We start from the raw sequence: 56530 nt of genomic DNA on the forward strand, positions 1-56530 counted from the left end.
TCAGCTTGCCGCCCACGTACCACTTCGCGAACGGCGCGTTCGACCAGTCCAGGACCTGGTCCCACTTGGTGTCCCAGGCCAGCCGCTCGGCTTGCTTCGCCCAGAACGCCTCCCGATCGGCCGAGGCTTCCTCGTACAGTGCCGACGTGGCGTTGGCCTGCGCCGCGAACTCCTGGGACGGCGGGAATGCCCTGCTTTCGGTGAGCAGGTTGTCGAGCGTGTTGCTCTGCCCGTCGGGCTGGGTCATTGCCGAGAACCTCCCTGGTGCGGGGATGTCAGTGCTATGGGAACCGTAATGCGATCGGGCTCACTGCAACAGAGGGTTCGTCCAAATGGTTCAGACCAATCCCGGCAATACGGTCCGATATCGCCGCATTACGCAGGGCGGCAGCGCGGCCACTGTGTCACATGTCGCAGCATGACCGGGCGATGGGGTGATGGCGTGCCGGTAGCGTCGTCGGGCGTGAACGAGAAGCCATCGCTGGTGCCGCTGCTGGAGCTGGACGGCGTCGCCGACGCCGTGACCGCCGCCCGCGCGGCGATCGACGAGGTGCACCGGCACCCGGCCAACCGGCGCGGCTGGCCCGCCACCGCGGCCGAGGCATCGGTCCGGGCGGCTCGCGCATCGGCGGCCATCGCGGGCGGCGCGGCCGAGATTCCGGAGTCCGGCGAGGTCACCGACCCGCTGCTGGCCGGCTCGCTGCGGATCGCCGAGGCGATGGGCACGCTGCTGCCCACCTGGCAGCGGGCGCCGCGGCAGGCGCTGGCCCGGATGCACGTGCTCGCGGCCGCGGATCTGATCGACGACCCGGACCTGCTCGGCCGTCCGCAGGCCGACCCGGTGATCGCCGAGCGGCTCGACCTGCTCGCCGAGATCATCGCCGATCGGGAGGCGCAGGGCCCGGGCCCGGTGCTGGCCGCCGTCGTGCACGGCGAGCTCCTCGCGCTGCAGCCGTTCGGCACCGCCGACGGCGTGATCGCGCGGGCCGCGGCGCGGCTGAGCGTGATCGGCAGCGGGTTGGACCCGAAGGGCCTGGTGGTTCCCGAGGTCGCGTACTTCCGGCGCCAGGAGGAGTACGCCGAGCTGGCCCTCGGCTTCGCCACCGGCGAGATCGACGCGGTCGCGGCCTGGATCGTGTACTGCTGCAAGGCGTTGGAGGCCGGGGCGCGCGAGGCGAAGTCGATCGCCGACGCCGTCCAGGAGAGCTGACTTCCCGCGAGGGCTAAAGAGCCTGTTTCCGAACTTGCTCTGCGTGGCGGTGCGGGTAGCGGAACCTCAGGGGTCTTCTCGCTGTGGGATCCCCGACTCATGAATGCCAATTCACCACGTCGGGGCTGTCCTCGCGAGAAGACCCCTGAGAACCCGCGGCGGCGCCGGTTGCGTAGGCGGGCTAAGCGGCTGCGCCGCTTCAAAGGCAAAACCCCACGACATCCAAAACAGCCGCTAGAGGCGAGGGACACGGCGTGAAGAAGATTTTGATCGACTGCGATCCGGGCATCGACGACGCGCTGGCGTTGGCGCTGGCGCACGGCAGCCCGGAGCTGGACGTGGTCGGCGTGACGACCGTCGGCGGCAACGTCGAACTGGAGCACACCACCGACAACGCCCTGCGGCTGCACGACTACTACGGCATGGACGCCCCGGTCTCGCGCGGCGCTGGGCGGCCGCTGGTGCGCGAGCCTCGGACTGCTGGGGACGTGCACGGGAACACCGGTCTCGGCGGCGTGGTGCTGCCGGAGCCGAAGTCGGAGCTGAGCGGCCGGCACGCCGTCGACTTCATCATCGACACCCTGGCCGGCGCGCCCGGCGAGATCAGCCTGGTGGCGGTCGGGCCGCTCACCAACATCGCCCTCGCGCTGCGCAAGGAGCCGCGGATCGCCGAGTGGGCCGGGCAGTTCGTGATCATGGGCGGCTCCTACACCCGCGGCAACACCAACCCCGCCGCCGAGTTCAACATCCTCGCCGATCCCGAGGGCGCCGCCGTCGCGTTCAACGCGCCCTGGCGGACGGTGATGATCGGGCTGGACCTGACCTACCAGGCGCGGGCGAACGCCGCGGTGCGCGCGCGGTTCGCCGGCCTCGGTCGGCTGGAGTCCCAGCTGATCACGCCGTGCCTGGACTTCTACGGCAGTCACATCAGTTACCAGGACGAGGGCCCGGCGATCCACGACGCGTGCGCGGTCGCCTACGTGATCGACCCGGGGCTGTTCGAGACGGTGCCGGCCCGCGTCGACGTCGAAACCCAGGGCCGGTTCACCTCGGGCATGACGGTCACGGACTTCCGGGCCCCGGCCGACGTCCACAACGCCGACGTCGCCACGACCCTCGACTCCGAGGGCTTCTGGAGCCTCGTCACCGACGCCTACCGCAACGTCGCCGCCGGCCTCCCGGACTGACTCGCGGGCAAGGGCGCGGGTCGAGGTCGGCGCCCTCTTTCGTTCACAAGGGACGCTGATGGTGCGAGTGGTCCTGCTCACGCCGGGTTGACCTTCACGCCTGGCGTGAACGCGGACGCTCGGTGCCATGAGTGCAACGGAACCCCACCCAGGCCTGCTTCTGCTGGTGCTCACCGGCTGCGCCTTCATCCTCGGTACCGGCGAGATCATGCTTGCGGGCCTGCTGCCGGAGATCGCCGCTGAGGTCGGCGTCTCGCTGCCGATCGCAGGCATGCTGATCAGCATGTTCGCACTGACGGTCGTGGTGGGCGGGCCGGTGCTCGCGCTGGCGACCGGAGGTCTTGCCCGCAAGCCGTTGGTGCTCGCGCTGATGCTGCTGTTCGCCGGGGGCAACGTGGTCGCGGCGTTGTCGCCGTCCTTCCCGTTGCTGGTCGGTTCCCGGGTGTTGGCGGCCTTGGCACATGCCGCGCTGATGCCGCTGTTCTTCGGCGTCGCCGTGGATCTCGTGCCACCAGAAAGGCGTGCGTCGGCGGTGGCGAGAGTGTCGTTGGGGCTCAGTTTGGCGACGGTCATCGGGTTGCCGATCGGCGCCGCGGTTGGCCAGTGGCTCGGCTGGCGGGCGGTGTTCTGGGCGTTGGCCGCATTGACGCTCGCCGCGACGGCGCTGTTGCGGCTGCTGCTGCCGACCGGGCAGCGGGCCGTTGCCGGACGGCTCGCAGAACTGCGCGTGCTCGGTGATCGCAGGGTGCAGGTCACGGTCGCGATGACGGCGCTGGGAGCCGCCGCCGCGTTCACCGCCTACACCTACATCACCCCGATGCTCACGGACGTCACCGGTTTCGGGCCGATGACCGTCACCGCGTTGCTGCTGGTCTTCGGGATCGGTGGCACCGCGGGCAACGTGCTCGGCGGGAGGCTCGCCGATCGCGCCCTGATGCCGGCGATCTGCGGCGCGCTCGCCTCGCTCGCTGCCGCATTGCTGCTGTTGGGGTCCGTTGCCGCGAACAAGCCGCTCACCGTCGCGGCGTTGTTCGCCTTCGGTGCCGCTTACTACGCGGTGATCCCGGTGGTGAACACCAGGCTGCTCGCCGTCGCATCGCAACAGGCCAGAACGCTCGCGCTCACCGTGCAGAGCTCCGCGTTCAACCTCGGCATCACCGCCGGGGGCTGGTTCGGCGGGCGGTTGATCGGGCACGGCTTTCCACTGTGGATGGTTCCGGTGGCCGGCGGGGTGCTCGCTGTGCTGGCCCTGGTGATCGCAGTGGTCGAATCAGCCGGTGACCGGCGGATGGTCGAGGTGTCGCGATGAACGACGTGAATCGGGAGGTGCCGCGCGAACCGCGGCGAGGTCGGCGGAGCGTTCGAAGGAGTGCAGTTCGCCGACTTCCAGGAGCGGACAGCGCGGCTCATCCCGGTGGTCGCGCTGGAACCGGGGGCTTGACCTTCATGCTGGCGTCAAGGTTTACCGTCGATCCGGACCAGGGGAGGCGGCATGCGGATCGGTGAGTTGGCCGACGCCACCGGCGCCACGACGCGGGCGTTGCGCTACTACGAGGAGCAGGGCTTGCTGCGGCCGGAGCGTTCGGCGAACGGCTACCGGGTTTACGGCCCGGACGCGGTCACGGTGGTGGCGAACATCCAGCTCCTGCTCGCCGCCGGACTCACCTCCGCCGACCTTCGGCTCATCGACGGATGCCTGGCCGATCCGGTGCACACCTGCGCCGACCGCACGCCCAAGATCGACGTGTTCGAGCAGCGGCTGGCGCTGGTCCAGCAGCGGATCGACGAATTGACGCGGGTGCGTGATCAGCTGCGCGATCAGCTCGGGGAGTTGCGCGGTTCGGCCGTTCGGGCGGCTTGAAGCGCCGTATCAGCAGTGCCGCGATCCAGGCGAACGTGAGAGATTCTCTGCATGGTCGATCCGCGGTACATCCGGATGTTCCACGAGGTGGTGCAGACCGGCTCGTACTCCGGCGCGGCTCGGCGTCTCGGCTACAGCCAGCCCGCGGTGAGCCAGCAGATGCGCGCGTTGGAACACACCGTCGGCACACCGCTTTTCACCCGCGCCGGCCGGACCATGCGGTTGACCGAAGCGGGCGAGGTGCTGGCCCGCCACGCCGCATCTGTTCTGCACGACCTCGACGCCGCGCAGAACCAGATCGCGGCGATCCGACAGCTGCGCGCGGGAAACCTGCGCATCTGCTCTTTCCCGAGTGCCAGCGCGACGATCGTGCCCGCCGCGACCGTGCACATCGCGCGCGACCACCCGGACCTGCGGATCCGGCTCATCGAGGCGGAACCCCCTGACTCGATGGAAACCTTGCGGCGCGGCGAATGCGACGTCGCCCTGGCCTTCACGTACCCGGGGGTGGCGGAGCAGCTGGACGGCGACCTGGTGGGCGTAGCCGTGCTGGACGACCCCGTCGTCGCGGTGCTGCCGAAGGGACACCGGCTGGCCAAGCGGAGATCGGTCGAACTGGCCGATCTCGCCGACGAGCGCTGGATCGCCGGATGCACGCGTTGCCGCGACCACTTCGTGCAGGAGTGCGGCGCGGTCGGCTTCGAGCCGGACATCGCCTTCACCACGGACGACAACCTCGCGGTGCAGAGCCTGGTCGCGGCCGGGACCGGCATCGCGCTGATGCCCAGCCTGGTGCTGTCGTTCCTGCGGCACCCGAAGGTGATCAGCCGACGGGTGCGGAGGCTGGCGAACAGACAGGTGTCGGCGTACGCGCTGCGCGACCACCACCGAATCCCGGCAACCGCGCTGATGCTGGAAACCTTCGAACGGGTCGGTACCGCGATGCGCTGAAGCCTGTTCCCGGACGCAGTTTGCCCCGCAGCGCGGGTGGCGGGACCTCGGACGGCGCCTGGACGCCACGCGTCGAACGGTGCATCTGAGCCATAAGCTCTTCTTTGAGAGTCACCAAGTTTTCGGTGGTCGACGTGCGGATTCCGGTCGGGGCAAGGTGATTCGCATGACTTCGCAGCTGACTGAACTGGCCGGGGCGATTCGCGAGCGGGTGCAGCGGGGTGCCGAGGCGGCCGAAACCGCCGAACTGGTCCAGGAAGCCCTCCGGCCGTTCCTGGCCGAGCCGGACCTGTTGCGCCCGGAACAGCGGATCGGCGATCCCGACAACTACCGGCAGCACGTCCTGCACGTGGAACCCGACGGCAGCTTCTCGATCGTCGCCCTGGTGTGGTTGCCCGGGCAGGAGACTCCCGTGCACGACCACGTCTCGTGGTGCGTCACCGGCGTTTACGAGGGCGTGGAGCACGAGCAGCGCTACGAGATCCGCGACGACCACCTGGTCCTGGCAGGGCACGCCACCAACCAGCCGGGCGAGGTGTGCGGTTTCGCGCCGCCCGGCGACATCCACCTGGTGCGCAACGCGGGGACGTCCAAGGCGATCTCGATCCACATCTACGGCGCGAACATCGCGGTCCTCGGCTCCAGCGTCCGCCGCAGCTACGACCTGCCGATGGCAGCAGCTTGAAGCTCCGTTTCCGCTGCTAAAAGCCCGTGAGCACTTTTTGTTGCTATAGCAGCACAAAGTGCGCACGGGTCCTGACCAGTAGAAACGGAGCTCCCGGTCATTCCCCCACTGCGCGGAGGGCGTCGCGGACGTGGCCGTCGGCGACCGCCAGCGCCGCCGCTGCGCGCTCGATGTCGACGCCGGTGAGCAGGTGCACCAACGCCGTCTTGAGGTCTCCGTCCGCCGCCGTGAGCGCCGTCGAGCACACCTCTTCCGAGGCGCCCGTCGCCTCCTGCAGGATCCCGATGGTGCGGCCGCGCAGCTTCGCGTTCGTGGCGAGCATGCTGACCATCAGGTTCGAGTAGGTGCGGCCCATCCGGATCATCACCGCGGTGGAGAACGAGGTCAGCACCAGCTTCTGCGCGGTGCCCGCCTTCATCCGGGTCGAACCGCTGATCGGTTCCGGCCCGGTGTCCACCGCGATCACCACGTCGGCCGGCACCGGCCCGACGTCCGGGTTCGACGTCACCAGCGCCGTTCCCGCCCCGATCTGCCGCGCGGCGTCCAACGCGCCCAGCACGTACGGGGTGCGCCCGGACGCGGCCAGCCCGAGGACGAAGTCGAGCCCGTTGGCGTCCTCCCGGATGGCGGCGGCGCCGGAATCGACGTCGTCCTCGGCGTTCTCCACAGCGCGCCGGAACGCCTCGGGGCCGCCCGCCTGGTGCGCGACGAACCAGGTCGGCGGCACGTTGAAGGTCGGGATCAGCTCGGCGGCGTCCAGCACCGCGAGCCGCCCGGAGGTGCCCGCGCCGACGTAGTGCACGCGGCCGCCCGCGCGCAGCGCCGCGACGGCCATGTCGACCGCGCGGGCGAGTTCGGGCAGCACTTGGCCGACCGCGACCGGCACCGTCCGGTCCTCGCCGTTGAGCACGCGCAGGATGTCCAGGGTCGGCAGCAGGTCGATATCCCTGGTCCTGGGGTTGCTGCGCTCGGTGGGAGCGTCCACGCGGACCGCGCGGTCCGGGCTCATCACGCCTCCTGCGGCAGTTGCGGGAGCACCCGCTCGGGGTGCGGGTCGGGGTCGCGCATCACGTCTCCTTCTGCCGCCGGCGGTCCGGGCGGCTGTCGAGGCGGTGGCCGCCCACTGCCTCGTAAGTGGCCTCCAGCGCGGCCTTCGCCTGGTCCAGGTGTCGCTGCGCGACGCCGATGAACAGGCAGTCGATCACGGTCAGCTGGCCGATGCGGCTGGCCATGGCGCCGGAGCGGTAGGTGGTCTCGCGCACCGCGGTGGTCAGCACGCGGTCGGCGACCTCGGTGATGGGCGAGCGGGCGAAGTTCGTCAGCGCCGCGGTGGTGGCGCCGCGCCGCCGCGCTTCGCGCAGCGCCTCGACCGTCTCGCTGGTGGCGCCGGTGTGCGAGATGCCGATCGCGACGTCGCCCTCCCGCAGCACCGCGGCCGAGGTCAGCGCGTTGTGCGTGTCGGCCCACGCGAAGCAAGTCAGGCCGATGCGGTGCAGCTTCTGCTGCAGGTCGAGCGCGACGAACGCGCTGGCGCCGACGCCGTAGACGTCGATGCGGCGGGCGGTGGCGACGTCGTCGACGAGGCGTTGCAGGATCGCGGCGTCCAGCTGCCCGGCGGTCTCCTCGACCGCCTTCGCGTCGGCGTAACCGACCTTCTCGATGATCTGCCCGAGGTCGTCGTCCGGGGCGATGTCGCTGCCCAGCTCGCGGTCGCGGACGGACGTGCGCGCCGTGTCGGCGGCCAGCGCGATCCGCAGGTCCGGGTAGCCGCCGACGCCGATCGCCTTGCAGAACCGCGTGACGGTGGTTTCGCTGGTGCCCGCGGCCTCGGCGACCTCGGTGATGCTGCGCCGGGCTATCGACGCGGGATCGGCGAGCACGATGTTGGCCACGCGCTGTTCCGCCCGGGCGAGGCCGGGCAGCAGGGAGCGAATCTTGACGAGCGGGCTGGACTCGCCCGATTCGCGGAACGTGTCGTCAGTGACCATGTGGGAAACTTACTAACCGTCGCTTGTGCAGGTCAATGGGCCTCTTCCGGGTTTCCGCGGGGAAGACGCGGCAATCTCATACCCAGGTTGCCTCGGAACCCAACTACTCCGAAAGGGGTAATTCCCGGTCCGACGCTGCGACGATGCGATTCACACCCGGCGTCATGATCCGGAAACGCGCACCGCCGTGCTCGAAACATCGATGCCGAACACTGCCCTCCGCTCGTGCGTTCGACGGGGAGGCGGCGGATGGTCGTGGCGGAGGCGGTGTGGGAGACGCTGGAGGACTACACCCTCCGGTTCGCCCCGCGCGGCTACCGCCGGCGGAAGCCGGGGCCGAAGGAGCCGTAGTTCCGCCGCGGCATGCTGCACGCGGTGGACCCGGTCGGAGTGGTGGCGTTCCTGGCCTCGGCGGGCTTCTCGATCGCGATGTACTTCGGCGCGGCGGTCCGACCACGGACCGGACCGGCGCCCACGTCCTACCGCCTACGCGACCGGGGTGGGCGCGATTTCGCGCGAAATCGCGCCCACCGCCGTCACTGCTTCGTCGAGTGCTCCGGTTCGACGTAGACGATCACGCGCTCCTCGCCGGGCCGGGGCCACGGGTACTCGTCCTCGTCGAGGTACTTCTTCGCCATCTTGTTGATGAACGCGCGGTCCGGGTCGTCCTCGATCTTGGCGACCTTGCCGCGCACCTCCACGTACCGGTAGGGCTGGTCCGGGTCGTGCACGGAGATGGCGATGCGCGGCTCCCGCTTGAGGTTCCGGTACTTCTGCCGCGTCTTGGTCTGGCTGAACTTCAGGTACCGGCCGTCCCAGTCGATCCACACCGGACTGGACTGCGGTTCGCCGTGCGGCCCGATGGTGGCCACGTGGGCGAAGGCGCGCTTGTTCAGGATTTCCTCGCGGTCCTGCGGAATCGCCGACACTTCGACTCCCTCCGAACGATTTGCGGCTGCGGTACGACCCTGCCCGCCCGCGACCCGCCCCGCGACTCGAACGGCGGCCCGCCGCTAGCGGTCGGCGAGGGCCCGCCGGAGGAGGTCGTGCAGGGCTTGCTGGTCCGCCGGGGTGAGCCCGGCCAGCGGGGTGTTCACCGAGAAGCGGTCGATGATGTTCGCCCGCTGCCGCTCGCCTTCGGCGGTCAGGGTGAGCTGCTTGGCGCGGCGGTCGCGCGGGTGCGGCTGCCGGGTGACCAGGCCCTGCTTCTCCAGTCGGTCGACCACGAAGGTCACGTTCGACGTCGCGCAGTGCATCCGGTCGGCGAGCTCGCGCATGGTCAGCGGCTCGCTCAGCTCGCGCAGCGCGATCGCCTGGGGTGCGGTGAGGTCGGTGTCGGCGACGCAGCCGCGCACGTGCTCGTCGATGTTGTGCGCGAGCTCGCTGATCAGGCTGCAGAGCTCGCGTGCGGCCATCGGCTCGTCCATGTGGTGAGTCTAGCAAGCTAGAACTGTTGCAACTTTAATAATTCAAGTTGTAAGTTTTGGTGCCATGAACGATGCACAACGCTGGAACGCCGTGGCCGGAATTCGCTCGATCGACCTCGGTGACCTGCGCGTCAGCTACGTCCCGGACGGCGTCGTGGGCCTCAAGCCGCGCGGCTGGTTCCCGGGGACGACCGAAGCCGATTGGCGCGAACACGCACGGCACCTCGACGAGGCCGGGCAGCTGGTCGCCAGCATCGGCGGGCTGCTCGTCGAGCGCGGTTCGCGGGCGATGCTGATCGACGCGGGCTACGGGCCGGCTGGCTCGCCGGACGATCCGGCGAACCCGGCCATCGGCGCGATCCACGGCCGCGACCTGCTGGACAACCTGGCCGCGCTGGGCCGCGAACCCGACGAGATCGAAGCCGTCGCGATCACCCACCTGCACACCGACCACATCGGCTGGGCGCACCACGGGGCGTTCCCGAAGGCGCGGGTGCTGCTGTCCGAGCGCGAGTGGGAGCGCCGCGACCAGCACGCCGCGGACGTCACGGAGGAGATGCTGGACCGGCTGGGCGAGCGGGTGGAGACCGTCCACGATGGACAGGAGGTCTTCCCGGGCGTGCGGGTGCGGACCGCCTTCGGTCACACGCCGGGCCATGCCTCGTACACGATCTCCTCGGGCGGCCGGCGCCTGATCGTACTGGGCGATGCGCTGCACAGCGCGGTGCAGATCGAGAACCCTGCCTGGCCGGTGTGGGCGGACGTCGACCACGACGCGGCGGTCAGGTCGCGCCAGGAGCTGTTGCGCGAGCTCCGGGAACCGAACACGATCGGCTTCGGGATCCACTTCGCGGACGTCCAGTTCGGCCGGGTCACCACCGAACCCACCACCACCTGGACCCCACTCCCATGACCGGGTTCCACCGCAATTTCAATGGAAATCGGACCTTCGATTTCCATTGAAATTGCGGACCTCCGGCGAGTCGGGCACACGACACACCGGAGGCTGTGGACAACTTCCGCAATTTCAATGGAAATTGCGGCCGCCTTGGGGTCAGCGGTCGGTGGAGAGCCAGCCTTCGGGGTGGAGACGCGCGGCCTCGAGCTCGCCGTCCAGCAGCGTCGCGTCGCGGTCGGCCACGTGGACTCCGTCCACGTTCACGCCGCGCCCGGTGTACTGCGCGTCCGGCGCGTAGCGCCACCGCAGGCGCAGCTGCTGGCCGGCGTTCGCGTCGACCATGCCGCGCACCTTCCACCAGCTCCGATGCCCGGCCCCGGCCAACGAATCCTGCGGCTCGTCGGGCGCGCCGGGACCGGACGCCTGCAGTGGCACCGGCCGCCACCCTGCATCGTCCACACTGGACTCCACGAGCAGCGGGTCCGCGCCGTCGCCGTCGCGCTGGGTGTCCACGAACGCGAAGAACGACACCTGCGTCGGGCCGCTGACCGGCCCCAACGCGTCTGTCGTCAACGTCCCGCCGTGCTCGGAGAACCACGACTCCGAGCCCCGAGCCGGTGCCACGCCGAGGGCGCGGGCCATGCCCTGCGCCAAGGCCTGCCGGGCGGCGTTGTTCGACCCCCACTGCCGCGACGGGTGCACCCGGTTGGTCAGCAGCACCGCCACCGAGCGGGACGTCGGATCAATCACCAGCGACGTGCCGGTGAAGCCGGTGTGCCCCGCCGTCCGCGGCCCGCTGAGCCCGGCCATGTACCACCGCTGGTCCAGCTCGAAGCCCAGACCGTGCGAGTTGCCGGGAAAAGCGCCGTTGAAGTCGGTCAGCATCATCTCGACGCCTTCCTCCGACAGGATGCGGTTGCCGCCGTAGGTCCCGCCGTTGAGCACCGCCTGCCCCAGCACCGCGAGGTCGTCGGCGGTGGAGAAGACCCCGGCCTGCCCGGCGACGCCGCCGAGCGCCCAGGCGTTCTCGTCGTGCGCCTGGCCGCGGACCATGCCGCGCGGCGGATCGGCCTCGTACTCCGTCGCCGCGATGCGGTGCAGCTCTGAGGCGGGCGGGTTGTAGCCGGTGTCGGTCATGCCCAGCGGCCCGGTGATCCGCTCCGCCACCACCTGGTCCAGCGGGGCGTCCGAGACGCGTGCGACCAGCAGCCCGAGCGTGATCATGTTCGGGTCGGAGTAGGTGTAGTTGGTGCCCGGCGGGTGCTTCGGAGTGAGCTGCATGATCGACGGGATTCGCTGCTCCGGCGGCAGTTTCCACAGCTGGGCCTCGGCCTGCAGCCCGGAGGTGTGGGTGAGCAGCTGCTCGACGGTGATCGATTCCTTGCCGTTGACGCCGAACTCCGGCAGGTAGGTCGCCACCGGCGCGTCGAGCTGCACGCTCCCGTCGTCGACCAGCTGCAGCACCGCGATCGAGGTGAACAGCTTGCTGATCGACGCGACGTCGAAGATCGTGTCGCGATGCATCGGTTCCCGCTGCTCGGGAGGCAGTTCGGTGCCGTTGCCGTCCGCGTAGCGCAGCTCGTGCCCGGCCACCGAACGGCGCACCACGACGCCCTCGTGCACCAGCAGGCTCACCGCGCCCGCGTACATCGGGTGCTCGCGGCCGGGCGTCTTGTCCGTCCAGGCCGCGATCTGCTGCAGTGCCGCGTCGATCGGGCGGGGATCGAGCCCGACGTCTTCCGGGCTCCCGTCGGACAACACGGTGCCGGCCGGCGCGAAGCCGTCCTGCGGCCGGTCGAAGTGCCCGTACACGTGGCCGGGCGATGCCGTGGCGGACCCCGCCAGCGCGGTGACCGAAAGCAGCGCGACCGCCACCAGAATGGTCTTGCCCATCGCGTCCCCCTCAGCGGTACAGCAGGTACGGCTCGCGTTGTCGTTGGAAGTCCGCCACGTCGTCCTGCCAGGGGCCGACGATCTCGGGCACGTCGGCCCCCGCGTCGACCATCGTGCGCAGGCGGTCCGAGCCGGACAGCTTGTCGATCATGTTGTCGGGTCGCCAGCCGAAGACCTGCGGGTACAGCCGGCGCGCCGTGGTGATCATCGCGACGGTGGCGCCGATCGCGTCGACCTCGCCCGAGCGGTAGACCTGCACGCCGCCGCAGGTTGCGTTGGCGTGCTTGGAGAAAGTCGGCACGAAGTAGGTTTCGCGGAACCGGAGCCCCGCCAGTCCGGCGGCGTTGAGCTCCTCCGCCCAGCGCCAGTCGATGCCGGGCGCGCCGATGATCTCGAACGGCCTGGTGGTGCCGCGGCCCTCGGACAGCACGGTGCCCTCGAACAGCCCGGTCCCCGGGTAGACCGCCGCGGTGTCCGGGATCGGCATGTTCGGGCTGGGCGGGACCCACGGCAGCCCGGCGTCCGCGCCGCGCCCGCGCCAGCCCTCCACGCGGATCACGTCGAGGCGCTCCAGCGGGCTCGGCAGGTACTCGCGGTCGAACAGCCGTGCCAGCTCGCCGACGGTCATGCCGTGCTGCTGCACGATCGGCAGCAGCCCGACGCCGGAGGCGAACCGCAGGTCCAGCCGCGGGCCGGCGACCCGGGAGCCGATCGGGTTCGGCCGGTCCAGCACCAGGAACGCCGCTCCGACCTGGCGGGCCGCCTGCATCGCGGTGAACATCGTCCAGATGTAGGTGTAGAAGCGGGCGCCCACGTCGGCGATGTCGAACACGACCTGCTCGACGCCCGCCTTGCGGAACATCTCGGCCAGCTTCGCCGCGTCGGCCCCGTACGCGTCGTACACGGGCAGGCCGGTGCGCGGGTCGCGGTAGTCGCCCTCCGAACCACCGGCCTGCGACGTGCCGCGGAACCCGTGCTCCGGCCCGAAGACCGCGACCACGTCCACCGCCCCGCTGGCGTGCATGACGTCCACGACGTGCTCCAGCGACGCGAGCACGCCGGTCGGGTTGGTCACCACCCCGACCCGGCGGCCGGTGATGTCCTGCCAGTTCCGCGCGGCGAGGACGTCCGCCCCGGCCTTGACGCCCGGGCCGAGGTCGGTGGACCTCGGGGCGGCGCAAGCGGAACTCGTCGCGAGGCCCGCCGCGGGCACCGTCAGCGCCGCGGCGGTCAGGAAGCCCCGTCGATTCACACCCATGCCCGCCCCTTCCGCGTTCACCCGGGCTACCAGCTCAGGCCGTGGCCGAACGGGTACTTGTCGACACCGGGCTGACCGGGGTCAGGCACCGGGACCGGCAGCTTGCCGACCGGGGAGATCTCGCCGAAGAGCACCTTCGTCAGCGATTCCATCGCCACCGCCTTGTCAGAGTAGGTGGCGATCCAGCCGGGCAGGTCGACGTGCGCCGCGTCGTACGGGTCGCGCACGGCGACGGCGACGACCGGCTTCCCGGTCTGCTGCAGGGCGCGGACCAGGTCGAGCTGCGTCTTGTTGGCCTCGCTCCACGCGGCGTTGGTCAGCACCACGGTGACGTCGTTGCGCTTGGCCTCCTCGACGGCCTGACCGATCTGCTCCGGCGTCGGCTTCAAGCCCGTCGCCAGGGCCGACGCCTGCGGCCCGCGCGCCTTGATCCGTTCGGCCAGCGCGGCGGTCGCCTTGTCGCCGGCGCCGGTCACGAACATCGATCCCGGCTTCTGCAGCGGCAGCATCCCGTCGTTGCGCAGGACGGTCGTGGTGCGGTCGGTGATGGCCTGCGCCTCGGCGAGGTGTTCCGGCGTCCCGACGATCTGGTCCACTTTGGACACATCGACGAACGGGTTGTCCAGCACGCCCCGCGCGGCCTTCAGCGCCAGGATGCGCTCCACGCTCTGGTCGATGCGCTGCTCGGTGAGCTCGCCGCTGCGCACCGCGTTGACCACGCCGTCGATGGCGACCTGCACGTTGAACGGCATCAACATGATGTCGACACCGGCCTTGAGCGCGAGCACCGGGATCTCGGCGTCCGGGTGCTTCTCCCGCACCCCGTCCATCTTCAGCGAGTCGGTGACGATCACGCCCTTGAAGCCGAGCTCGTCGCGCAGCATCCCGGTGAGCACGTTCGGGGACAGCGTCGACGGCTCACCGGAGTCGTCGAGCTTGGGGACCATGAGGTGACCGCTCATGACCATGTCGGTCCCGGCGGCGATCGCCTCCTTGAACGGCGGCGCGTCCAGCTGCTCCCACTGCTGCCGGTCGTGCTCGATCACCGGCAGCGAGGTGTGGCTGTCCTGGCTGGTATCGCCGTGCCCGGGGAAGTGCTTGACCGCAGCCGACACCGTCTCGCCCGGCTTCGCCGAGTCCTCGTAGCCGCGGATCTGCGCGGCGGTGAGCTGCGCGGCCAGCGCCGGGTCGGAGGAGAACGACCGCACCCCGATCACCGGGTTCGCCGGGTTGACGTTGACGTCGCCGCTCGGCGCGAAGTTCTGGTTCAGGCCCATCGCCCGCAGTTCCTGCCCGGTGATCGCGGCCGCGCGGACCGCGTCGTCGGTGCTGCGGCCGGAGCCGAGCGCCATGTTGCCCGGGAACTGCGTGGCGGGTTCCAGGATCCGGGTGACCTGCCCCTGCTCCTGGTCCGTGGAGATCAGCAGCGGCACCTTCGCGCCGGAGTTGAGCGCGGCGTCCTGCAGGCCGTTGGACAGCTCGGCGATCTGCTTGGGGTCGTAGAGGCTGTCGGTCCAGGCGAAGTGGATGATGCCGCCGAGGTGGTACTTCTGCACCACCTGCGCCGGGGTGTCGACCCCGAACTCCGCCTGGTTCTGCGGGTGCGCGGTGTCCGCCGTGCGGCCGTAGGCGTAGGTGACGAACAGCTGGCCGACCTTCTCCTCCAGCGTCATCTGCTTGAGCAGCTCGGCGGGCGACTGCGGCTGCTTCGGGGCTGCGGTGCCGCCGGTGGTGGTAAGCGCGGCGGCACCGATGGCGATGGCGCTCAGCGCGATGGCGGCGCGGCGCGCTCGGGTCTTCACGTTGGCCTCCCTGCGGCGGGTCTCGCCGGGCGGAAAGTGTTCACCACGAAATCGGTCGATTTCGGAAGTTACTCACACGTTCGGCCCCGGTCAACGCTGCGCACCGGTGTGGTCGCGGACGGTCCCGCGAAGGAGGAACGAGACAGAGATACGGCGGCGGCCCGTCGATCAGATCGACGGGCCGCCGCCCCTCTGCGCGAGAACTCGGGTTACCAAGCGTGCACTCTTGTCGTAACTTCCGGGCTAGGCGTCCGGCGTCCCGGTACGCAACCCCGTGGAACGACCAGCCTTGTGTGCGGCAACGCGTGGGTGCTCCGGGCCTCGCGCGCGGAGTCTGATCGGGGTGGATGTTACTTCTCCTCCGTAACATCCCTGGCCAACCAGGGTCCGCACTTCCTTTGTAGTCGGTGACGCGCGTCACTGCAAGGGTTCGGATGCAGGCCGTAGGTATGGGTCTTTCGGGTGGCGGTCTTCGCCGGCGGTGCGGTGTCGCGCGCCCCGATGTGCGCGCCCGATGTGGCAGTCAGCGCCGGCGGCGCCAGGCCCGCAGGCCCCACCACGCCGCACCGGCCGCGGCCACCGCGCCCATGCCGACGCCGGCCGCGGTCACCGCCGCGCGGGACGGGGTGGGGATCCGGGCGCGCAGCGACACCGGGTGCTCGAAGGACAGCGTCGGCCAGCCGCGCTGGACGGCCTCCTTGCGCAGTCCGCGGTCGGGATTGACGACGGTCGGGTGTCCGACGGCTTCCAGCAGCGGCAGATCCGTGATCGAGTCCGAGTACGCGTGGCACTCGGCGAGGTCGTAGCCGTACTCGTCGGAGAGCTCGCGGGCCGCGGTCGCCTTGTTCTCCGCGGAGCAGTAGAACTCGATCTCGCCGGTGTAGCGGCCGTCCACCACGACCATCCGGGTGCCGGACCAGTGCGTGGCGCCGAGCAGCTTCGCGATGGGGGCGACCACTTCTTCGCCCGAGGCCGACAGCACGACGATGTCGTGGCCCTGCTCCTGGTGCTCCGCGATGAGCTGCGTGGCCTCCTTGTAGACCAGCGGATCGACGATGTCGTGCAGCGTTTCCTCGACGATCGCGTTGACCTGCTCGACGTCCCAGCCGGTGCACAGCGACGTGATGTGCGCGCGCATCCGGTCCATCTGGTCGGCGTCGGCGCCGGCCAGCATGAACACGAACTGGGCGTAGGCGCTCTTCAGCACGGCCCGTCGGTTGATCAGCCCTTCCTGGAAGAAGGGGCGGCTGAAGGCGAGGGTGCTCGACTTGGCGATGACGGTCTTGTCCAGGTCGAAGAACGCGGCCACCCGGCGTCCGGTGCGGGTCGATGGGTTCGCGGGCTCTGTCACGCCGCACAGCATACGAGCCCGCTTCGGCGGGCTGCGGGCGCGCATTGCGGAAGGGTTTTCCATTCCCGGCGGTGGCCTTGCGCATCGTTTTCGGCAATCGATCCGTTAGTCGCCGCGCCCGTTGCCGCGCCGTCGACGGCCCGGGATTTGCTAGTTCCGGGGGCCCGGACGGCCCGATCTCGCGCCCCTGGGGAGGGGGCGGGCCGCCACGCGTCGAGAACTCACGCTGTGTGTGGTGTTGGGCGTTGCTTTCGTCTAGTGGGAGATTTTCCTTGACTCGAATGTCGGCTACCGATCGGTTCGGTGCGCACTGAGAGCGAGAACGTTCGCTCAAATGGACGGGAGGCATTGCGGGGGATCTACGAGCTAGAGTGAGAGGAGTCCGGTTCTACCGGGCAGGTTCAGCTCGACCCCCCGGAGCTGAACTGCAGACGGCCCCCGCCCCTCCCCCCTGGCGGGGGCCGTCCCCTTTCCGGGGGCTCCGCCGCGGCCATTCCGCCGGAAGCCAATGCGAACTCTTTCCGTTTTTCGCGGGCGATGTCGCGCTTTCGGGGTATGCGAGTTATCCACAGGTCGTCGGTTTGTCCACAGATTCGGAAAAGTCGGTTGGCAGATGCCGGTGATCCGGCCACCTTGGTTATCGAGCGCCAATTCGGTGCGCATCCATCCCGCCATTCGATTTCCGGAGGCATCGCCATGACTGCTGCACGCCCGCTGCTCGTCGCGCGGGATTCCGCGCTGGCCGAAGAGGTCTCGCGGCTGGCCGCGGCGGCCGGCGGCGAAGTGGAACACGTGCCGGGCCCGGCGCCGCCGAGCTGGCGGACCGCGCCGCTGGTGCTGCTCGACGCCGCTGCGCTCGGCGCGGCCGATGGACTGCCGCGAAGGCGCGGAGTCGTTGTGCTGTCGAAGGATCCGACGCCCGATCTCTGGCGTGCGGCGTTCGAGATCGGCGCCGAGCGCGTGGTCGAACTGCCTGCCGACGAGGCGGGTCTCATCGAGCTGCTGGCCGATGCCGGTGACGCTCCGGCGCAGGGTGGCCGGGTGCTCGCGGTGCTGGGCGGTTGTGGTGGAGCGGGAGCGTCCGTGCTGGCCACCGCGACGGCGGTGTTCGCCGCGCGCAGCGGAGAACGGTCGCTGCTGGTCGACTGCGATCCGCTCGGTGGCGGGGTCGATCTCGCAGTCGGTGCGGAGGCGGCCGACGGCCTGCGCTGGTCGGGGCTGGCCGTCAACGCCGGCCGACTCGCCGCGAGCGCGCTCCACGAGGCGCTGCCGAAGCGCCGGATCGGCAGCGGCGCGATCACCGTGCTGTCCTGCGACCGCGACGGGCCGCCGACCGGGCTGACGCCGGAAGCGGTACGAGCCGTGCTCGGTGCGGGCCGCCGGGCCGGCGACACCGTGGTCTGCGACCTGCCGCGCACCCTTCCGGAGGCGGCCGCGGCCGGGCTGCGCGAAGCGGACCTGGCGGTCGTCGTCGTGCCTGCCGAGGTGCGCGCCTGCGCGGCGGCGGCACGCGCGGTGGCGAGCATCCGGGAACACGCGGCCGGGCCGGTCCGGCTGGTGGTCCGGGGGCCCGCGCCCGGTGGGCTGCGCACGGCGGACGTGGCGCGAGCCGTGGGCGCGGAGGTCCTGGCGGTCATGCGGCCGCAGCCGCGCCTGCCGGCGGTCCTGGATCGCGGCGGTCTCGCCGCGGCCGGTCCGGTGCGGCGGGGCCCGGTGGCCCGGGCCGCGCGGGAAGTACTGGCCGCGCTCGGCCGCTCGGAACCGTCCACAGTGGCTGGTTGACGGCAGGGAAGCGCGTCGGTCGGGCGGCGCGGGGAATCAGCTCTTTCGGTGCTCCATCAGAACGGAAGTGAGTCGAGTCATGTCCATGAGTCGTGTCCTGGAAGTCGACCCGATCCCCGGCGGATCGGCGGAATCGTCCACTGTGGCCGATTCGATCGACGGTGAGTTGCTGGCGCGGGTGCGCAACCGGCTGGTCGGCAGCGGCGCCACGCTGACCTCGTCCGCCGTCGCGTCCGCGGTGCGGGAGGAGTCGGGCGGGCTGGTCGCCGACGCCGACGTGCTGGCCGCACTTCGCCTGGTGCAGCAGGAATTCCGCGGGGCCGGCGTGCTGGAGCCGCTGCTGCGCGATCCGGCGGTGTCCGACGTGCTCGTCACCGCGCCGAACAAGGTGTGGGTCGACCGCGGCGAAGGGCTCCAGCGCGCGGCGGTCCGCTTCGCCGACGAAGACGCGGTGCGCCGCCTCGCGCAGCGGCTCGCGGTGGCCAGCGGCCGCAGGCTGGACGACGCCCAGCCATGGGTCGATGCTTGGTTGCCGCAGGAGAGCGCATCCGGGCCGGTCCGGCTGCACGCGGTGCTTCCGCCGGTTGCGGGCGAGGGCACCTGCATCTCGCTGCGCGTGCTGCGCCCGGCCGCGCACGATCTCGACGCGCTGTGCGGTTCCGGTGCCTTCGACGGCCCGACCGCCGCGGTGCTGCGCGAGATCGTCGCGACCAGGCTGGCCTTCCTGGTCGTCGGCGGCACGGCCAGCGGCAAGACGACGTTGCTGGCGGCGATGCTGGGCGAGGTCGCGGAATCCGAGCGCATCGTGTGCGTCGAGGAGGCCGCCGAGCTCTACCCCCGTCATCCGCACGTGGTCCGGCTGCTCACCCGTCCGGCGAACGTCGAGGGAGCCGGCGAGATCCAGGTCCGCGACCTGGTCCGGCAGGCGCTGCGCATGCGGCCCGATCGGCTCGTCGTCGGCGAGGTGCGCGGCGGTGAGGTGCGCGAGCTGCTGGCCGCGCTGAACACCGGCCACGACGGGGGCGGCGGCACGCTGCACGCCAACTCGCCACAAGAGGTTCCGGCCCGGATGGAGGCGCTGGCGGCGCTCGGCGGGCTGCCGCGCGCGGCCCTGCACAGCCAGCTCGCCGCGGCAGTGCAGGTGGTGCTGCACGTTCGCCGGAGCGCTCGGCGCGGGAGGCATCTCGCCGGGATAGGCGTGCTGCGGCGCAACGGCGAGCTGGTCGAGGTGCTCCCGGCCTGGCAGGCCGAGAGCGGGTGGGGGCCGGGCAAGGGCGCGTTGGCGGCGCTGCTGGCCGCGAGGGGAGGCGCGTTGCCGTGCTGATCCACGCGCTGGTCGTGCTGGCAGTGGCCGTTCTCTGTTGGCCGGAGATCAGGGCGCGTGACCGGCTCCTCGCCGAGCCGGTGCGCGTTGCCAGACCTTCGTTCCGGGGTGGCGCCCGGCTGCTCGTGCTTCCAGCCGGCGCCGTCGCGGGCTGGGGCTTCGCCGGTCCGGCCGGTTCTTGCGCGGCTGTTGCGTTGTCGCTGCTCGGCGCGAAGTACTGGCGAACGCAGCGGGACTGGCGACATCGGCTGGACCGGGCCGACGAGCTGACCGCGGGGCTGCGGCTGCTGGTGGCGCAGCTGCGCGCTGGCGCCCACCCGGCCGCCGCTGCGGAGGGAGCGGCGGCCGAGGCCGGTCCGGCGGTGGCCGGGGTGTTCCAGGACATGGCCACCACGGTCCGGCTCGGCGGCGATGTCGCGGCGGCTCTCGAAGGGCACGACGGGATCACCGAGCTGCGCGGGCCGCAGGACCGGATGGCCAGGGCCTGGGCGCTGGCGGAGCGGCATGGCGTAGCGCTGGCCGACCTGCTCGATGCGGTGCGCCGCGACGTCGAGCGGCGGACCGCGTTCCGGCGGGACGTCGAGGCGAAGATGGCCGGCCCGCGATCGACCGCCGCCGTGCTCACCGGGCTGCCGGTCTTCGGGTTGCTGTTCGGCGAAGCCGTCGGGGCTGGGCCGATCACCGTCCTGACCGGCGGGCTGCTCGGGCAGCTGCTCCTGCTGGTCGGAGTGGCCCTGCTGTGCGCCGGGGTCGGCTGGACGTTGCGCCTGACCAAGGCGGTGGTGCAGCCGTGATCGAACTGCTGCTCGCGGCCGCGGCTCTGCTGCTCGTGCCGCCGAGCTCGGCGCGGGCGAGGCTCCGGTCGCTCGGCCCGCGCTCGCCGGCTCGGGGGCGTCCCAGGAAGTCCATTGTGGTCTGGGCGTTGCCGCTGGCCGTCGGGGCCGGCGCGGTGCAGGTGCTGGGCCCGGTCGTCGGGATCTCGATGGGGCTGGCCGCGGCCTTCGCCGTGCGCCGGTGGTCTGCGCTCGCGGACCGGCGCCGCGACCGGACGGATCCGCTCGCGCTGGCCGCCGGTTGGGACCTGCTGGCCGCCGGGATGCGCGCCGGGCTGCCGGTGTCGGTGATCGTGCGCGCGGTGGCCGACGAACTCACCGGTGCGGCGCACCGAACTCTGCGCGAGGTCGCCGACCACCTCGCGCTGGGCGCGGATGCCGCGACCGGCTGGGAACCGGCGCTGTGGAACCCGGACACCGCAGAACTCGCGCGGGCGGCCCGGCGCACCGCCCGGACCGGCAGCGCGCTGGCGGACGTGGCGGGCGAAATCGCAGCCCACGCGCGAGCTGTGGTTGCCGAGCAGGCCGAAGTACGCGTGCAGCGCGCAACGGTGTGGATCTCGGCGCCGCTGGGCCTGTGCTTCCTGCCCGCGTTCCTGTGCCTCGGGGTGCTGCCCGTGGTGGTCGGCATGATGCACCGCCTCGCGGTGCCCTTGTAAGTCCATTGTGGATCTGAACTGGAGGTTGATCGAAATGAGTGCCCGGTCGAACCGGTGGACGGCGACGCGCCGACTGCGCGCCCTGCTGCACGGGGACGGTGGCATGAGCACCGCCGAATACGCGGTGGGAACCGTCGCCGCGGTGGCGTTCGCCTCGCTTCTCTACGACGTCGTGACCGGAAACTCGGTCAAGGACGCCCTCGCCGGGCTCATCGCCCGCGGGCTCGAAGGCGGCGATACCTGATGGCCGCGCAGGTGGTTCCGGCGTCGCCCGGCGCCGGAACGGCCTGCCGCGACGCCGGCGCGGTCACGGTCGAGGCGGCACTGGGCATCTGCTCGGTGATCGCGGTGTTCGCGCTGGTCCTGACCGGGATCGGCGCGCTGATCGGCCAGCTCCGCTGCACCGATGCGGCGGTCGAAGCCGCGCGACTGGTGGCGCGCGGCGACCGGCCCCGCGCGGACGAGGCGGTCGGCCGCATCGCGCCCGGCGGCGCGTCGCTTTCGGTGCTGGTCGAGGGCGATCAGGTCAGCACCGAGGTGAGCGCCCCGCTGCCCGGCGAGTTCCTGCCCGGCCGCTGGCTGAAGGCGCGGGCGGTGGCGGTGCTGGAACCAGGAGTGGTGCCATGAGCGGCGACAGGGGAGCGGCCACCGTGGTTGCGGCGGTGCTCTCGCTGGCGCTGATCATCCTGCTGTCCGTCGTCCTGCAACTGGGCGCGGTCACCGTCGCCCGCCACCGGGCCGAAGGGGCGGCAGATCTCGCCGCGCTGGCCGCCGCCGCGTACGCGCCGCACGGGCAGCAGGTCGCGTGCGAGCGGGCGAACCGGGTCGCGAGCGGGATGCGAGCCGAGCTCGCGGAGTGCCGGATGGACGGCTGGGACGCCGTCGTGACGGTCCGAGCCGATCTTCCCGCGTTCGTCCCCGGCGGGCGAAAGGCCAGCGCACGGGCTCGTGCCGGGCCGGAGGGAAGCTGAACGGCGGCCGATCGATCCGGCCGCGACGAACGGTCGACGAGCGGTCAGGCGACCGGATTTCACCCTAGCGAGCGGTCGTTCCGGTGCCGCTCAACAGGATGATCCTTTTAGTTCACGTGTTCTGGGCGGGAGCGTTCGTCGCGGCTCAGCTACCGGTCGTCGACTGGGGGTGTACTCACCCGGTTCGGATGACGTTGATTAGTGGTGTGAGCGCAAGACCCAAGGTTCACGACAACGAGGTCGAGAACCAGGCGGCTGCCGAAGGTTCTACCGGAGGCACCCCCGAGCCGCCGGTCCGGCGCCCACTGTGGAACAAGGAGGCGGAGCAAATGCAACGGTCGGCGGACAGGTGGCAAAGCGCCTTCCGCGGCATCCCGGCCCACCCGGCCGGGCTGACCAGCAGCCGGATCGAACTTCGCGTGCAGGCAATCGGATTCGCCTCGCGCGGTTGGCCGGTGCTACCCGGAACCTACCCCGAAGAAGACGGCTGGATCGGTCGCCGCGGACGCCAGGAGACCGGCCTGCGGCCGGTGTACCGCGACTGGCAGGACCGCCTCGGCACCAACCCCGACGAGGTCACGTCCTGGTGGATGGAGCGGCCCTACGGCCTGCTGGTCGCCACCGGAACCACGGTCGACGCCATCGAGGTCGACTCGAACCTCGGCCACCGCGCCGCGTTGGTGCTGCGCGCACTCGGCTTCCCGGTGCCGATCGTGGCCACCCCGGACGGCCGCTGGTACTTCCTGATGTCCGGCGGCGGCGAGCTCTACCCAGAGCTGGCCGACCTGGGCGGAATCATCTTGCACAGCAACGGAAGCTGGGTGCCGATGCCCCCGTCGGCCTACCCCGGCGGCGCGGTGCACTGGCGGGTCAAGCCGGAGGTCTGCGCCTGGCAGCTGCCCACCCCGGACTTCGTGCAGGACGCGCTCTGCACGGGTCTCGAACTCCTTGACAACAGCAGTCCGGAGAACGTGGCGGAACTTCTCGCAGCGGGCAGGTGACCACCTGCCGGCCGCACCGACGCCGACCGGATTGGCATCCGCGCCCCGGGCTCCCCGACACGACCGAACGCGTCTCCTCCGAGCACGCACCAGCCCTTCGTGCTCAGCTCTCTTGTGGACGGTCGTGCAGCCCAGCCGATCCGCCGGCGCCGCCCCCGAGCGCGGCCGACACCGCATCGAGAACAGCCACCGCCCCCGCCTTGTCCAGCGGTTCGTTGCCGTTCCCGCACTTCGGCGACTGGACGCAGGACGGGCATCCCGCCGGGCAGTCGCAGGAAGCGATCGCTTCCCGCGTCGCGGCCAACCATGGGACCAATGCGGCATGACCGCGATCGGCGAATCCGGCCCCTCCCGGATGACCGTCGTGCACGAACACCGTTGCCTCCCCGGTGTCGGCGTGCAGCGCGGTGGAAACCCCGCCGATGTCCCATCGATCGCAGGTCGCGAACAGCGGTAGCAGGCCGATCGCCGCGTGCTCGGCGGCATGCAGCGCGCCGGGGATGCGCGCCGGATCCAGCCCGGCGCCCCCCGGCGCGCTGCCCACCAGCAGCTCGTCGCCGACCGTGTACCAGACCGCCCGGGTCGTCAGGGTCTGCGCGGGGAGGTCCAGCGGCACCTGGTCCAGCACCGCCCCGGAGGGCCGTTTCCGCAGGTAGCCGACGACCTGCGAGGTGACTTCCACCTCGCCGAGGCAGACCGTGACGCCGCGTCCGGTGTCGTGCCGCTCGATGGTCCGCAGCACCGAGATGTCCACCACGTTGCGGGGCGAGGTCGTCCAATCGGGGCTTTCCTCGTGCACCAGCGCGATCCCGGTCTCCAGGTCCAGCTCGTCCACCACGAACGATTCGCCGCGGTGCAGGTAGACCGCTCCCGGGTGCACCGTCCCGCAGGCCGAGTCCGGGTCCACGGTGCCGAGCATGCGCCCGGATTCGCCTTCCACGACGGCGATCGGATGCCCGCCGGCGCCCCGCAGCTCGACGTTCCGATGTGGACGCTCGCGGGAGGTCCAGAACCAGCCGTGCGGGCGCTTGCGCAGCACCCCGTCCGCCGTGAGCGCTGCTACCGCCCGGCGCGCCGGTTCGCCGCCGAAGACGTCGAAGGAGTTCTCGTCGAGCGGCAGTTCGGCGGCGGCGCAGGCCAGGTGCGGTTCGAGCACGTACGGATTGGTCGGGTCGAGCACCGTCGCCTCGACCGGGCGCTCGAGCACCGCGGACGGGTGGTGCACCAGGTAGGTGTCCAGCGGATCGTCCCGCGCGACGAAGACGACCAGGGCGCCGTCGCCGTCCCGCCCGGCGCGTCCGGCCTGCTGCCAGAAGGACGCGAGGGTGCCGGGATAACCGGCGACCACGACGGCGTCGAGCCCGGAGATGTCGACGCCGAGTTCCAGCGCGTTGGTGGTGGCCACCGCGCGGAGCTCACCCGAGAGCAGGGAACGCTCCAGCTCGCGGCGATCCTCGGGCAGGTAACCGCCGCGGTAGGCGGCCACCTTCGCGGCGAGCGATTCGTCTACATCGGACAGCGCGCGCTGCGCGGACAGCGCCGCCAACTCCACGCCACGCCGGGACCGGATGAACGCCAGCGTCCGGGCGTCCTCGATGACCAGCTCGGTCATGATCCGCGCCGCCTCGGCGCCGACCGCCCGGCGCACCGGGGCGCCGTTCTCGCCGATCATCTCGTCGAGCAGCGGCGGCTCCCAGAACGCGACCGTCCGGGCTCCGCGCGGCGACCCGTCGTCGGTCACGGCGCGGCACGAGACGCCGGTCAGGCGCTCGGCCAGCGATTCCGGGTCGGACACGGTGGCCGAGGCCAGCACGAAGACCGGGTCCGCGCCGTAGTGCTGCGCGACGCGGCGCAGGCGGCGCAGCAGCAGCGCGACGTGGGAGCCGAACACTCCGCGGTAGGTGTGGCACTCGTCGACCACGATGTGGCTGAGCCGCCGGAAGAACCGCGCCCAGCGGCCATGCCCGGGCAGCACGCCGTAATGCAGCATGTCCGGGTTGGTGAAGATCCACCGGCCGTGCGCGCGCACCCAGTCCCGCTCGACCTGCGGCGTGTCGCCGTCGTAGCTCGCCGCCCGGACCTCCGCCATGCCGAGCTCGCCGATGGTGCGCAGCTGATCGGCGCCGAGCGCCTTCGTGGGGGCGAGGTACAGCGCGGTCGCCCGGTCGTCTTCGAGCAGCCGCGAAAGCACCGGCAGCTGGTAGACCAGCGATTTCCCGGAGGCCGTGCCGGTCGCGACGACCACGTGCTCACCGGCCCGGACCGCCTCGGCTCCCTCGATCTGGTGCACCCACGGCTCCCGCGCGCCGCGCTCGCGGAACGCGTCCACCAGCCGCGGCGGGACCCACTCCGGCCAGTCGGCGGTGCGGGCCGGGCGGGTGGGCAGGTGCGCGACGTGCCGCAACGGCGTTTCGTCGGCCGGAATGCCGGCTACCGCGCGGTCGAGTAACCGCCGCCCCTTGTCCTGGTCCGCTGCGCGCACGCTAGCGAGCCTCGCACAGCGCCGATCGCGCACCGCGCACGCGTTCCCGGTTCCCGCATCCGTGTCGGTATCGCTCGATCGGTTGATTCTTGCCGCGGGCCGGGGCGGTGGCGCTGACTCCGGCGGCGACCCGGTGGACCGTCGGAGTCGTGCCTCATACCCCATGTAACCCGTTTGGGCCAAATCAACCTTTGCCCAATTGGGTGATCAAGTACCCATCTGAATCGATTCTTTTGTAACAGAACCCCACGTCGTGACGAGTTGCGTATCACACCGTGAGGTAAGCCACTCGTGGCCTGAATAGACTCCCGACCCACGACGTCGCCACGGACGGCCAGCAACCGATCACCGGCCGTACCGGGCGGGGCCGCCTACCGCGCACCGGAGCCCCGTCGAGCGTTGCGGAGCCCCGGTGCTGAACCGAGCACAACCCAGGAGGACGGATGTCCCTGCTCACCCCGGTCCAGCACGGCTGGGCCCAGGGCGCTGCACCACCGAGCTCGCAAACCCGGATGGACCTCGCCCAACAAGCCACCGGTATCGAGCTCGGCGGCGCCGACTACGTCGTCGTCGGTGCCGTGATGGTGATCGCCCTGGCCGCCCTGGCCTTCGGCTACGTCCTGATCAAGGAGGTGCTGTCCGCCGGCCAAGGCACGGCCAAGATGCAGGACATCGCCAAGGGCGTGCAGGAAGGCGCCTCGGCCTACCTGAGCCGGCAGTTCCGCACCCTGGCGATCTTCGCCGTGATCGTGTTCCTGGTGCTGTTCGCGCTGCCCTCGGAGAGCACCGGCGAGACGATCGGGCGATCGATCTTCTTCCTGTTCGGCGCCGCGTTCTCGGCCACCATCGGCTACCTCGGCATGTGGCTGTCCACCCGCGCGAACGTGCGCGTCGCGGCGGCCGCCCGCGAGGAAGGTGAGGGGCGCGAGAAGGCGATGCGGGTCGCGTTCCGCACCGGCGGCGTGGTCGGCATGATCACCGTCGGCCTCGGCCTGTTCGGCGCCGCGCTGGTGGTGCTGGTCTACGCCGGCGGCGCCCCGCGCGTGCTGGAGGGCTTCGGCTTCGGTGCGGCCCTGCTGGCGATGTTCATGCGGGTCGGCGGCGGCATCTTCACCAAGGCCGCCGACGTGGGCGCCGACCTGGTCGGAAAGGTCGAGCAGAACATCCCGGAGGACGACCCGCGCAACGCCGCCACGATCGCCGACAACGTCGGCGACAACGTCGGCGACTGCGCCGGCATGGCGGCCGACCTGTTCGAGTCCTACGCGGTCACCCTGGTCGCCTCGCTGATCCTGGGCACCGCCGCGTTCGGCCTGCACGGCCTGCTGTTCCCGCTGATCGTGCCCGCGCTGGGCGTGATCACCGCGGTGATCGGCGTCTACATCACCAAGGCCCGTGCCGGCGAAAGCGCGCTGACGGCGATCAACCGGTCGTTCTACATCTCGGCGGGCATCTCCGCGGTGCTCTGCGTGATCGCCGCGCTGCTGTACCTGCCGAGTTCCTTCGGCGAGCTCACCGGCGTCTCCGAGGAGATCCGCGCCACCAGCGGCAACCCGGCGGTGATCGCGCTGGTCGCGGTGATCATCGGCATCCTGCTCGCGGTGGTGATCCTCAAGCTCACCGGGTACTTCACCGCCACCGAGCACCGCCCGGTGCGCGACGTCGGCAAGTCGTCGTTGACCGGCGCGGCCACCGTGATCCTCTCGGGTCTGTCGGTGGGCTTCGAGTCCGCCGTGTACACCGCGCTGATCATCGGCGCGGCGGTGTTCGGCGCGTTCCTGCTGTCCGGTTCGCTGCCGGTGGCGCTGTTCGCCATCGCACTGGCCGGCTGCGGCCTGCTGACCACCGTCGGTGTGATCGTCGCGATGGACACCTTCGGCCCGGTCAGCGACAACGCGCAGGGCATCGCCGAGATGTCCGGTGACGTCGAGGGCGAGGGCGCGAAGATCCTCACCGAGCTGGACGCCGTCGGCAACACCACCAAGGCGATCACCAAGGGCATCGCGATCGCCACGGCGGTGCTGGCCGCGACCGCGCTGTTCGGGTCCTACACGGACGCGATCGGCGTCGCGCTGGCCGATGTGGCTGGGCAGCTGAACGTCTCCGAGTTCTTCGTCTACGCACCCAACGTGCTGGTTGGCCTGATCATCGGGGCGGCCGTGGTGTTCCTGTTCACCGGGCTGGCGATCAACGCGGTGTCCCGCGCCGCCGGGGCCGTGGTCTACGAGGTGCGGCGGCAGTTCCGGGACAAGCCCGGGATCATGGACGGCTCGGAGCGCCCCGAGTACGGCAGGGTCGTCGACATCTGCACCCGGGACTCGCTGCGCGAGCTGGCCACGCCCGGCCTGCTCGCGGTGCTGGCGCCGATCGCGGTCGGCTTCGGCCTGGGCGTCGGCCCGCTGGCGGGCTACCTCGCCGGCGCCATCGCCACCGGCACCCTGATGGCCATCTTCCTGGCCAACTCCGGCGGTGCCTGGGACAACGCGAAGAAGCTGGTCGAGGACGGCTACCACGGCGGCAAGGGGTCCGAGGCGCACGCCGCCACGGTCATCGGAGACACCGTCGGCGACCCGTTCAAGGACACCGCCGGTCCGGCGATCAACCCGCTGCTGAAGGTGATGAACCTGGTGTCGTTGCTGATCGCACCGGCCGTGGTGACCTTCTCCGTGGGCGCGGACGCGAACCCGGTGGTCGGGCGCGTCATCGCGGCCGTCGCGGTCGCGGTGATCATCGCGGCGGTGGTGGTCTCCAAGCGCCGTTCCACGGCGATCGCGGAGTCATCCACCTCGGACGACAAGGCGGTCAACGGCGCGGCCTGACGCGTCGGTGGTGAAGCGAACGGACCGTTCACCTCGACTACCGAGGCGGGCAGTCCGTTCGCTCCGATCGCGCCGGCGGTGCGATCTGGAAGGGCGCTGTCCCCGAGCGGGGGCGGCGCCCTTTTCGTGCGCTGGGGTTTCGCCGGATGGGTGACCCCGCCTTCCGGAGCGCGGTGGGCGGTGGGGGAGAGTCTGTGAGCGCACGCCGAAGGCAACTCCGATCTCTGCGAGGAGTGCGCATGAAGATCCGTTCGACGTCCATCGCGGTGCTCGCCGCCGTCCCGCTGGCGCTCGCCGGGTGCGCGGCAGGCCCGGCCCAGGCCCCGGCTCCCGCCCCGCCGCCGAAGCCGGCCGCCCCGAGTCCGGAGGGAGTCGCGTGGTCGGGCCGGATGTGCGGGCTGGTGGGTGACTTCGCCACCTCCCAGAAGCAGTTGCCGGGAGTGGACAAGACGAACACGGCCACGGTCAAGAAGACGGTGATCGAACGCATCGACTCGGCGGTGCGCTCCGCCGACGACACCATCAACGGCCTGCGGGGCCTCGGGCCGGCGCCGATCGCGGGCGCGGACTCGGTCAACGACGGCTTCCAGCAGGGCTTCACGCAGGTCCGCGACCTGCTGACGTCGGCGGCCGAGAAGGCGAAGCAGGTCGATCCGACCAACGAGCAGAACTTCCAGGAGGGCATGGCCGCGATGCAGCAGGAGCTGCAGAAGGGCCAGCAGCTGGACCTCAAGGACGAGCTGGCGGCGCTGGACCGGAACGAGGAACTCAAGGCGGCCGCGCAGCAGGCCCCGGAGTGCAAGCAGTTCTTCGCTCCGCCCCAGCAGCAACCCCCGCGCTGAGCGTTTCCGCTGGTCACGGGCCGGGCGTGCTTTGTGTCGCCATAGCAGCACAAAACACGCACGGCCCCGGACCTGCGGAGATTTCCGGTCCCGGTGACGCAAACGGGTGGATGTGCTGGCCAAGGTCGAACTGCTGTTCTAGCATGCGGGCCGTGGACCAGCTGTCCTTCTACTCGGCCGAGGCGCGGCAGCCAGACGTCGCCGACCTCGCGGGCATGCTGTGCGGTCCGGGGCAGGCGGTCGGTTTCGGCCGCGGCACCGCGGCCCGGCTGTCCGTGGTGGTCGACGCCGAATGGCGCGCCCGCTCCCTGGTCGTGGCCTGCGCCGAACGCGGCGTGGAGGCAGAGCTCGGCCGCTCCGAAGAAGGCCGCCCGCTGATCCGCACCGCGTTCCGCGCGGACCTCACCGGCCTCGCCGCCCGCTGGCTGCGCGGCGCCGTGAAGTCGGTCCCGCCGGACTTCGTCCCGGACGGCGCCGCCCTCCGGCTCTGGGCGCTGACCGCCGGCTCCGCCGAGCCCACCGGCTACCGCCTCGGGCTCGATCCGCACGCGCCCGACACGCATGCGCCGCTGGTCACGGCGCTGCGCGGCTGCGGCCTCCCGGCGAAGCCGGTCGGCCCGCGCGCCGGCGGACCGGCGCTGCGCGTGACCGGTCGAAGGGGGCTCGCCCGCCTCGCTGAGCTCGTCGGTCCAATGCCCGATGGTGCGATCGAGCGAACGTGGCCGTTGGTGTCCTGACCGGTTTGACGCACATCACGCCAGGTCACGCAACGGAACACCACCGTCACCCGATACGTTCGTACAAGAAGACGTTGACGAGTCTCAGCGTGTTATGTGCAACCCTGTGCCTTCCCGGCGTGCTGCGAATCGGCGCATAAGGGGCACACTGAGGAACTTGTCGGGTAGCACCGGGTGCAATGGAAGCCTCCGGAAGAAGAGAGCAGGTAAGCGTGGCTGGGTCGACACGGACGAAGAAGGCCGGCGGGACCGGCCGGGCTTCGGGGTCCTCCAACGGGGCTGGCTCCGCGGGTCGGCGCTTGGTGATCGTCGAGTCGCCTGCGAAGGCCAAGAAGATCGCCTCCTACCTGGGCTCGAACTTCATCGTCGAGTCTTCTCGCGGCCACATCCGGGACCTGCCGAAGAACGCCAAGGACGTGCCGGAGAAGTACAAGGGCCAGGCGTGGGCCCGGCTGGGCGTCGACGTCGACAACGACTTCGAGCCGCTGTACCTGGTGAGCTCGGACAAGAAGGCGACGGTCACCGAGCTCAAGGACGCGCTCAAGCAGGTCGACGAGCTCTACCTCGCGACGGACGGTGACCGCGAGGGCGAGGCGATCGCCTGGCACCTGCTGGAGACGCTGAAGCCGAAGGTGCCGGTGCGCCGCATGGTGTTCCACGAGATCACCGAGTCGGCGATCCAGGCGGCCGCCGCGAACCCGCGCGACCTGGACCACGACCTGGTGGACGCGCAGGAGACCCGCCGCATCCTGGACCGGCTGTACGGCTACGAGGTCAGCCCGGTGCTGTGGAAGAAGGTCATGCCGAAGCTGTCGGCGGGCCGCGTGCAGTCGGTGGCGACCCGGATCGTGGTCGAGCGGGAGCGCGAGCGGATCAGGTTCGTCCCGGCCGAGTACTGGGACATCTCCGCGACGATGGACGCCGGCGCGGACGCCTCGCCACGGCGCTTCGGCGCCCGCCTGGTCAACGTGGACGGCGCGAAGCTGGCCACCGGTCGCGACTTCGGCCCGGACGGGCGGCTGAAGAACGCCGACACGCGGGTGCTGACCGAGCAGGAGGCGCGCAGCCTCGCCGCGGCGCTCGCCGACGCGCAGCTGCACGTGTCCAGCGTCGAGGAGAAGCCGTACACGCGGAAGCCGTACGCGCCGTTCATGACCTCCACGCTGCAGCAGGAAGCCAGCCGCAAGCTGCGGTTCTCGGCCGACCGCACGATGCGCACGGCGCAGCGGTTGTACGAGAACGGTTACATCACCTACATGCGTACCGACTCGACGACGCTGTCCGAGACGGCGATCAACGCGGCGCGCAACCAGGCCCGGGACCTCTACGGCGACCAGTACCTGTCGCCGCAGCCGCGCCAGTACAACCGCAAGGTCAAGAACGCCCAGGAGGCGCACGAGGCGATCCGCCCGGCGGGCGAGAGCTTCCGCACCCCGGGCGAGGTCGCCGGCGAGCTGCGCAACGACGTCGACGGCTACAAGCTCTACGAGCTGATCTGGCAGCGCACCATCGCCTCCCAGATGGCCGACGCGAAGGGCACCACGCTGTCGGTGCGCATCACCGGCACCGCCACCAGCGGCGAGGAGTGCACGTTCGCCGCGTCCGGTCGCACGATCACCTTCGCCGGGTTCCTGAAGGCCTACGTCGAGGCGGTCGACTCGGAGGCCGGCGGGGTCGCCGACGACGCCGAGTCGCGGCTGCCGCAGCTGGTGCAGGACCAGGCGATCACCGCGCCGGAGCTGTCGCCGGACGGGCACACCACCAACCCGCCGCCGCGCTTCACCGAGGCCAGCCTGGTGAAGACGATGGAAGAGCTGGGCATCGGGCGCCCGTCGACCTACGCGTCGATCATCAGCACCGTGCAGGAGCGCGGCTACGTCTGGAAGAAGGGCTCCGCCCTCGTCCCGTCGTGGATCGCCTTCGCCGTGGTCGGGCTGCTGGAGAAGCACTTCGGCCGGCTGGTGGACTACGACTTCACGGCCGCGCTGGAGGACGAGCTGGACCGCATCGCCGAAGGGCGCGAGGAGCGGACCAGCTGGCTGTCCGGTTTCTACTTCGGCGGCGACGTGGGGCCGGAGGGCTCCATCGGTCGCGCCGGCGGGCTGAAGAAGCTGGTCGGTTCCGGGGTCGAGGAGATCGACCCGCGGGAGATCAACTCCATCCCGATGTTCAACGACGACGAGGACCGCACCGTCTACGTGCGGGTCGGCCGCTACGGCCCGTACCTGGAGCGGACGCTCGCCGACAGTTCGTCGCAGCGTGCGAACCTGCCGGACGACCTGCCGCCGGACGAGCTCACGGTGGAGATCGCGGAGAAGCTGTTCGCCACTCCGATGGAGGGCCGCAGCCTCGGCACCGACCCGGAGTCCGGGCACGAGGTCGTCGCGAAGGAAGGCCGGTTCGGGCCGTACGTCACCGAGGTCCTGCCCGAGGGCAACAAGAACAAGCCGCGCACCGGCAGCCTGTTCAAGCACATGTCGCTGGACACCGTGTCGCTCGACGACGCGCTGAAGCTGCTGTCGCTGCCGCGGGTCGTGGGCAAGGACCCGGAGTCCGGCAACGAGATCACCGCGCAGAACGGCCGCTACGGCCCGTACCTGAAGAAGGGCACGGACTCGCGGTCGCTGGAGACCGAGGACCAGATCTTCTCGATCACGCTGGAAGAGGCGCTCAAGATCTACGAGCAGCCGAAGCAGCGCGGTCGGCGGGCGGCCGCGGCCCCGCTGCGGGAGCTCGGCGAGGAGCCGGACACCGGCAAGCCGCTGGTGATCAAGGATGGCCGCTTCGGCCCGTACGTCACCGACGGCGAGACGAACGCCTCGCTGCGCAAGGGCGATGACGTCGAGTCGTTGACCATGGATCGCGCGGTGGAGCTGCTCGCGGAGCGGCGGGCCAAGGCCCCGGCGAAGAAGAAGGCGCCGGCGAAGAAGGCCCCGGCCAAGAAGACCACCGCGAAGTCGACGACGAAGACGACCGCTGCGAAGTCGACGGCCTCCAAGACGACGGCTGCGAAGAAGCGGACGAGTTCCACTTCGAAGTCGTCCTGATCCTGGTGTTCCGCCGCCCCGAGGCGGAGACTTCCGACTATCGGAAGCCTCGGGGAGGCGGACATGCGGGATGCCTTGCACGGTCTCGACGGGACGCAGCCGTTGCCGCCCTTGCCGGTTCGTCCGGATGCCCTGTTCGGCATGGCCGCGGTGCCGCAGCAGCGGACCGCGCCGCCGCAGCCCTGGACGCCGCCTAGTACGGCGGAGGACGTGCGCAGGCCGATTCGGCGCCGTCGCGCTCCGGCGGCCAGCCCCCAGACACCTCGTCTTGAGCCGCCGGGCGAGAGGCGGCGCCGCACGCCCGGGGCGGTCGTGGGCTTCCTGATCGCGTTGGCCGTCGCGGTGCTCGTCGCCCTGGCGGTGCTGCGCCAGGTGCTCGAAGCGTTCTCCGGTTGACCGCAGGCCGGTCGGTGCCGCCCCGTACAGTCTGGGTGTTCGCGAAGTACTGGAGGCGACGTGATGCAAACCGACGCTCCGGACGTGCCCAGCACCGGGGTGTGGGCGGAGGTCGTCGGGCAGCCCGACGCGGTGCGGACGCTCTACACCGCCGTGCGCGCTGCTCACCGCCAGGTGCGGGGCGAGCCGGTTCCGCCGGGTTCGATGACGCACGCGTGGCTGTTCACCGGGCCGCCCGGTTCGGGCCGGTCGATCGCGGCCCGTGCCTTCGCCGCCGCTTTGGAGTGCTCCGATGCGGAGCAGCCGGGCTGCGGGCACTGCCCGGCGTGCCGGACGGTGCTGCACGGCACGCACGCCGACGTTCGCCTGGTGGCGCCCGAAGGCCTGTCGATTTCGGTCGCGGAGATGCGTGCTCTCGTGCAGGCCGCGGCGCGGCGCCCGACCACCGGCCAGTGGCGCATCGTGCTGATCGAAGATTCCGACCGCCTCACCGAGGGCGCGGCGAACGCACTGCTCAAGGCGGTGGAGGAGCCGCCGCCGAGGACCGTGTTCCTGTTGTGCGCGCCCTCCGATCACCCCGAGGACGTGTCCGTCACGATCCGCTCCCGGTGCCGCGTGGTGCAGCTGCGCACGCCGTTGGCCGGCGCGATCGCAGAAGTGCTGCACGAGCGCGACGGCGTGGACGCGGAGCTCGCGCATTGGGCGTCGTCGGTGTGCGGCGGGCACATCGGCCGGGCGCGGCGGCTGGCGACCGACGAGGAGGCGCGGGAGCGGCGCGAGTCGGTGCTGCGGATTCCGTTGGGGCTGCGCAGGTTCTCGGACGTGTTCACGGCGGCCACCGGGCTGGTGAAGCTGGCCGAGACGGAAGCGGTCACCGCGAACGAGGACCGCAACGAGGCCGAGAAAGAAGAGCTGAAGACCGCGATGGGCGCGGGCGGCACCGGCAAGGGCACGGCGTCGGCGACCCGCGGCGCGAACGCCGCGCTGAAAGAGCTTGAGAAGCGCCAGAAATCCCGTGCCACCCGTTCCCAGCGCGACGCGCTGGACCTGGCGCTGGTCGACCTGGCGGGCTTCTACCGCGACGTGCTGGTGATGCGCACGGGTTCGACGGCGCCGCTCAACCACCCGGATTTCGAGCGCTCGGTGGCGAAGGCGGCCGGGGAGTGGACGTCGGAGTCGGCGCTGCGCCGCCTCGACGCGGTCCTGGAATGCCGGCTCGCGCTGACCCAGAACGTGAAGCCCATCATCGCGGTGGAGGCCATGCTCGCCACCCTCTACACCGGCTGACTCCAGAGTGGACGTTCAAGGCCTCCGGGGTGGCCCTGAACACCGGGAATTCAGCTGCACAGCGCGGAGAACAGCACGTCGTCCATCGATGTCACGTGAATCCCCCAGCGGGTACGTCGGAGCCGTGAGCGTTTTGGGTTGCAATAGCGGCACAAAGCACTCACGGCTCCATGGCCGTCACGGCCAGTACCGGAACGTGAACGCCGCCAGCAGGAGCAGGAACAGAACCCCCAGGAGCGCAAGGCATCCGACACCGTCGGTCTTCTTCGCGCGGAGCTCGACGCGGCCGCCGGGCGGCGTGCCCGGATGACGGCGGTCGTAGTGCTCGATCTGTTCCTCGGCTCCCGCCGACTCGGTGCGCCAGGGCGTCCGGTAGTCGCATTCCCCGCACCAGTACCGGTACTTCTCGTCGGCCATGCCGTTCTCTCCCAGCGCGTGCTGCTCCGGTCGGTCGGGCGCCTCCCCGTCGCCCGACCGACCAGACCCCTGGTTGCGGCAGATCAGGGGTGCTGGAGGCGCTGCATGATCAGCGAGACGTAGTGCTCCATGTCCTTCTGCAGGCACGGCACCGAGGCGTGCTTCCCGGTGCAGCCCGGCGCCCACGTGCTGCCGTCGCCGTAATCCGCGAAGTAGTGCGGGATTCCGGCGGCGTTCAGGTTCGCTGCGGTCACCAGGTTGGTGTCCCTGGCCACGCTCTCGACGACGGCCTGGGGCGGGTTGACGGTCAGGTCGCCGCCGTTGCCGGTGTACATGGCCACGCCCATGCCGCGCAGCGATTCGACGTGCTGGGCGGGGCTCTGCGCGTTCCAGACCCCGTCGAGGGGCCAGACCGGCGAGCCGAAGATCGCATCGACCGCGACGGTCGGCGTGCCCGACTCCGGTAGCAGCTCGGTGCCGATCACCGCCGCCCGCTGCGCCTGGTTGAGCAGGTCGAGGCCGCCGGAGAAGCTGCCGACGTAGCTGAACAGCTCCGGCCGGCGCTCGGCGTAGTGGAACGCCCCGAACCCGCCCATCGAATGGCCGACGATGGCCCGGCCTTCCCTGGTGGGGATGGTCCGCAGGTTCGCGTCGATCAGCGGGATGACCTGGTCGAGGTGGAAGTTCTCCCAGTTCTGCGGGCCCAGCCCGCCGGGGTTCACCCAGTTCGAGTACCAGCTGCGAACCCCGTTGGGGTGCACCGTGATCAGCGGCGCGTCCTTGGTCGCCTGCTCGGTGATCTGCTGGTTGACCTGGGTGTTCGCGCGGTCGGGATTGCCGTGCAGCGAGTACAGCACCGGGTAGCGGTCGGCGTTGGCGGTGTAGCCCTCGGGCAGGGTGACCATAATGTCGTGCTGCCCCGCGGTCTGGCCCGGCAGCAGCGTGGGATTCGGAACCTGTTCGGAGGCCACGGAGAAGACGAACGTCCGCTGGGCGTCATCGACCCACTCGGGCTGGCGGACCACGGTCAGGCCGAAGCCGTCGTCGAGGCGCGGCGGCTCGGTTTCGGCGGTCGCGGCGGTGGCGACGAGAGTCGAAGCAACGGTCAGGCCGGCCGCCATCGCGACCGCCCGCCACTGTGATTTCCGGAAACGGGTCATGCGGTTCCCCTGTCGAAGGCTGACCTCGCCGCCTCGGCGAGCGCCGGCCGCCAGGTCCCGGCCGGTACCGGAGATGATGTTGTTTGCGCTGGTCAGCGAACCAGGGCACGAACCGGCCAAATACGGCCGGTCCTCGCGTTCTTCGCGCTAAGGTCCCCGAGCCAGGACACGCCGCATCGAGAGGCGCCGAAGTGACGAGCCGGTTCGGTCCGCTACTGCGTCAGTTGCGACGTCGGGCGGGAATGACGCAGGAGCAGCTGGCGGAACGGTCCGGGGTCGGCGTGCGCACCATCCGCCGGCTGGAGAACAACTCGCCCACCGATCCCCGGATCGGGACGGTGAAGTTGTTGGCGGACGCACTGGACCTCTCGCCCGACGAGCGCCGGGAACTGCTGGCCGAGGACGCCGCCGTCGAGGCCCTCGCGGCAGCGCCGGACGTCGATCCGCCCAGCGCGCCCCTCGCGCCGCGGGATGCGCTGACCGAAGCCGCGGATCAACTCGCGCAAGCGGTCGCCGCCCGCTGGCAGCGCGAGGAGGAACAGCGCCGGATCCACGACCCGTTCCCGCTGCCGGTGCGGTGGCAGCCGGTGTCCGCGGACCTGACCGACCACCCGGACAACATCCACCGCGTTCCGGCCGGATCCACAGCGGATCCGCTGGACCTGACCGGCGACCTCACCGAGATCGCGGACGTCTACCGGCGCATCCCGTCCGGCCGGCTGGCGGTGCTGGGGCGCCCCGGATCCGGGAAGACGATCCTGGCGCTGCGCTTCACCCTGGACCACCTGCGGACCCGCACCGCCACCGACCCGGTGCCGGTGATCTTCAGCGTCGGATCGTGGGACCCGACGGCCACCGCGCTGCGGGACTGGCTGATCGACCAGCTCTCCCGCGACTACCCGGGCCTGGTCGCGAGCGCCCCCAACGGGTCGACGCTGGCCGCCGCGCTGGTCGAAACCGGCCGCGTGCTGCCGGTTCTCGACGGGTTCGACGAGATCGCCCACGGCCTGCACCGCAGCGCGGTGGAAGCGCTCAACACCACGTCGCTACCGCTGTTGCTGACCAGTCGACCCGGCGAGTACGCCGCGGCCGTCGAGGCGACCGCCCTGGCCGGCGCCGCCGGTGTCGAGCTGGTCGAACTCGGCCGCGCCGACCTGATCAACTACCTGCCGCGCACCACGCGCCGGGGCACCGCCTGGGATTCCGTCCTGGACGAGCTGCGCGAACGCCCGGACAGCGAGGCGAGCGCCAACCTCGCCGCGGTGCTGAGCACGCCGCTGATGGTCGGCCTCGCCCGAACCGTCCACGGCGAAACCGGCGAGGACCCGGCCGACCTGCTGGACACCGACCGCTTCCCGACGCGGGCGGCCCTCGAAGACCACCTGCTGAGCAGTTTCGTGCCCGCCGTCTACCGCCCGCGGCCGTCCGCCGGGCGACGGAACTGGGATCCGGACCGGGCCCGGCGCTGGCTGGGCTACCTCGCCGACAACCTGGACCGGCTCGGCACCAGCGATCTCAAGTGGTGGTTGGTCGGCGGCTCGCTGCGCCGCTCGTCGCGCATCCTCGCCGTCGTGCTGGCGTCCGCGTTCGTCACCGCCGTCGTCGATGCGCTCGTTTTCCTGCCCCTCTACGTGATCCAGCACGGGATCGGGTTCGGCATCGGGTTGGCCCTGCTGGACGGCTTGATGACCGGGACCGAGCTCGGTCTGGCCTTCGGGCTGCTGTACGGGCTTCTGGTCGTGTACGGAGGCGTCGGGTTCGAGCTGTCCAGCATGCGGGTCCGCTTGCTGGGCAGGGGCAGGAGAACCGGCCGCCGCGCCCGCACCGCCGCCACCAGGTTCGGCGCCGGGCTGCTGGGCGGGTTCGTGGTGGCGCTCGGGTACGCGCCGGTGAGCACGTTCATGCGCACGATGCTCAGCAAGACCCCGATCCCGGATGACTTGGCGATCGAGCTGACGCTCGTCAACTTCCTGGTTTTCGGGCTCATCTTCGGCCTCGCGCTCGGGACGGGACTCGCGCTCGTGTCCGTGCTGGAGACGCCCCTCGACATCAACTCCGCCGCCACCCCGATCGGCATGCTGGCCGCGAACCGATCGGCGGTGGTGCGCCAGACCGCGTTGTTCGCGCCCCTGGCGATGCTCCTGATCGCCATCGGCGGGCGGCTCGTCGTCGATCTCTTCCAGGGTTCGCTGGGCCCGCTCAACTGGCCGCTGTTCGACGGGCTCATCATCGGCGCAGTGGGCGGGACGAGTGGGGCGATCGCCTACGCGGCGGCGTTCACCGCCTGGGGGCAGTGGGTCCTCCTGGCACGTGTCTGGCTGCCGCTGACGGGTCGGCTTCCCTGGCAGGCGATCGTTTTCCTGGACGACGCGTACGACAGAGGAGTGCTGCGCCAGGCCGGTGCCGTCTACCAGTTCCGGCACGCCCGGCTCCAAGCCCACCTCGGCCGCGCCTACCGAGCCCAGCACGCCACTCCGGCCCGGCTCGACCCCGCCACCCGGACGAACCACCCCGCCGCCACCTGAACCGTTCGCCAGGCCGGGCTGGGTGGCTGACGGGGGGTCTAAAACGGAGCTTCGGGCGCGTGGGCCGGGGGTTTCCGGTTTTGCCTGAAATCGGGAGATTCAGCTGCGGCGGGGGAGGGCGGCGATGAGGATCGAGCCCAGGAGCAGCAGCGCCGTGCCGGTCCAGAACAGCGGGATCACGTAGTACGAGCTGCTGGTCAGGGCGAGCGGCGGAACGTCCGGGAGGTGGGCCGACGGGCCGGTCCCCGCCGGCGGTGTGGCCGCCGCCGAGCCGTCGCAGTCCACGCCGCCCGCCGGAGCCCCGGCGCGGGCGATCTGCTCGCCGAAGGTGATCTGCACCAGCGAAGTCGGGAGCCCCACCGGGTGGCCGCGCAGCAGCTGCAGGTCGAAGAGCTTCGCAGCCGCCCGGACCTCGGTGCCGACGACGTCGTGCCGGAGTTCCCCGACGCTCATCCGCAGCACACCGGCGTCCACGATCCGCTGGTCCAGCCCGGGCAGCGGCAGGTCCAGGTCCGGATGCGCCGCATCCAGCACGCCGAGTTCCTCGCCGCCCTGGCTGACCCGCAGCACCGGCGCCTTGTAGTCCACAGTGGACGTAGCGGGGTCGCCGGTGGCCGTGGCGACCAGCCGTGGCTCGCCGACGACGTCGACGCGGATCTCCTGCGAGGTCCCGGAGAACAGCCGAACGCTCGCAACCTGCAGCGTCGAGGTCGACTGCACGGCCTTGCGGGCCTGCCCGGCGACGGAAACCAGCTGCACGTTGGAATGCGCGTTGACGGCATCCGGCACGTGCAGCAAGGACCCGGTGCCGTCCGCGGTAGGTGCCCCGCTCAGGAGCCCGTCCAGCGACAGCCCGCCGGGCAGCGCGTTGACCGCCGAAGCGCTGCCCAGCGACATCTGGGCATCGGCGATCGGCGACACGCACGGCCCGACCTGCTCGTCCCAGCGCGCATGCACGCTGCCGTCCAAGCCGCTGAGCTTGACCAGCTGATCGGCCGGCGACGCGGGCATGGGGAGACCGCCGCTGGTCGGCGCGGCGTGATCGGGCAGCGCGGTCTGCGCCAACCCGGTCGGCATCTGCGGCGTCTTGCCCAACAGCGCCACGCCGAACGGTGAGGCTTCGGCGATGGCCCGCTCGTGGGCGAAGAATGCGGTGGAGTTCGCCTGCGCGATCGCCCGGCCCATCCCGGCCTCGGCCACGGACTGCTTGGGCAACTGCTCCTCGAACTCGGGATCGTCGATGACGGAGTCGGTCGGCACGGTGTCCGGCAGGATGCGCACGATCCCGACCATGGTGCCGGCATCGGCGACGATCGGACCGGGAGCCGAGGTCGGCTCGGACGCCGGAGGCTGCCCGGGGTTCTCGGGCGCGGGGATGGGCGTGGTCGGCGGCGTGCTCTGCGCGAACGCCGCGGGCAACGACCACCCGGCCAGGACCAGCCCCACGGCGGAACACGTGCTGAAGCGGCGAAGAGCCCGCATCCGGCGACCTCCCGATCGCGTGACAGGAATCACTGCCGATCCAACGAGCCCAGGCCCAGGAGGTGACGGAAGAAGTTGACGAGAGCCCCCTGGCAAGAGGTGGGATTCCGCCGAACCCGGAGCGTCGGAGTCGCCTTGCTAGGTGCCTGACCAGGGAAAACCTGGAGCTTGTGGAGCGGTGGGGGTCGAGAACGACCTCGGGCCCGGGCCAGCTACACTTGACCACGCAACGCCGCCTTAGCTCAGTCGGCTAGAGCGACGCACTCGTAATGCGTAGGTCAAGGGTTCGATTCCCTTAGGCGGCTCGCTCGGAAGACCGCAGGATCACTCAGGTGACCTGCGGTTTTTCTTTTGCCCTGGGCGAGGTGGCGTGACGCAGCTTCCCCGCGAACGGTCTCTGCGTGCCCTGCCGACCGTGAAGCCGAAGACGGATCGTGCGTCCTGTCGCTGATCAAGACGAATATCGACCATGAGACGGCCGACCTGCCAGTCATGCTCGCCTTCCATCCGTCCACGCACGGCGGCGACCAGACGTCCGCCTCGACGCACGACGAGGGTCGTCCAGGACTGTGCCCAGGCAAGGACCTGGTCGTGGGTCTCATGCAGAGCGGGCACATCCAGCGTGTTGTTCCCGATGGCCTCTGAGACCCAGCAGCAGCGCTGCAACACGACCAGCTCGGCGAGCTGGCCGGCACGTGTTCGTCGTGCAGTGCATCGGCCCGGTGCGGAAGCCTTCGATGCGGCTTGGGTGACGCCGGCCTCGGCGTTTGATCTCGTCGTCGGTTATCGCTGGGGTGGCATCGGGATTTCGCGCAACGGTTGACCGCCGTCGACGAACAGCCGGCCACCGGGTACCAATGCGGCGGCTATGCGCTCCAGCGCGCGTCGCCCCGCTTCTGGATGGCGGCCATCGAGTGCGCCCACGCGTACCGCGAAGACGATGTCGAAGGGAGCCTCACCGGGTTCCAGCACGAAATCTTCCGCCGTGATCTGCCGGACGCTCATGCGGCCCGAGGCGATCTCCTGGGCCGAGGCCGTCTTGGCTTGAGCGATCGCCTTGGCAGAACGGTCGATCGCGAGGATGTGCCCCGAAGTCAACCGTGCCGCCACGGCGCGCGCGGCGGCGCCTGGTCCGCACCCGATCTCCAGAACTCGCGCCTGCGGCGTAAGCGGCAGCGCGTCCACGATCTCGCCGAGACGAGGCGAAAGATCTCTTGGCATAGGCCGAGCCTAGGGCGAAATCAGTGAACGGGAAGGCGACCGGTCTTCGAGGCCGGGTTCGGCCGCCGAATCCGGCGGGGTGTAGGCCGGCGCGCGGGACGCGCCAAGCCGCCCCGCGCGATCGGGGAGGCTCATTGGCCAGCCGTTCCCCACGATCCTGACTCTCCATGCACCCGCGATGCCCGTTCGGGCAGTGGGTGATCGTTTTTCCGACTGCTGACAACCGCCGTGGTCCCGGCACGTCTGTTTGATCGAAGAGTCGGAAAACAACCCGGTTGCAGGAGAGACAGATGCGCAAGATCAGTCGTATGGCCGTTCTGATCCCCGGTGGTTTGCTGGCCGCGGCGGTGTTCGTGAGCGGGTGCACGTCCCCGGCCGGGCAGTCGGCATCGACCCCGCCCGGACCGGCGGCAGGCGTCGCGAGTGCCGGGGGTACGGCCAGTTCGGAGACGGGCGCCGGAGCAGACGTCATGGCCTCGAACAGGTACACCGTCGACATTGCCGTCGATCTGGAGTTCGCCAAGGACGACGGGGACTGGATGGTCTTCTACGTCGAAGGCAAGTGGGACGACTCCTCCATGGCGGCTCCCCACCCGGTCAGCGCAGGCGGACCGACTCAGGTGGTCGCGCTCGCTCCGGAGGTCGAGTTGCTGAGCCCGTTCGAAGGCGCCACGCCGACCGCCGAGCCCCAGCTCGACTCGGAGGGGCTGGGGGTAGTGCCGATCACCTTGGACGACTTCATCCAGCAGAACAACCAGTCGGCCAAGATCTGGTTCGATGAGAGCGGCCAGGTCATCAAGATCGCCGCGCGGTACCAGCCCTGACCCAGTCCCATCGCAGCGAGTTCGTGCCTCCGAACGGTCCGGCGGACGACGCCTAAGGGCGGTTTCCGGTCAAGAAGCGCACTGAATCTCTTTGGCCGGGCGGACCGGACAGCCGACGTGAGTGGTCGGCTCGCCGGGTTCGGGCGAGCCGACCGTGCTTGGGCGCTTGGTTCAGGCGGTTCTTTCTGGTTGCCAGATCGTGGTGTGCAGGTCTGTTCCTCGGACCAGTTGGATTCGCCAGGGGGTTATTCGGATCACCGCGTACTCCGGGTCTTCCGGGCCTCCTCGCCAGTAGTGGATCGGGTCGTAGCCCACTCCTCGCGGTCCTCCTTCGACGTACACGTTCCAGGCGTGGCGCTTGGACTCCTCGTCGTCCGCCCAGGCCGAGGTGCTGTCCACGAAGACCGCGTTCTGGCGCGGGTTCCAGTACGAGTACGTCGTGTGCGGGTTGTTGGCGAGGTGCGCCGTTTTGATCGGCGTCTTGTAGGCCGCGAGCCAGCCGACCGGTTGTCCGTCGACGACTTCCCAGACCGGGAGCAGGACCCTGGCCCGGGGGCGGTGCCGACTGTCGACGGTGATCATCGTGGCGTACTTGATGTCGCGGATGTAGCTGTTGAACGTGTCCTGGACGTCCGCGAAGTCGGTGGTCCTGGTGGTCATGCCGGGCTCCTGTGCGGTCAGTGCGTGGTGAGGATCTTGGCGTCGCCCGGCTCGATCGCCGGGCTCTTGCGGGGCCGCAGCCCGAATGCGCTGATGAGGCCGGCGATCAGCGCGGCGGCGAGCGGAACGACGAGGGCCGCGTGGTAGCCGTCGAGCATCGCGGCCGGTGTCTCGGAGGCCGTGGCGGCGATGTTGACGGCCGTGACCATCGACAGCCCGAGCGCGGCACCGAACTGGAACGACGTGTAGAGGAGACCGCCCGCCAGGCCTTGGTCGGCCTCGTCGATGCCGTCGGTGGCGACGATGGTGAGCGGGCCGTACACCAGCGAGAACGCGAGGCTCAGGAGGATCAGGCTGGGGAGCATCATCAGGTACGTCCAGTCCGCGCCGACCGGCAGGAACAGCGCGTACGCCAGCGCGGAGAGCAGCAGCCCGCCGAAGATCACCCGGGCATTGCCGAACCGGTCGACCAGCTTGGGGGTGAGCGTGGGCGAGAGGACGGCGTCGAGGCCGATGACGATCATCGCGAAGCTGGTCTGCAGCGTCGACCAGCCGCGCAGTTCCTGCAGGTACAGCACCACGAGGAACTGGAATCCGAAGAACGCGCCGACGAAGAGCACCCCGATGGCGTTGGCGCGGACCACCGCCCCGGAGCGGAAGATGCCCAGCCGGACGAGCGGCTCGGTGACGCGGCGTTCTATGGCGATGAAGGCGGCGAGGAAGGCCAACCCCGCGGCGAACGTGCCCAGCGTCCAGCCGATTCCGGTGTGCGTGGCGCGTTCGACGCCGAGGACGAGCAGCACGATGGCGGCGGTGATGGTGATGCCGCCGGCCAGGTCGATGCGCTGGCCGGTCCGTTCGGGGCGCGGTGACTTGGGCGCCAGGGCGAGCGCGGCGACCAGGATGAGGAACGACATCGCGACCGGCGCGAAGAACACCCACCGCCAGTGGATGGAGGTGAGCAGGCCGCCGACGACCAGGCCGATCGAGAAGCCACCGGCCGCCGTGCCGGAGTAGATCAGCAGGGCCTTGTTGCGCTTCGGGCCTTCTTCGAAGCTGGTGGTGATGATCGACAGCCCGGCCGGGGTCATGAAGGCGGCGGCGACGCCGGTGACGAATCGGGCGACGATCAGCATCCAGCCTTCGGAGGCGAGCCCGCCGAGGCCGGAGAAGAGGAGGAAGACGGCCAGCCAGAAGACGAACATCCGACGCCGTCCGAAGAGGTCGGCGGCCCGGCCGCCGACCAGCATGAACCCGCCGTAGCCGAGGACGTAGGCGCTCATCACCCACTGCAGTTCGCCGGTGGACATGCCGAGTTCGGCCCTGATGGCGGGGAGGGCCACGTTGAGCATCGCCACGTCGATGCCTTCCAGGAAGATCGCCCCGCACATGGCGAAGAGCACTCCCCAGTCACGCGCACGCATCTGATTTCCTTGTTCTCGTTGGGAAAACCTGGTATCACCACGATCTGTCGAGGCGTGCGGGCGAACAACGGCGAAGATCTCGACGTTCGTTCAGCCAGGCTTACCGGTCTCCCATCGGGGGTCACGCCGCCTTCGCAGGTTCCTGACGGCATGTGCGTCGGACGCTCCTGATCGGGCGGAAGCGGCTGCCGACGTGGTGCGGGCGGAGTTCGGCCGGCCGCACTGAGTCGCTCACGCAAAGAGCTACGGAACGACAGGGCGCTCGAAAAAGGTCTCCAGCACGACGGTGGCCTGCGTGCCGCTGACCCCTTCGCTGCCAGCACCGCGCTCTGCTCCGTCGTCATGTCGTCCGCTACGTGCCGGCGGGGTGATCGTCCGGCCTGCATGTGAAGCTGTCCGGAAGGCGACAGGTGGAGCGTTCCTGCAGGCACGGGGTCGTGAGTGGTTTGGAGCGCTATAGCGGTCCAAAGTACTCACGAGTGTTCGTGGGCCCGGTTATTCGTTCGACTTCGCCCGTCGGGGCGGGGAAGCTGTGGGCGTTCGTCGAGCGAAGGGGATTGCTGTGGTTGAGCGGATCGATCCGCCGGTGGTCGGCGGTGAGCGGGAGATGCTGCGGGCATACCTCGACTTCCACCGGGCCACCCTGGCCATGAAGTGCGAGGGGCTGTCCGACGCCGACCTGCGGCGGCAGTCGATGCCGCCTTCGACGCTCTCGCTGCTCGGCCTGGTGCGGCACATGGCCGAGGTGGAGCGCACCTGGTTCCGGCGGGTGATCGACCGCGAGGACATTCCGCTGGTGTGGTCGGACGACGGCGACTTCCAGGTCGCCTACGACGCGAGCGCGGCAACCCGCTCCGAGACGTTCGACGCCTGGCAGGCGGAGGTCGAGCACTCGCGCCGGATCGAAGCCGCGGCCGAGTCGCTCGACGTGACCGCGCCCCAGCCGAGGTGGGGCAAGGACGTGTCGCTGCGGCTGGTGATGCTGCACCTCATCCACGAGTACGCCCGGCACAACGGCCACGCGGATTTCCTGCGGGAGGGCATCGACGGGGTCGTCGGGGCCTGAGCGCGCCCGGGAACCGTCAACCGCACGTGCGGGACAGGACCGCCCGCGCCGCCTTCCGCAGGGCGGCGACGAACGGCTTGTCGTGGTTGGCGGGCAGCCAGGCCAGCGCGGACGTCCACGGCTCCAGGTCGGTGACGTCCACATAGGACACTCCCGGTCGCGGGTACAGCTCCCGGCCGACCGTCGGCGGGAAGAGCAGCCCGCCGCCCATGGCGATCAACTGCAGGCCGCTCTCGAAGTCGCCCATCGCGTGCGGGCTGTACCGGGCGGGACGGCCGCCCGGGCGCGGGTCGACGGCCCAGAAGTCCTGGTAGACCTTGGGAACCCGGTCCGACCAGCCGATGTGCTCCCGGTCGGCGAGGTCGGCCAGCGCCAGCGGGCCCTCGGCGGCCAGCGGGTCGTCGGCGGGCATCGCTGCGCACCGCGGGCCGCTGTCCAGCGGAAGCGCCCGGATGCCGTTCGGGACCGGCAGGAACAGGAACGCCGCGTCCACGTCGCCGCGCGAAACGGCTTCGGTGGCATCGAATCCGGTGCGCAACACCTGGACTTCCAGCTGCGGCAGGCGGCGCCGGAGTTCGTCCAGGATCGCCGGAATCGGCGGCAGGGAGGTGATCGCCTCGAACGAGCCGATCACGATCCGCCCGGAGCCGGCCTGCGCGTCGGCCTCGCGGCGCAGCTCCTGCATCGCGTGCACCACCGCCCGCATCCGCGCCTGCAGCGCCTCTCCGGCGGCGCTCAGCGCCACTCGGCGGGAGGTCCGGTCGACCAGGGCCACCCCGAGGTCGCGCTCCAGCGACTTGATGTGGCGGGAGAACGTGGGCTGGGCCATGAACGCGCGTGCCGCGGCGCGGCCGAAGTGCAGTTCTTCGGCCAGGAGCAGGAACAACCGGATCTGCTGGATGCTCGGGTTCCCCGAACCGCCCAGCTTCGCCATAGCCGCGAGGCTATCAATCCGCCGCGATGCCGTATCGAAGATCCCTTCCGCGGACGGCCTCCGCCGCGAAAGACTCCACCTGCCACTGGGGGAAAGGTGCGGGCGCCCCGGTCGGATACCGCCGACCGGGGCGCCGCTGCTCGTCACGCCGGGACCGGCTCCCGTCGCTTGCCGGTCCGGAGGCTGAAGGCGCTGATCGCGGTGGCGATCAGGGCTGCGGCGAAGGGGACGGCGAGCGCCGCGCGGAAGCCGTCGAGCGGCGTTCCGGGCGCGGCGACGTTGACCGCGGCGGCGCCGGCGAGGCCGAGCGCCGCGCCGAACTGGAACGACGTGTAGAGCAGGCCGCCGGCGAGGCCTTGTTCGGAGTCTTCGACGCCGTCGGTGGTGACGATGGTCAGCGGCCCGTACACCAGCGCTAACCCCAGGCCGAGTATCACCAGGCCCGGGGCCATCGCGGCGTACGTCCAGTCCGCGCCGAGCGGCAGGAACAGCGCGTACCCGAGCGCGGAGACGAGCATGCCGCCGAAGATCAGCCGGACGTTGCCGAACCGCCGGACCAGCCATGGCGTGAGCGTGGGCGCGAGCACCACGTCGAGGCCGAGCGCGATCAGCGCGAAGCTGGTCTGCAGCGTCGACCAGCCGCGCAGCTCCTGCAGGTACAGCACCACCAAGAACTGGAAGCCGAAGAAACCGCTGAACAGCAGCAGCCCGATGGCGTTGTTGCGAAGCAGTGGTGCGCTGCGGAAGATGCCCAGCCGCACCAGCGGCTCGGTGGCACGGCGTTCGATGGCGACGAACGCGGCCAGCAGGGCACCGCCTGCCGCGAACGTGATCAGCGTCCACTCGATGCTGGTGTGCGTGGCGCGTTCGACTCCGAGGACGATCAGCACGATGGCGGTGGTGATGGCGACGCCGCCGGCCACGTCGACGCGTCCGGCGCGACGCTCCGGCTGCGGTGACTCGGGCACCAGGGCGAGCGCGCCGACCAGGATGAGGAACGACATGACGACCGGCGCGAAGAACACCCACCGCCAGCCGATCGCGGTGAGCAGGCCGCCGACGACCAGCCCGATCGAGAAACCGCCCGCCGCCGTGCCGGAGTAGACGAGCAGGGCCTTGTTGCGCTTCGGGCCTTCTTCGAAGCTCGTGGTGATGATGGACAGCCCGGCAGGCGTCATGAAGGCGGCGGCGACACCGGTCACGAACCGGGCGACGATCAGCATCCAGCCATCGGAGGCGAGCCCACCCAGGCCGGAGAAGACCAGGAAGACGGCCAGCCACCCGATGAACATCCGGCGGCGGCCGAACAGGTCCGCCGCCCGGCCTCCCACCAGCATGAACCCGCCGTAGCCGAGGACGTAGGCGCTCATCACCCACTGCAGTTCGCCGGTGGACATGCCGAGTTCGGCGCGGATGGCGGGCAGCGCGACGTTGAGCATCGCCACGTCGATGCCTTCCAAGAAGATCGCCCCGCACAGGACCATCAGCACGCCCCAATTGCGCGCAGTCATCTGCGATTCCTCAAAGGTGTGGGGAATTTCTGATGACACCAGCCTCGATCCGCCGCTCGCCGGGAACAACGGCGAAGATCTCGACGTTTGTTCAACCAGGCTTACCGATAGGGAGGGCGGCGCATGGAGCGCGATGAACTGGAGTGCTTCCTGATCCTCGCCGAAGAGCTGCACTTCGGACGGACCGCCGACCGGATGCGCCTGTCGCGGGCCAGGGTGAGCCAGCTCGTGCAGCGCCTCGAACGCCGTGTCGGCGCGCCGCTGTTCGCCCGGACGAGCCGCCGCGTCGCGCTCACCCCGCTCGGCCGCCAGCTCCGCGACGACCTCGAACCGCACCACCGCGCGATCGACGCCGCCCTGGCGCGTGCCGTGTCGAACGCGCGGAGCATCAACGGCGTGCTGCACGTCGGCTTCTCCAACCCGCTGGCCGGCGAGATCGTGTTGAAGGCGGCGGAGGCGATGCACACCGAGCACCCGGAGCTGGCCGTGGAGATTTGCGAGGTGCCGATGGCGGACCCGTACGGCCAGCTGCGCCGGGGCGAGTTCGACGTGCAGCTGACGGAGTTCCCGGTGCGCGAGGACGATCTCAGCGGGAGCCCGGGCCTGTTCACGGAGCCGCGCACGCTGGCGATCGCGGCCGCCCACCCGCTGGCCGACAAGGACGCCGTGTCGGTGGAAGACCTCGTCGAGGTGCCGCTGCTGGCCATCGACGGCGCGCTGCCGGACTACCTGCTGGAACACCACGTGCCGACGCACACGCCGAGCGGCCGACCGATCGGCCGCGGTCCGGCGGTCACCAACATGCAGGAAGCGCTGATGCTCGTCGCGGCGGGCAAGGGCGCCTTGCTGTGCGCGGCGCACACCGCCACCTACTTCGCCAGGCCCGGCGTCTCGTACGTGCGGTTCATGGACGCCGAGCCGGTCGGATACGGCCTCGTCTGGCGATCGGCCGACAGTAACGGAGCGGTGCAAGCCTTCGCCCGGACCGCCAACGCGGTCGCGCGAGACCTGGCGAGCCGCTAGGCGTCGGCGAGGACGTCGGCGAACGCCAGGACGCGGGTGGTCGCCGCGGCGCGGGGCCAGACCAGGCCGAGGATGGAGTCCGGTAGGCCGGTGACCGGGACGAACGCGATGTCGCGGCGGGCGTGGGAGATCGCGCAGGGGCGGCAGAGCAGCATCGCGCCGCGGTTGGCGGCGGCGCGGGTGATGCCTTCCTGCAGGGTGGTGATCGTGCTCGCGCGCGGGATCGGGCGGCCGCTCGGCGTGCGCGGCGGTGTTTGGGCGTCGCGCCAGTAGGGCGGCGCCGGTTCGGCGGGCGTGATCAGTTCGGCGTCGGCGAGTTCTTCGGCGGAAACCGAATCCAGGGCGGCGAAGCGATGCCGCAGCGAGACCGCGATGTTCGGCTGCTGGCGCGAGAACGTCGGCCCGACCACGAGGTCCGGCTCCTGCACCGGCAGCAGCACGATCGCCGCGTCGACCTCGCCGCGGCGCAGCGCGCCGAACGGATCGCTCAGCGGGATCTCGGAGATCTCGGTGGCGCAGTCGGGAAATCGCGACTGGAAGGCGTCGATCCGGGCCATCACGGGCTCGGAGACCTGCCCCTGGAAGCCGAGGCGCAGCACGCCCCGCACGCCTCGCGCCTCTGCTCGGGTTCGTTCGACGACGTCCTTGAGGCCGTCGTAAGCCGGGCGGAGGTCGGCGAGGAAGCGCTCGCCGAGCGCGGTGAGGCGGACCCTGCGGTTGGTGCGGTCGATCAGCCGCGCGCCGAGCCGGCTCTCCAGCGAGCGCAGCAGCTGGCTGACCCGGCTCTGCGACACGTAGAGGCGTTCGCCGGCGCGGCCGAAGTGCAGTTCCTCGGCGAGCACCAGGAAGCACTCCAGCTCCCGAACCTCCAGGCCGCCCATGTCCCTCCTCCGCTCGATGAGCACAGCTGATCCAAGGATGAGGACTTCGGCGTTGTTCCCGGTAGGCGGGCCGTCGAGGCTGTGACCATGACAACGACCGACACCTCGACCCCGCCCGTGGTGCGGGGCTGGCCCGCCGTCGCGGCGGTCGCCGCGGCGACGTTCTCCGTGGTCACCACCGAGATGCTGCCGGTCGGCCTGCTCACGTCGCTCGCCGCGGAGCTCCGCGCGCCGGAAGGCGTGGCGGGCCTGACGATGACGGTGCCCGGCCTGATCGCGGCGTTCGCCGCGCCGCTGCTCACCGTCGGCGTCGGGCGGCTGGACCGGCGCTGGGTGCTGGTCGCGCTGATGGCTTTGCTGGCCTCGGCGAACCTACTCTCGGCGGTGACGCCGAACCTGCCGCTGCTCGTCGCGCTGCGGGTGCTCGTCGGCGTGTCCATCGGCGGGGTGTGGGCGATCGCGGCGAGCTCGGCCATGCGGCTGGTGCCGGAGCGGTCGGTGGGCGCTGCGACGTCGCTGATCTTCAGCGGGATCGCGGTGGCCTCGGTGCTCGGCGTTCCGGCGGGGACGTTCATCGGCGAGCTCGGCGGCTGGCGCGCGTCGTTCGCCGTCATGGGCGTTGTGTCGCTGGTGGTGGCGGTTGCGCTCGCGGTGCTGCTGCCGCCGTTGCCCGCCGAGGAGCCGATGCGCTTCAGCGTCGTGCCGCAGTTGTTGCGCAGCGGCGCGGTGCGGGTCGGGCTGTTCGTCATCTTGCTGCTGGTGTCCGGGCATTTCGCGGCCTACACCTACGTGCGGCCCGTGCTGGAACAAGTGTCCGCTGTGGACTCCGAATTGATCAGCTTGCTCCTGCTGGCGTACGGATTGGCCGGGGTGGCGGGGAATTTCGCGGGTGGTGCGGCGTCGGCCCGCGATCCGCGCCGCACCCTGTTGCTGATCTCGGCAGTGCTCGCGGCGGCGGTGCTCGCGCTCGGCCTGCCGCTCGGCGTCGTCGGTGCGACAGCGGCGCTGCTGGTCTGGGGCGTCGCCTACGGCGGTGTCTCGGTGAGCACGCAGAACTGGCTGCTCGCCGCGGCGCCGCACGCCAGGGAAGCGGCATCGTCGCTGTTCGTGGCGGTCTTCAACGTCGCGATCGCCCTGGGCGCCCTGCTAGGCGGCCGGATGGTCGACGCGATCTCCCCGTCCAGCGCCTTCTTCCTCGCCGCGGCCCTGGCCCTGGCCGCGCTGCTCGTGGCCGCCGCCGGGCGCACGTCCCGGTGACCGGTTCTGCCTGGCCGGGTTCGGGAGCACTTCAGGGTGCCGGGGGCGCCGTTTTCGCGCGAAATCGGCGCCCCGCAGGCGTGGCGAACGCCGTTTTCGCGCGAAAACGGCGCACGGATCCGCAGGACGGCATCGACCCGGCCCTGGTTGCATGACAGTCCGGCATGTCATGCGAAAGTATCGGCTGACGGATCGGGGTGGGTTGATGGACGGCGAGGAGCTGCTGGCGTTCCTCGGTGCCGTGGGGCATGCGCAGCGCCTGCGGATCATCGCCGAGCTCGCCGACGGGCGGCTGTACGTGAGCGAGCTCGCGCGTCGGCTCGGCATGTCCCGGCCGCTGCTCTACATGCACCTGGAGCGCCTGGAGAAGGCCGATCTCGTCGCGGGACACCTGGAGCTGTCCGCCGACGGCAAGGCGCTCAAGTACTTCGAACTGCGTCCCTTCGAACTCCGCCTCGACGTGGCCACCATCCGCGCGGCGGTGCGGGAGTCGGGCGACGAAGCGGGCTCGAACGACGGGAAGGGGACCCGGAAATGACCAATGCCGTGGTCGGCATCGCGATCGTCCTGATCATCGTCGCCGGCATCACGATCGGCTTCATCGCCTACTTCCGGATGCTGCGGCACCGGGCCGACGCCGAGGCGATGGCCGAGTACCGCGAGTTCGCGGCGCGGGCGACCGCCGAGCAGGAGGAGCTGCGCCGGGAGATCGCCGAGATGCACGGGCGGCTCAAGGAGGTCGAGTCGCTGCTGCGCAGCGTCGGCTGACGCGCAGCTTTTCCCGGCGGGAGGGCCGTTTTCGGTCCTCCCGCTTTTTGCTGTCCCCGGTTCGGATCGGCTCGCTTGACCTCGCTATCTTCCACCTGTAAGTCTGATCTTACATGCGTAAGGATTCGAGGAGCTGGGGCGAGTGGGGAAGTCGAGGACCGTCAGGGTGGCGAGGTGGAGCGCGGAGCATCCGGTGCGCGCCCTGATCGGCTGGTTCGTATTCGTCGGACTCTGCCTCGGCGCGGGCGCGCTGGCCGGCACTAACAGCGCGACGGTGGCCGACCACTGGGTCGGCGAGGCGGGGCGCGCCGACGCGATGGCCGCATCCGGCGGCCTGCAGCGCAAACCGATCGAGCAGATCACCATCGCCGCCCGCTCCGGCCCGCTGGACCAGGCCCGCGCCGAGGCGGCGGCCGCCGAGGTGGCGAGCCTGATGCGGGCGTTGCCCGCGGTGGAAACCGTTGCGCCGCCGGTGCGTTCGGCGGACGGCGCGATGCTCCGGGTCGAAGTGACCATGAAGGGGCCCGACGAGGAGGCCGACAAGCAGATCGGTTCGCTGCTCGCGCTGACCGAGCAGGTGCAGCAGCGCCACCCGGCGTTGCTGGTGGCGGAGACCGGCAACGTCTCCACCAGCGCTGGAGTCGATCAGCAGCGCGGCGACGACCTCGCGCTGTCCGAGGCGATCACCCTGCCGGTCACGCTGATCACGCTGCTGGTCGTCTTCGGCTCGGTCCTGATGGCCGGGGTGCCGCTGCTGCTCGCCCTCTCGTCGATCGCGGCGGCCATGGGGCTGTCGATGCTGGTGTCGCACGTGGTGCCGGACGTGGGCGTGGGCAACAACATCATCCTGCTGATCGGCATGGCGGTCGGCGTCGACTACGTGCTGTTCTACCTCAAGCGGGAGCGGGAGGAGCGGGAGCGGGCGGACGGCCGGCTGGACTCGGCCGCGATCGTCGGGCTGGCGGCCGAGACCGCCGGTCGGACGGTGGTCGTCTCCGGCATCGCGGTGATCGTCTCCACCGCGACGCTCTACCTGGTCGCCGACGTGATCTTCTCGTCGCTGGCCACCGGCACGATCACCGTCGTGCTGGTCTCGGTGGTCAGCTCGGTCACCGCGCTGCCCGCGCTGCTGGTGGTCCTCGGCCGGCGCGCCGAGCGTCGCGCCAAGCCCGCGAAGCCCAAGAAGGTCCGAAGTGGACGGATCTGGGACGCGATGCTGCGACCGGCGGCGACGCGCCCGGTGCTCACGCTGTGCGTTTCGGCGGGGGTCCTGCTGCTGCTCTCGCTACCGGTGCTCGGCATGCAGATGCGGGTGCTCAACCAGGACAGCCACTCCCGGGAGATCCCCGCGATGCGGACCTTCGACCGGATGACGGCCGCCTTCCCCGAGCTGCGGACCAGGCACGACGTCGTCGTCCGCGCCGAACCGGCCGAAGCCGAGGCGGTCCGCGCCGCGCTGGTGGATCTCGGTCGGCGCGTCCAGGGCGATCCGCTGTTCATGGCTCCTGCGCCGCCGCAGACTTCGTGGGACGGGCGGGTGATCATGTTGCAGCTCCCGGTGCCGTTCAAGACGAGCTCGGCGGAGGCGGCCCGGTCGTTAACGCACCTCCGGTCCGACTACGTGCCCGCGGCCTTCCGCGCGCTGCCCGGGGTCGAGGTGGCGGTCAGCGGGGACGTCGCGCACGACGTCGACTACCTGGCCCACCAGAACGGCAAACTGCCGCTGGTGATCATCGCGTTGCTGGTGCTCACGTTCGCGGTGTCGGTGGTCGTCTTCCGCTCGGTGGTGATCGGGCTGGTCGGGGTCGCGCTGAACCTGCTGTCCGCGGCGGCGTCCATGGGCCTGCTGGTGATCTTCTTCCAGTACGGGCTGGCCTCGACGCTGTTCGGCTTCGATCCCAGCGCCACCAGCGCGATCGGTTCGCGGGTGCCGCTGTTCCTGTTCGTCATTCTCTTCGGGCTGTCGATGGACTACCAGATGTTCGTGGTGAGCCGGATCAGGGAGGCCGCGCTGTGCGGCGTCCCGGCCCGGCAGGCGGTCCTGCAGGGCGTCGGGCAGTCGGCGAAGGTCGTGACCAGCGCGGCGATCGTGATGGTCACGGTGTTCGCCACCTTCATGTTCCTGCACCTGGCGGAGATGAAGCAGATCGGCTTCAGCCTGGCGGTGGCGGTCCTGCTGGACGCCTTCGTGATCCGCGTCCTGATCCTCCCGGCCGCCCTGACCCTCCTGGGCCGGGCGACCTGGTGGCCGTCCCGCCTGGTGCACCGCACCGAACCGGAAACCACCCCGATCCCGGTCCGGCAGGCCGATCCGGTCGGCTGACGAACGCTCGTGAGCACTTCGGATCGCTATGACGCTCCAAAGTGCTCACGAGCCGGTGCTCACGGTTCCGGGCGGACGTAGGAGAGGATCTTCGCGAGGTGGTTCCGGGCGGCCCGGCCCGCGGCCTCGGGGTCGCCGGCCCGGATCGCATCGGCGATCTCCTGGTGCTCGTGCTGGTCCACCGGTCGTTGCGCGTCGGATTCCCGCATCAGGCCCAGCATGTCGAGCATCGCCTCGCGGACGCGCTCGGCCAGGGAATCGAACAGGCCGGTGATGATCGTGTTGTGCGCCGCCTCGGCGATCGCGCGGTGGAACGCGAGGTCGGCGTCCACGAACTCCTCCGGCGTGGCGTTCTGGAGCGCCTCGCGCCGGGTGGCCGCCGCCGTGATCGCGGCGAGGTCCTCGTCGGTGCGCTTCGCGGCCGCGAGGCGGGCGGCTTCCACCTCCACCGCGATGCGGCCCTCCGCCACGTCCGAGATCACCGCCTTGCGGACGGTCGTGGCCCAGTCCTCGACGGGATCGGTCCGGATGACGTAGACGCCGGAGCCGTGGCGGGATTCGAGCAGCCCGCGGCCGGCGAGCTCGCGGACCGCCTCCCGGACCGTCGACCGGCCGACTCCGAACTCGGCGGCGAGGGAGGTCTCGCTGGGGATCTTCTCGCCGACCGGCCAGTCGCCGGAACCGATGCGCCGCAACATCGCCTCGGTGGCCTGCTCCGACAGCGGGTATCGACGCAGCGACACGAACAGCCTCCCGAATTATCAGGTTGTCTGAGGACCTGACGTATTGTACGTTGCCTGCCATGTGGTTGGGAGCTCGCGGCCTTAGCGGCCGCGGCAGGGGCTGACCGGACCGGCGCCCCCTGTCGCGGGGTGTTGCCGCGCGCCGGTGGAGACCGTCCGAACCCGGAAGGCAGACATGACCTCCCAACACATCCCCGCGCGCTGGAACCCGCAGCAGCCGTCGGGAATGCCGCACCACCGCTACCGGAGCGCGTTCGACCGCATCACCGTCCCCGAGGTCGACCGGACCTGGCCGCGGAACCGCATCACGCAGGCGCCGCTGTGGGTTCCCGTCGACCTGCGCGACGGCAACCAGGCGCTGGCCGAACCGATGGATCCGGCGCGCAAGCGGCGCTTCTACGAGATGATGCTCTCGATCGGGTACAAGGAGATCGAGGTCGGATATCCGTCCGCATCCCAGACCGACTTCGATTTCGTCCGGCTGCTGGCGGAAGCGGACCTGGTGCCCGACGACGTCACCGTCGCGGTGTTCACCCCGGCTCGCCGGGATCTGATCGAGCGCACCTTCGAATCGATCGCCGGTCTGGACCGGGTCGTCGTCCACATGTACACCCCGACCGCGCCGCTGTGGCGGGACGCGGTGCTGCGCACCGGGCGGGACGACCTGCGCGAGCTGATCCGGAAGGCCGGCGAGGACGTGCTCCGCCGCGGTGGGGACCGGCCGGGGATCCGGTACGAGTTCTCCCCGGAGGTCTTCAACCTGACCGAACCGGACTTCGCGATCGAGATCTGCAACATGATGATCGACCTGTGGGACGCGAGCGCCGACCGCCCGGTGATCATCAACCTGCCCGCGACGGTCGAGGCCGCGACGCCGAACGTGTACGCCGACCAGATCGAGCACCTGAGCGGCAACCTCGACCGGCGCGACGACGTGATCCTGTCGGTGCACCCGCACAACGACCGGGGCACCGGGGTCGCGTGCGCGGAGCTGGCGGTGCTCGCCGGTGCGCAGCGCGTCGAGGGCTGCCTGTTCGGCAACGGCGAGCGGACCGGGAACGTCGACCTGATCACGCTCGCGTTGAACCTGTACTCGCAGGGCGTCGACCCGATGATCGACCTGTCGGACATCGATTCTGTCCGGGACACCGTCGTGCACTGCAACCGGATAGGCGTCCACGAGCGGCACCCGTACGTCGGCGAGTACGTCTACACCGCGTTCTCGGGGACGCACCAGGACGCGATCCGGAAGGGGTTCCAGCGGCACGCGCTGGGTGCGCGGGAGAGCGGAGTCCCGGAGTCCCAGGCGCGCTGGGAGGTTCCGTACCTGCCGATCGATCCGCACGACGTCGGCCGGGACTACGAGGCGGTGATCCGGGTGAACAGCCAGTCCGGCAAGGGCGGCATCGCCTACCTCATGCAGACCGAGCACGGGCTGGACCTGCCGCGCGGGTTGCAGGCGGAATTCGCGCAGGTGGTCCAGCGGCACACCGACGAGACCGGCGCGGAGGCGGACGCGGCCACGCTGTGGAAGCTGTTCTCCGCGGCATATCTGGAGAATCCGGACCCGTCGATCGCGTTGACGGGCTGGTCGGTGAGCCACGGGCCGTCGGGTGACCG

The 56530-nt window shown here is 70.6% G+C and carries 50 protein-coding genes and 1 tRNA gene (1 of these 51 cut by a window edge); 31 read left to right on the top strand and 20 right to left on the bottom strand.

The genetic code is table 11. The annotated features are described in order from the left end of the window. A partial coding sequence (locus E1288_RS12200; protein ID WP_328592455.1) for an acetyl-coenzyme A synthetase N-terminal domain-containing protein occupies positions 1-247 on the bottom strand: 247 nt, incomplete at its 3' end. Between the two features lie 216 nt (positions 248-463). On the opposite strand from E1288_RS12200, the gene E1288_RS12205 reads away from it, so the two are divergent. From E1288_RS12205 to E1288_RS12230, 6 genes are all read left to right on the top strand, one after another. Continuing rightward, positions 464-1210, top strand: a complete 747-nt coding sequence (locus E1288_RS12205; protein WP_132484401.1) for a Fic family protein — start codon at positions 464-466, stop codon at positions 1208-1210. A 254-nt stretch (positions 1211-1464) separates the two neighbouring features. Continuing rightward, entirely contained in the window at positions 1465-2397 is a 933-nt protein-coding gene (locus E1288_RS12210) for a nucleoside hydrolase (RefSeq protein ID WP_132484403.1), read from the top strand. 127 nt (positions 2398-2524) lie between these two features. Continuing rightward, entirely contained in the window at positions 2525-3706 is a 1182-nt protein-coding gene (locus E1288_RS12215; protein ID WP_132484405.1) for an MFS transporter, read from the top strand. A 183-nt stretch (positions 3707-3889) separates the two neighbouring features. Then, positions 3890-4258 (top strand): MerR family transcriptional regulator, encoded by a 369-nt coding sequence (locus E1288_RS12220; protein ID WP_132484407.1) that lies wholly within the window; start codon positions 3890-3892, stop codon positions 4256-4258. A gap of 51 nt (positions 4259-4309) precedes the next feature. After that, positions 4310-5209: a LysR family transcriptional regulator gene (locus E1288_RS12225; protein ID WP_132484409.1), complete on the top strand. Its 900-nt coding sequence runs from the start codon at positions 4310-4312 to the stop codon at positions 5207-5209. Between the two features lie 166 nt (positions 5210-5375). Then, a complete protein-coding gene (locus E1288_RS12230) occupies positions 5376-5894 on the top strand; it encodes a cysteine dioxygenase family protein (protein WP_132484411.1) in 519 nt (172 codons plus the stop codon). 97 nt (positions 5895-5991) lie between these two features. On the opposite strand, the gene E1288_RS12235 is transcribed toward E1288_RS12230, so the two are convergent. The 4 genes from E1288_RS12235 to E1288_RS12250 all read right to left on the bottom strand — a co-directional run bounded on the left by E1288_RS12235 (position 5992) and on the right by E1288_RS12250 (position 9309). Further along, positions 5992-6903, bottom strand: coding sequence for an N-acetylmuramic acid 6-phosphate etherase (locus tag E1288_RS12235; RefSeq protein ID WP_397530098.1), 912 nt, complete (start codon positions 6901-6903; stop codon positions 5992-5994). Positions 6904-6961: 58 nt separating this feature from the next. Continuing rightward, entirely contained in the window at positions 6962-7882 is a 921-nt protein-coding gene (locus E1288_RS12240) for a MurR/RpiR family transcriptional regulator (RefSeq protein WP_132484415.1), read from the bottom strand. A 536-nt stretch (positions 7883-8418) separates the two neighbouring features. Beyond that, positions 8419-8811 carry a PPOX class F420-dependent oxidoreductase gene (locus E1288_RS12245; RefSeq protein ID WP_132484417.1) on the bottom strand — a complete coding sequence of 131 codons (393 nt, stop codon included), beginning with the start codon at positions 8809-8811 and terminating at the stop codon, positions 8419-8421. An 84-nt stretch (positions 8812-8895) separates the two neighbouring features. Beyond that, positions 8896-9309, bottom strand: coding sequence for a MarR family winged helix-turn-helix transcriptional regulator (locus tag E1288_RS12250; protein ID WP_235883508.1), 414 nt, complete (start codon positions 9307-9309; stop codon positions 8896-8898). Positions 9310-9373: 64 nt separating this feature from the next. On the opposite strand from E1288_RS12250, the gene E1288_RS12255 reads away from it, so the two are divergent. Next, positions 9374-10222, top strand: coding sequence for an MBL fold metallo-hydrolase (locus E1288_RS12255; protein WP_207954309.1), 849 nt, complete (start codon positions 9374-9376; stop codon positions 10220-10222). Positions 10223-10363: 141 nt separating this feature from the next. Here the strand turns inward: E1288_RS12255 and E1288_RS12260 are convergent, their stop codons facing one another. From E1288_RS12260 to E1288_RS12275, 4 genes are all read right to left on the bottom strand, one after another. Beyond that, positions 10364-12100 (bottom strand): serine hydrolase domain-containing protein, encoded by a 1737-nt coding sequence (locus tag E1288_RS12260; RefSeq protein ID WP_132484419.1) that lies wholly within the window; start codon positions 12098-12100, stop codon positions 10364-10366. Between the two features lie 10 nt (positions 12101-12110). Then, positions 12111-13358, bottom strand: coding sequence for an exo-beta-N-acetylmuramidase NamZ family protein (locus E1288_RS12265; protein ID WP_207954310.1), 1248 nt, complete (start codon positions 13356-13358; stop codon positions 12111-12113). Positions 13359-13384: 26 nt separating this feature from the next. Then, positions 13385-15160, bottom strand: a complete 1776-nt coding sequence (locus E1288_RS12270; protein WP_235883509.1) for a glycoside hydrolase family 3 protein — start codon at positions 15158-15160, stop codon at positions 13385-13387. A gap of 523 nt (positions 15161-15683) precedes the next feature. Then, a complete protein-coding gene (locus E1288_RS12275; protein WP_132484632.1) occupies positions 15684-16523 on the bottom strand; it encodes an HAD family hydrolase in 840 nt (279 codons plus the stop codon). 684 nt (positions 16524-17207) lie between these two features. Between E1288_RS12275 and ssd the strand changes: the two genes are divergently transcribed. The 8 genes from ssd (at position 17208) to E1288_RS12315 (ending at position 23081) form a co-directional block, all read left to right on the top strand. Beyond that, complete coding sequence (ssd, locus tag E1288_RS12280) at positions 17208-18293, top strand: septum site-determining protein Ssd (protein ID WP_132484421.1); 1086 nt, start codon at positions 17208-17210, stop codon at positions 18291-18293. A gap of 154 nt (positions 18294-18447) precedes the next feature. Further along, the gene (locus E1288_RS12285) at positions 18448-19617 is read left to right on the top strand and encodes a TadA family conjugal transfer-associated ATPase (RefSeq protein ID WP_132484634.1); all 1170 of its coding nucleotides are present in this window, start codon (positions 18448-18450) and stop codon (positions 19615-19617) included. After that, on the top strand, positions 19611-20411 hold the full coding sequence (locus tag E1288_RS12290; RefSeq protein ID WP_207954312.1) for a type II secretion system F family protein: 801 nt from the start codon (positions 19611-19613) through the stop codon (positions 20409-20411). Before E1288_RS12285 ends, E1288_RS12290 begins: the two co-directional genes overlap by 7 nt. Further along, complete coding sequence (locus E1288_RS12295; protein ID WP_207954313.1) at positions 20408-21109, top strand: type II secretion system F family protein; 702 nt, start codon at positions 20408-20410, stop codon at positions 21107-21109. The genes E1288_RS12290 and E1288_RS12295 overlap by 4 nt, the downstream gene beginning before the upstream one ends. A gap of 34 nt (positions 21110-21143) precedes the next feature. After that, positions 21144-21353: a DUF4244 domain-containing protein gene (locus E1288_RS12300; RefSeq protein ID WP_132484423.1), complete on the top strand. Its 210-nt coding sequence runs from the start codon at positions 21144-21146 to the stop codon at positions 21351-21353. Continuing rightward, positions 21353-21736, top strand: a complete 384-nt coding sequence (locus E1288_RS12305) for a TadE family type IV pilus minor pilin (protein ID WP_132484425.1) — start codon at positions 21353-21355, stop codon at positions 21734-21736. Before E1288_RS12300 ends, E1288_RS12305 begins: the two co-directional genes overlap by 1 nt. Next, positions 21733-22080: an Rv3654c family TadE-like protein gene (locus E1288_RS12310; RefSeq protein ID WP_132484427.1), complete on the top strand. Its 348-nt coding sequence runs from the start codon at positions 21733-21735 to the stop codon at positions 22078-22080. Before E1288_RS12305 ends, E1288_RS12310 begins: the two co-directional genes overlap by 4 nt. A 329-nt stretch (positions 22081-22409) precedes the next feature. Next, positions 22410-23081, top strand: coding sequence for a bifunctional DNA primase/polymerase (locus E1288_RS12315; RefSeq protein ID WP_132484428.1), 672 nt, complete (start codon positions 22410-22412; stop codon positions 23079-23081). Positions 23082-23184: 103 nt separating this feature from the next. Here the strand turns inward: E1288_RS12315 and E1288_RS12320 are convergent, their stop codons facing one another. Continuing rightward, on the bottom strand, positions 23185-25563 hold the full coding sequence (locus tag E1288_RS12320; RefSeq protein WP_132484430.1) for a DEAD/DEAH box helicase: 2379 nt from the start codon (positions 25561-25563) through the stop codon (positions 23185-23187). A gap of 443 nt (positions 25564-26006) precedes the next feature. Between E1288_RS12320 and E1288_RS12325 the strand changes: the two genes are divergently transcribed. The 6 genes from E1288_RS12325 to E1288_RS12350 all read left to right on the top strand — a co-directional run bounded on the left by E1288_RS12325 (position 26007) and on the right by E1288_RS12350 (position 34691). Continuing rightward, positions 26007-28382, top strand: coding sequence for a sodium-translocating pyrophosphatase (locus tag E1288_RS12325; RefSeq protein ID WP_132484432.1), 2376 nt, complete (start codon positions 26007-26009; stop codon positions 28380-28382). A 239-nt stretch (positions 28383-28621) separates the two neighbouring features. After that, entirely contained in the window at positions 28622-29224 is a 603-nt protein-coding gene (locus E1288_RS12330; protein ID WP_132484434.1) for a hypothetical protein, read from the top strand. Between the two features lie 143 nt (positions 29225-29367). After that, positions 29368-29961, top strand: a complete 594-nt coding sequence (locus tag E1288_RS12335) for a hypothetical protein (RefSeq protein WP_207954315.1) — start codon at positions 29368-29370, stop codon at positions 29959-29961. 179 nt (positions 29962-30140) lie between these two features. After that, positions 30141-33008, top strand: a complete 2868-nt coding sequence (topA, locus tag E1288_RS12340; protein WP_328592457.1) for a type I DNA topoisomerase — start codon at positions 30141-30143, stop codon at positions 33006-33008. Between the two features lie 63 nt (positions 33009-33071). Beyond that, positions 33072-33404 carry a hypothetical protein gene (locus E1288_RS12345; RefSeq protein ID WP_132484438.1) on the top strand — a complete coding sequence of 111 codons (333 nt, stop codon included), beginning with the start codon at positions 33072-33074 and terminating at the stop codon, positions 33402-33404. A gap of 63 nt (positions 33405-33467) precedes the next feature. Then, a complete protein-coding gene (locus E1288_RS12350; protein ID WP_132484642.1) occupies positions 33468-34691 on the top strand; it encodes a DNA polymerase III subunit delta' in 1224 nt (407 codons plus the stop codon). A 177-nt stretch (positions 34692-34868) separates the two neighbouring features. On the opposite strand, the gene E1288_RS12355 is transcribed toward E1288_RS12350, so the two are convergent. Then, positions 34869-35108 carry a hypothetical protein gene (locus E1288_RS12355; RefSeq protein WP_132484440.1) on the bottom strand — a complete coding sequence of 80 codons (240 nt, stop codon included), beginning with the start codon at positions 35106-35108 and terminating at the stop codon, positions 34869-34871. Between the two features lie 83 nt (positions 35109-35191). After that, a complete protein-coding gene (locus E1288_RS12360) occupies positions 35192-36268 on the bottom strand; it encodes an alpha/beta hydrolase (RefSeq protein ID WP_235883511.1) in 1077 nt (358 codons plus the stop codon). A gap of 191 nt (positions 36269-36459) precedes the next feature. On the opposite strand from E1288_RS12360, the gene E1288_RS12365 reads away from it, so the two are divergent. Next, positions 36460-38793 (top strand): helix-turn-helix domain-containing protein, encoded by a 2334-nt coding sequence (locus E1288_RS12365; protein ID WP_132484442.1) that lies wholly within the window; start codon positions 36460-36462, stop codon positions 38791-38793. Between the two features lie 99 nt (positions 38794-38892). Here the strand turns inward: E1288_RS12365 and E1288_RS12370 are convergent, their stop codons facing one another. Continuing rightward, a complete protein-coding gene (locus E1288_RS12370) occupies positions 38893-40275 on the bottom strand; it encodes a hypothetical protein (protein ID WP_132484444.1) in 1383 nt (460 codons plus the stop codon). 231 nt (positions 40276-40506) lie between these two features. Here E1288_RS12370 and E1288_RS12375 point away from each other — a divergent pair. Next, a tRNA-Thr gene (locus E1288_RS12375) sits at positions 40507-40580 on the top strand. Between the two features lie 478 nt (positions 40581-41058). Here the strand turns inward: E1288_RS12375 and E1288_RS12385 are convergent. Continuing rightward, positions 41059-41496, bottom strand: coding sequence for an SAM-dependent methyltransferase (locus E1288_RS12385; RefSeq protein WP_132484446.1), 438 nt, complete (start codon positions 41494-41496; stop codon positions 41059-41061). A 290-nt stretch (positions 41497-41786) separates the two neighbouring features. Here E1288_RS12385 and E1288_RS12390 point away from each other — a divergent pair, with 290 nt between their 5' ends. Continuing rightward, on the top strand, positions 41787-42320 hold the full coding sequence (locus E1288_RS12390; protein ID WP_132484448.1) for a hypothetical protein: 534 nt from the start codon (positions 41787-41789) through the stop codon (positions 42318-42320). 171 nt (positions 42321-42491) lie between these two features. Here the strand turns inward: E1288_RS12390 and E1288_RS12395 are convergent, their stop codons facing one another. Both E1288_RS12395 and E1288_RS12400 read right to left on the bottom strand, forming a co-directional pair. Further along, positions 42492-42980 carry a pyridoxamine 5'-phosphate oxidase family protein gene (locus E1288_RS12395; RefSeq protein ID WP_132484450.1) on the bottom strand — a complete coding sequence of 163 codons (489 nt, stop codon included), beginning with the start codon at positions 42978-42980 and terminating at the stop codon, positions 42492-42494. 17 nt (positions 42981-42997) lie between these two features. Next, positions 42998-44404, bottom strand: coding sequence for an MFS transporter (locus tag E1288_RS12400; RefSeq protein WP_132484452.1), 1407 nt, complete (start codon positions 44402-44404; stop codon positions 42998-43000). A gap of 607 nt (positions 44405-45011) precedes the next feature. On the opposite strand from E1288_RS12400, the gene E1288_RS12410 reads away from it, so the two are divergent. Further along, positions 45012-45470: a DinB family protein gene (locus tag E1288_RS12410; RefSeq protein ID WP_132484646.1), complete on the top strand. Its 459-nt coding sequence runs from the start codon at positions 45012-45014 to the stop codon at positions 45468-45470. A 16-nt stretch (positions 45471-45486) separates the two neighbouring features. Here E1288_RS12410 and E1288_RS12415 read toward each other — a convergent pair whose 3' ends face one another. Next, positions 45487-46404 carry a LysR family transcriptional regulator gene (locus tag E1288_RS12415; RefSeq protein ID WP_132484454.1) on the bottom strand — a complete coding sequence of 306 codons (918 nt, stop codon included), beginning with the start codon at positions 46402-46404 and terminating at the stop codon, positions 45487-45489. Positions 46405-46547: 143 nt separating this feature from the next. After that, positions 46548-47915: an MFS transporter gene (locus tag E1288_RS12420; protein ID WP_132484456.1), complete on the bottom strand. Its 1368-nt coding sequence runs from the start codon at positions 47913-47915 to the stop codon at positions 46548-46550. 123 nt (positions 47916-48038) lie between these two features. Here E1288_RS12420 and E1288_RS12425 point away from each other — a divergent pair, with 123 nt between their 5' ends. Next, positions 48039-48938, top strand: a complete 900-nt coding sequence (locus E1288_RS12425; RefSeq protein WP_132484458.1) for a LysR family transcriptional regulator — start codon at positions 48039-48041, stop codon at positions 48936-48938. On the opposite strand, the gene E1288_RS12430 is transcribed toward E1288_RS12425, so the two are convergent. Next, positions 48935-49819, bottom strand: coding sequence for a LysR family transcriptional regulator (locus E1288_RS12430; protein WP_132484460.1), 885 nt, complete (start codon positions 49817-49819; stop codon positions 48935-48937). The two genes, E1288_RS12425 and E1288_RS12430, sit on opposite strands and share 4 nt — an antisense overlap. A gap of 87 nt (positions 49820-49906) precedes the next feature. Here E1288_RS12430 and E1288_RS12435 point away from each other — a divergent pair, with 87 nt between their 5' ends. The 4 genes from E1288_RS12435 to E1288_RS12450 all read left to right on the top strand — a co-directional run bounded on the left by E1288_RS12435 (position 49907) and on the right by E1288_RS12450 (position 54167). After that, positions 49907-51076 (top strand): MFS transporter, encoded by a 1170-nt coding sequence (locus E1288_RS12435; protein WP_132484462.1) that lies wholly within the window; start codon positions 49907-49909, stop codon positions 51074-51076. A gap of 205 nt (positions 51077-51281) precedes the next feature. Then, positions 51282-51614, top strand: a complete 333-nt coding sequence (locus E1288_RS12440; RefSeq protein ID WP_132484464.1) for an ArsR/SmtB family transcription factor — start codon at positions 51282-51284, stop codon at positions 51612-51614. Further along, on the top strand, positions 51611-51844 hold the full coding sequence (locus E1288_RS12445; RefSeq protein ID WP_132484466.1) for a hypothetical protein: 234 nt from the start codon (positions 51611-51613) through the stop codon (positions 51842-51844). Before E1288_RS12440 ends, E1288_RS12445 begins: the two co-directional genes overlap by 4 nt. Before the next feature lie 193 nt (positions 51845-52037). After that, complete coding sequence (locus E1288_RS12450) at positions 52038-54167, top strand: MMPL family transporter (protein WP_207954316.1); 2130 nt, start codon at positions 52038-52040, stop codon at positions 54165-54167. A gap of 59 nt (positions 54168-54226) precedes the next feature. Here E1288_RS12450 and E1288_RS12455 read toward each other — a convergent pair whose 3' ends face one another. Beyond that, on the bottom strand, positions 54227-54910 hold the full coding sequence (locus E1288_RS12455; protein WP_235883514.1) for a FadR/GntR family transcriptional regulator: 684 nt from the start codon (positions 54908-54910) through the stop codon (positions 54227-54229). A 175-nt stretch (positions 54911-55085) separates the two neighbouring features. Between E1288_RS12455 and E1288_RS12460 the strand changes: the two genes are divergently transcribed. After that, on the top strand, positions 55086-56530 hold the 5' portion of the coding sequence (locus E1288_RS12460; protein WP_132484472.1) for a 2-isopropylmalate synthase. 271 nt of this gene lie beyond the right edge of the window; 1445 of the gene's 1716 nt are visible here — the first part of the coding sequence; its start codon is at positions 55086-55088; its stop codon lies off the right edge, out of view.

Source organism: Saccharopolyspora elongata (genome assembly GCF_004348985.1).
GTDB classification, from domain to species: domain Bacteria; phylum Actinomycetota; class Actinomycetes; order Mycobacteriales; family Pseudonocardiaceae; genus Saccharopolyspora; species Saccharopolyspora elongata.

Bases quoted from the DNA above. Each gene is read 5' to 3' on its own strand.
- E1288_RS12225 (WP_132484409.1), top strand. From the start codon at position 4,310: ATGGTCGATCCGCGGTACATCCGGATGTTCCACGAGGTGGTGCAGACC.
- E1288_RS12305 (WP_132484425.1), top strand. From the start codon at position 21,353: ATGGCCGCGCAGGTGGTTCCGGCGTCGCCCGGCGCCGGAACGGCCTGC.
- E1288_RS12420 (WP_132484456.1), bottom strand. From the start codon at position 47,915: ATGACTGCGCGCAATTGGGGCGTGCTGATGGTCCTGTGCGGGGCGATC.
- E1288_RS12400 (WP_132484452.1), bottom strand. From the start codon at position 44,404: ATGCGTGCGCGTGACTGGGGAGTGCTCTTCGCCATGTGCGGGGCGATC.
- E1288_RS12255 (WP_207954309.1), top strand. From the start codon at position 9,374: ATGAACGATGCACAACGCTGGAACGCCGTGGCCGGAATTCGCTCGATC.
- E1288_RS12415 (WP_132484454.1), bottom strand. From the start codon at position 46,404: ATGGCGAAGCTGGGCGGTTCGGGGAACCCGAGCATCCAGCAGATCCGG.
- E1288_RS12350 (WP_132484642.1), top strand. From the start codon at position 33,468: ATGCAAACCGACGCTCCGGACGTGCCCAGCACCGGGGTGTGGGCGGAG.
- E1288_RS12390 (WP_132484448.1), top strand. From the start codon at position 41,787: ATGCGCAAGATCAGTCGTATGGCCGTTCTGATCCCCGGTGGTTTGCTG.
- E1288_RS12385 (WP_132484446.1), bottom strand. From the start codon at position 41,496: ATGCCAAGAGATCTTTCGCCTCGTCTCGGCGAGATCGTGGACGCGCTG.
- E1288_RS12265 (WP_207954310.1), bottom strand. From the start codon at position 13,358: ATGGGTGTGAATCGACGGGGCTTCCTGACCGCCGCGGCGCTGACGGTG.
- E1288_RS12425 (WP_132484458.1), top strand. From the start codon at position 48,039: ATGGAGCGCGATGAACTGGAGTGCTTCCTGATCCTCGCCGAAGAGCTG.
- E1288_RS12275 (WP_132484632.1), bottom strand. From the start codon at position 16,523: ATGCTGTGCGGCGTGACAGAGCCCGCGAACCCATCGACCCGCACCGGA.
- E1288_RS12345 (WP_132484438.1), top strand. From the start codon at position 33,072: ATGCGGGATGCCTTGCACGGTCTCGACGGGACGCAGCCGTTGCCGCCC.
- E1288_RS12240 (WP_132484415.1), bottom strand. From the start codon at position 7,882: ATGGTCACTGACGACACGTTCCGCGAATCGGGCGAGTCCAGCCCGCTC.
- E1288_RS12360 (WP_235883511.1), bottom strand. From the start codon at position 36,268: ATGACCCGTTTCCGGAAATCACAGTGGCGGGCGGTCGCGATGGCGGCC.
- E1288_RS12435 (WP_132484462.1), top strand. From the start codon at position 49,907: ATGACAACGACCGACACCTCGACCCCGCCCGTGGTGCGGGGCTGGCCC.
- E1288_RS12325 (WP_132484432.1), top strand. From the start codon at position 26,007: ATGTCCCTGCTCACCCCGGTCCAGCACGGCTGGGCCCAGGGCGCTGCA.
- E1288_RS12440 (WP_132484464.1), top strand. From the start codon at position 51,282: ATGGACGGCGAGGAGCTGCTGGCGTTCCTCGGTGCCGTGGGGCATGCG.
- E1288_RS12315 (WP_132484428.1), top strand. From the start codon at position 22,410: ATGCAACGGTCGGCGGACAGGTGGCAAAGCGCCTTCCGCGGCATCCCG.
- E1288_RS12370 (WP_132484444.1), bottom strand. From the start codon at position 40,275: ATGCGGGCTCTTCGCCGCTTCAGCACGTGTTCCGCCGTGGGGCTGGTC.
- E1288_RS12230 (WP_132484411.1), top strand. From the start codon at position 5,376: ATGACTTCGCAGCTGACTGAACTGGCCGGGGCGATTCGCGAGCGGGTG.
- E1288_RS12220 (WP_132484407.1), top strand. From the start codon at position 3,890: ATGCGGATCGGTGAGTTGGCCGACGCCACCGGCGCCACGACGCGGGCG.
- E1288_RS12310 (WP_132484427.1), top strand. From the start codon at position 21,733: ATGAGCGGCGACAGGGGAGCGGCCACCGTGGTTGCGGCGGTGCTCTCG.
- E1288_RS12355 (WP_132484440.1), bottom strand. From the start codon at position 35,108: ATGGCCGACGAGAAGTACCGGTACTGGTGCGGGGAATGCGACTACCGG.
- E1288_RS12410 (WP_132484646.1), top strand. From the start codon at position 45,012: ATGCTGCGGGCATACCTCGACTTCCACCGGGCCACCCTGGCCATGAAG.
- E1288_RS12445 (WP_132484466.1), top strand. From the start codon at position 51,611: ATGACCAATGCCGTGGTCGGCATCGCGATCGTCCTGATCATCGTCGCC.
- ssd (WP_132484421.1), top strand. From the start codon at position 17,208: ATGACTGCTGCACGCCCGCTGCTCGTCGCGCGGGATTCCGCGCTGGCC.
- E1288_RS12430 (WP_132484460.1), bottom strand. From the start codon at position 49,819: ATGGGCGGCCTGGAGGTTCGGGAGCTGGAGTGCTTCCTGGTGCTCGCC.
- E1288_RS12250 (WP_235883508.1), bottom strand. From the start codon at position 9,309: ATGGACGAGCCGATGGCCGCACGCGAGCTCTGCAGCCTGATCAGCGAG.
- E1288_RS12235 (WP_397530098.1), bottom strand. From the start codon at position 6,903: ATGAGCCCGGACCGCGCGGTCCGCGTGGACGCTCCCACCGAGCGCAGC.
- E1288_RS12395 (WP_132484450.1), bottom strand. From the start codon at position 42,980: ATGACCACCAGGACCACCGACTTCGCGGACGTCCAGGACACGTTCAAC.
- topA (WP_328592457.1), top strand. From the start codon at position 30,141: ATGGAAGCCTCCGGAAGAAGAGAGCAGGTAAGCGTGGCTGGGTCGACA.
- E1288_RS12260 (WP_132484419.1), bottom strand. From the start codon at position 12,100: ATGGGCAAGACCATTCTGGTGGCGGTCGCGCTGCTTTCGGTCACCGCG.
- E1288_RS12215 (WP_132484405.1), top strand. From the start codon at position 2,525: ATGAGTGCAACGGAACCCCACCCAGGCCTGCTTCTGCTGGTGCTCACC.
- E1288_RS12330 (WP_132484434.1), top strand. From the start codon at position 28,622: ATGAAGATCCGTTCGACGTCCATCGCGGTGCTCGCCGCCGTCCCGCTG.
- E1288_RS12300 (WP_132484423.1), top strand. From the start codon at position 21,144: ATGAGTGCCCGGTCGAACCGGTGGACGGCGACGCGCCGACTGCGCGCC.
- E1288_RS12335 (WP_207954315.1), top strand. From the start codon at position 29,368: ATGCGGGCCGTGGACCAGCTGTCCTTCTACTCGGCCGAGGCGCGGCAG.